Source organism: Bradyrhizobium vignae, assembly GCF_004114425.1.
Lineage (GTDB): Bacteria > Pseudomonadota > Alphaproteobacteria > Rhizobiales > Xanthobacteraceae > Bradyrhizobium > Bradyrhizobium vignae.
Window position 1 is genome coordinate 111,489 of record NZ_RDQF01000007.1, and the last position, 55,889, is coordinate 167,377.

A 55,889-nucleotide genomic window follows, 5' to 3' on the forward strand; every position below is an offset into this window, starting at 1 on the left:
GCGAAAGATCATCGCGCAGACCTTTGACGACACCAGCCATGCCTTCATCGACGCGATCCATGAGAGCCTGCCGCACATCCCGCGCGCCGACATCGTCTGGCGCAGCCATTTCCTGCTCGGTGCACTCTATTATTCGCTGGTGACGCCGGAGCGCGTGTCGCGCCTGTCGCGCGGCGAGGCCGACGGCAGTGATGCCGCGGGCGCCATCGAGCAATTGGTGCAGGCCACCGTCGCCGCCTTCCAGGCGCCGGCGCTGGATCAGACGGCGCCGGCGCGGCGGCGGCCGGCCCTCAGCAGCAAAACTTGAAGCAAGCGATCTCGCTTCGGCGGTTCACCCGATGACGACGATGTACACGCCGACCATTCCGCCGCCCGATCCGAACACGCGCAGGCCGACGTTCAAGCTGCCGAAACTGTCATGCGATGCGCATTGCCACATCTTCGGGCCCGGCGCGAAATATCCTTACGCGCCGGACCGCTCCTACACGCCGCCGGATGCGCCGCTGGAGGATTTCCGCGCGTTGCACGCCAAGCTCGGCGTCGAGCGCGCCGTCATCGTCAATGCCAGCGTGCACGGCACCGACAACAGGGTGGCGCTCGATGCCATCGCGCAGAGCAACGGCGCCTATCGGGCGGTCGCCAATATCGACGACAGCATCACCGAGCGCGGGCTTCGCGTGCTGCACGAGGGCGGCTTCCGCGGCTGCCGCTTCAATTTCGTCCGCCATCTCGGCGGCGCTCCGGACAAGCGCGTGTTCGACCGCATCATCGCGATGGTCACGCCGCTCGGCTGGCACGTCGATCTGCATTTCGATGCGATCGACCTGCCGGAATATGCCAACATGCTGACCAGGCTGCCGCTGCGCTACACCATCGACCATATGGGCCGGGTGAAGGCGTCGGAAGGGCTCGATCAATTGCCGTTCAGGATTCTGATCGAGCTGATGCAGCGCGATGAGAAGTGCTGGGTCAAGATCTGCGGCCCGGAGCGGGTGTCCTCGCGCGGTTCGCCGTTCACCGACGCGGTGCCGTTCGCGCGAAAGATCATCGAGACCGCGCCGGATCGCGTCGTCTGGGGCACCGATTGGCCGCATCCCAATGTCAAGGTGATGCCGAATGACGGTGACCTCGTCGACCTGATTCCGTTGTTCGCGCCGGAGCCGGAGTTCCAGAACAAGATCCTCGTCGACAATCCCGCGCGCCTGTTCGAGTTCGAGGCATGACGACGTTGCTGAGATCGAGAAGCTGCGCGCCGCAGGGGACGCCGGCCAACGGCTATCAAAGGAGTGACCCATGAAAACAGGTCTCGTGATCACCGCTCATCCGGGCGATTTCGTCTGGCGCGCCGGCGGCGCCATCGCGCTGCATGCGAAGAAGGGCTATCGCATGAAGATCGTCTGCTTGTCCTTCGGCGAGCGCGGCGAGAGTCAGTTCGCCTGGAAGGAGAAGGGCGCGACGCTGGAATCGGTCAAGGCCGGCCGCAGGGACGAGGCGGAGCGCGCCGCAAAGCTGCTTGGTGCCGAAATCGAGTTCTTCGACTGCGGCGATTATCCGCTCAAGCTCACCGAGGCACACTTCGATCGCATGGTCGACATCTACCGGGAGCTCAATCCGAGCTTCGTGCTGACGCACGCGCTGGAGGACCCCTATAATTTCGACCATCCGAACGCGGCGCATTTCGCGCAGGAGACGCGCGTGGTCGCGCAGGCGATGGGCCATAAGCCCGGCGCGCAGTACAAATATTCGGCACCGCCGGTGTTCCTGTTCGAGCCGCACCAGCCCGAGCAGTGCAACTACAAGCCCGACACGATCCTCAAGATCGACGAGGTCTGGAACGAGAAGCACGAGGCGTTCCAGATCCTCGCCGCGCAGAAGCATCTCTGGGGCTATTACGAACGCGTTGCGCTCAACCGCGGCATCCAGGGCAGCCGCAACACCGGCGTGCCCATGACTTACGGCGAGGCTTATCAGCGCCTGTTTCCGACGATTGCGGAGGAACTGGCATGAAGTCGGTCGTCGTTCGCAACATCAAGCGCGCCGATCCCGCCGGAATGGCGGAGTACGGCGTCTCGACCGTGCACGAGGCCTATGGCCGCATTGGCCTGATGAAGCCTTACTTGCGCCCCGTCTGGGCAGGCGCGTCGATCGCCGGTCCCGCCGTCACCGTGCTGGCGCAACCCGGCGACAACTGGATGATCCATGTCGCGGTCGAGCAGTGCAGGAAGGGCGACATCCTCGTCGTCGGCTGCACCACCGATAATACCGACGGCATGTTCGGCGAGCTGCTCGCCACCTCGCTCCAGGCCCGCGGCGTGCAGGGGCTGATCATCGATGCCGGCTGCCGCGATGTCAAAGCGCTGCACGAGATGAAATTTCCGGTGTGGTCCCGCGCTATCTCGGCCAAGGGCACGGTGAAGGCCACGCCCGGCTCGGTCAACGTCCCCGTGGTCTGCGCCGGCGTCAATGTCGATCCCGGAGACATCGTCGTGGCCGATGATGACGGCGTGGTGGTGGTCGCGAAACGCTATGCTCCTGAAGTCGCCGAGAAGGCGAAGAAGCGCAACGCGGATGAAGCAGGCAAGCGCACGCGGCTGGCCTCGGGCGAGCTCGGCCTCGACATGTACAGCATGCGCGAGGCACTGGCGAAGGTCGGCCTCGTCTATGTCGACAATCCCGAGGACGTCTGAAGCGACGGGAAGCGGAGCGGGTGCATGGATCGTCTCAAGTTGAAGACCGTGCTCGGTGGTCACCCTCACGTCAAGGCGGTGAAGAGCGGCGAACTCCGCTCCGACCTCTTCGATCTCGACTTTGTCGAGTACACGCCAACCAACGCGGCGTTCAAACCGATGGTGCGCGAGCAAGCCTTCGACGTCTGCGAGATGGCGATCGTCACCTATCTGATGGCGAAAGCCCACGGCAAGCCATTGGTGCTGCTACCGGCAACCATGCTCGGCCGCTTTCAGCATTCCCATGCGCTGTACAACCCCGCGCATCGAACGCTGCGGCCGACCGATCTCGAAGGCAAGCGCGTCGGCATCCGCTCCTTCACGACCACGACGGGGGCCTGGATCAGGGGCATCCTTGCCAACGACTACGGCGTCAATCTCGACAAGGTAAAATGGGTGACGTTCGAGGATCCCCATGTCGCCGAATATGTCGACAGCACCGAGCGCGCGCCGAAGGACAAGAAGATTCTCCAGATGCTGCTCGACGGCGAGCTCGACGCCGCGCTCGGCGAGACCTCGGATAATCCCAAGCTGAAGCCGCTGTTTCCTGATCCCGCCGGCGAGGCCGCCAAATGGTACGCGCGGCGCGGCGCCGTGCCAGTCAATCATCTGGTGGTCGTGACCGAGCAACTCGCGAAATCGCGCCCCGATGTGGTCGCGGGCGTTTATGATCTGCTCAAGCGGAACAAGGAGCAGGCAGGACCTGCGGCAACACCCGACCTCGTCCCGTTCGGGATCGAGGCCATTAGGAAGCCGCTCGAGCTGATCGTCGACTATGCGTTTCAGCAGGCGCTGATTCCGCGGTGCTACGCGGTCGAAGAGCTTTTCGATGTGACGACGCGAGGATTGAACTGATGGTAGATGATCCCAGGCGGTGGCAGATCGGGCTGGTCGGCTATGGCGAGGTCGGCAGGATTCTGGCCGAGGATTTGCGTCAGCAGGACATCAAGGTGGCCGCCTACGACATCAAGCTCGGTGGCGAGCAGGGCGAACCGAGGCGGACCGGATCCTCGCCAAGATCAATCGCACCAAGTAATCAGATCAAGATCGTGCCAAGACCCGAAAGCTCACGACCTGGTCGCGCGCGCGTTCGATCAGGTCGATCAGATTTCTGGATTTGCGGACGAGCTGCTCCGTGGCCGGTTGTGTGCGGAATTCCGCTAGCACGGCGCGAACGCATTTGTTGGCGGCATCGAGCGTCCAGAGCGTACGGTTCACGTCGGCCTGCGTCTGGATCGCCGTGATATCGAGACCCGAGAGAACATGGCCGATGCCGTCGAGCCGCTTCACCGCCGAATCGGTGGGTGTAGGGGCCGGGACGGAATCATCATCGATGCTGCTGAATGCGCTGAACATACCCCTACTTCCCCACTGAACGCATATGGTCAGTGCAGGCCGTAGTTATGGTCGGCGTGGCCGGCCTCGCAATGCGTTGGGCTACGGTCCGGGATTCTACCGACTTCGGTAGGCTCGAGCCGGCGGTAAAATCGAACTGCAGGGACCGCTCGTACGACGCCGTGATGACCAATTCGGAACGTTCCGCGTGCAGTGTCACGCGATCCCGGGATAACCAGCGGAACCGCTCTCACTTCTTCGGACTGAACAGGGTGGGCCGCTGCCGCGCAAATGTCTGCCGGCCGCCCTTGAAGCCCATCAGGACATCGGGCAGCTCACCGATAGCGAAGCGGCTGTCCTTTGTATCGAGCACGATGAGATCGGCGGGATTGCCGACCTTGATACCGTAGTCGCTGAGGTTCATCAGCCGGGCCGGGAGCTCGGTCACGAGATCGAGGCAGGTGTCGAAATCGCTCACCGAGGCGTGCGCGACATTTGCGTAGAAATTCGCCATCCGCAGCAGCGAGGCATCGCCGAACGGCGTGAAGGGGTTGAGCACGTTGTTGGTCGCGATCGAGCACACGACGCCGTCGCCCGCGAGCTTGTGTGCAAGCGTCAGCCCGCGTGGCGCATTGCAGGGAGCTTCGCGCCCCATCAGATAGAGATCGGTCGCGGGCAGCACGGTGACGGCAATGCCGGCCTTTGCCAGCTGCGCGGTGGCGGCCTTCATACGCTCCGGCGGCAGTGCGGAGAGTTTTGTCGCGTGGCCGATCGCCACACGTCCCCCGTAGTTGCGCCGCCCGGTCTGGCGGCAAACCTCATCGAGATGCCACCAGGTGGGGTCGAGATCGAAATCGAGATGCAGGTCGACATCGACGTCGAATTCCTCAGCGAGATCGAAGACGCGCGCGAGATGCGCATTTGGGTCGGCGTCCATGTAGGGACAGCCGCCGATGACCTCGCCGCCGTCGCGCAGCGCCTGGATCAGCAACTCCTCGGCTCCGGGATCGTTGGTCAGGCCTTCCTGCGGGAAGACGCAGAGCTCCAGATCGATCGCCCAGGCGTAGTCGCGCTGAAGCGCCTTCACCGCCTCGAAGCCGCGCAAGCCGATGCGCGGGTCGATCTCGACATGCGTTCGCATCCGCGTCGTGCCGTGGACGATGGCGCGTTCGAGCACTTTTGCGCCGCGCGCGTAGACGTCCTCGACCGTGAAATCCTTCTTCATCCCGGCAACGGCGCGGATCGCTTCCGAGAGGCTGCCGTGATCGTGCGCGCAGCGGCCGAGCAGGCAGGCCTTGTCGAGATGGATGTGCGTGTCGACGAACCCGGGCAGGGCGAGATGCCCACTGAGATCGATCTCGACAGCCTCGCAGGCGAGGTGGGGCTCGATCGCTGCGATACGTCCGCCCTTCACGCCGATATCGAGGGGTGCGGCGGATGATCGCAACAGCGCGTTGCGGAAGATCAGGTCTAGGGAGCTCTGGGTCAGCATGGCGTGAATTCAACTGCGGCAGCCTAGCGGAAGCCGTGGCAGCAGGCAGCTCCAGAATGTGTGCAGTCGGGGTGGCGGATTGTTCAAAAAATATGCATGCACTTTGAGGGCTGAATTGTAGAATGCCGGCACTCTGGAGAACCCGCCATGTCCGTGCCCGCCAAAGCCGAACGTCCGATGACCGACGCCGAAATCGTGGAGGCCTATCTCACGGCTTCGATGATACCCGATCCCGACGCAGCGGTGGCTTACATGAAGCCGGGGACGGTGATCACGTTCACCGGCGGACGCGAGTTCGATCATCCGCGTGGGCCGACCGGCTTCAATGCGAAACGATATCGCTGGGTCAAGAAGAAGATGGACCGCTTCGACGTCTGCCCCGGTGCGGAGGAGACCGTCGTCTACAGTGTCGGCACGCTCTACGGCGAATGGATGGACGGTACGCCGTTCGAGGGCAACCGCTATGTCGACCGCTTCGTCGTCCGGGGCGGGCAGATCGTCAAGATGGATGTCTGGAATGACAGCGCCGAGCGCATCCTCGTTCAGCGCGGCATCGAGGCTTAGCCCCTCCGCGCGATTTTCGGCAGCTTGACGACGCGGTCGCTCGTCACCTCGTCGGCATAGGGCGCCAGAATATCGAGCAGATCACGGCCGCGCTGCGGAGTCGGAGCGACCAGCGCGCGATTGGCCACGGAATCGAGGTGATGATGCATCAGTTCCATCACCTTGGCCGCGTCGCCCTTGGCCAGCGCTGATATGATGGCGCGATGCTCGTTGATGGCGCATTCGGTGGAATGCGGCCGGCTGTAGAGCGACAGCGTCAGGCAGCAGCGATAGGCGACCTCGCTGACATAGCGCACCAGGATCGGGCTGTTCGTCATGTGCGCGAGCAGGATGTGGAATTCGGTCGCGAGCCGGATCGAGACCGCATCCGTGCCGCCGCGGGCGCGATCCTCGGCGTCGACATGGGCGTTCAGCTCGGCGATCTGCGCCTTGGTCAGCTTGCCCGCGAGCTGACGCACGACGAGACGTTCGAGCTCGATGCGGATGTCGAATGCGTCGCGCGCCTCCTGCCAGCTCGGCGTCGCCACCACCGCGATCCGGTTGCGGCGGAGCTCGACGAGACCTTCGGCGGCGAGTTGGCCCAGCGCGTGGCGGGCAATGGTGCGGCTGACGCCAAAGCGCTCGCCGAGCGCGTCCTCGGGCAGCTTTGCGCCGGGCTCCAGCGCCTGCTCGATGATGGCGCGCCGCAACGCGCGGCAGATCACGCTGACCTTGTCCGATGATTCAGAAGTCCTGCTGCTCGCGCGCGCCGGCATCGGCGAATCCCATACGAGGTGAGATCTCTCTTTAGCATAGGCTCGCGTCAATTCAGCGCTCGAATTGCATGCAGTTTGGGGCCCGCGCTGCCCAAATCGAATCCGGTGATTTGGCGCAGGTTTTGGCGAGGTCATTGAATTCGCGGGCGCCGATCTCTGGCATCTGGCTTGCATGCACTTTGACCGTGATGCGCATGCAACCCAAGACCCAGCTTGACCGCCAGCCCCGTCCCGAAGGCGCCGCCGCGACTGCTATCGAGCTGTCGGAAGTGTCCGTGACCTTCGGGCGCGGCGACCGCGCCGTGCCGGCTCTATCGAAGACCACGCTGAAAATCGCTGACGGCGAGTTTGTCGCACTGGTCGGCCCGTCCGGATGCGGCAAGTCGACCATTTTGCGTCTCGTCAGTGGCTTGGTGCGGCCGACCAGCGGCGTCGTCATCGTCGGCGGCCGCGAGGTGGCGGCGCGGGCGATGCGAGTCGGCATGGCCTTCCAGAACCCGACCATGCTGCCGTGGATGACGATCGAGCGGAACATCATGCTGCCGCTGAAGATCGTCGAGCCGTTCCGCTCGAATTTCCGCAGGCTGCGCAAGACCGAGTTTCGCGACAAGGCCAACGCGCTGCTGGAGCAGGTCGGCCTCAAGGGGTTCGGCAGCCGTTATCCCTGGCAACTTTCCGGCGGCATGCTCCAGCGCGCCAATCTCTGCCGCGCGCTGATCCACGAGCCACGGATGCTGCTGCTGGATGAGCCTTTCGGCGCGCTCGACCAGTTCACCCGCGAGGAACTGTGGGCGATCCTTCAGACCCTCTGGATGACGCACAAGCCGACCGTGCTGCTGGTCACTCACGATCTGCGCGAGGCCGGTTTCCTCGCCAGCCGCATCTGCGTGATGAGCGCGCGCCCCGGCCGCATCCTCGACGACAGCCGCGTCGGGTTCGCGCGGCCGCGCACGGTCGCGATGACCTTCGAGCCGGATTTCGTCGCGCTGAACCAGAAGCTGCGCGCCTTCATCGAAGATGCGCGCAGCGCAGCTGAGCAGGGGGCAGGCTGATGTTCGGGATCGATGTCAGGCAGAAGGCGTGGTCGGCGGGGCTGATCGTGCTGTTCTTCCTCGCCTGGGAGCTGTTCTGCCTGATGACCGGCATGTCCGACCTGGTGTTGCCGCGGCCCTCGCAGGTGTTCGTGACGCTGGTCCAGCGTTTCCCGGTGCTGTGGCCGCACATCGTGCAGACGCTCGCCACCACCATGTTCGGCTTCGTCCTCGGCGTCGCGCTCGGTGTCGCCCTCGGCGCGATCATCGGCGTCTCCAAGACGGCCTATGACACCTGCTATCCGCTCCTGATCGGCTTCTCCTCGATCCCCAAGGTCGCTGTCGTGCCGATCTTCGTCCTGTGGTTCGGCTCCGGCACGGTGCCGGCGGTGCTGACCGCGCTGTCGATCTGCTTCTTCCCGATCGTCGTCAATATCGCGACAGGCCTTGCGACCACCGAGCCCGAGCTCGAGGACGTCTTGAAGGCGCTCGGCGCCAGCAAGCTCGACATCCTCTGGAATGTCGGTCTGCCCAGGACCATGCCGTTCTTCTTCGCTTCGCTGAAGGTCGCGATCTCCTACGCTTTCGTCGGTGCAGTGCTGTCGGAAACGGTCGCCTCCAACCGCGGCATCGGCAACGTCATGATGACCGCGTCCTCCAACTTCAACGTGCCGCTGGTGTTCGCCGGCCTGTTCGTGCTCGCCGGCCTCGGCGTCGCGCTCTACGTCGTGTTCTCGCTGATCGAGGGCCAGGTCACCGGCTGGGCCACGCGCAAGAACGACGTGATCGCCACCTGAATTCTTGAACCGTCACGCAACGAAGCTGAGGAGGTCTCGATGTTGAGGATGTTAAGTGCGGCGCTGGTGGGATTGGCGCTGTCCGCAGGCGCCGCTACGGCGGAGGAAACCACGATCAAGTTCACACTGGGCTGGAAAACCCAGGGCAGCGACGCCGCATTCTTCTATGCCAAGGACCACGGTTTCTTCAAGGAAGAGGGCCTCAACGTCGTCATCGACCAGGGCGAGGGCTCCGGCGCCACCGTCACGCGCGTGATGTCCGGCGCCTATGACGCCGGCTTCGGCGACGTCAATGCCATCATCCAGAACGCCTCGACCAAGCCGCAGGAGGCGCCGGTGATGGTCTACATGATGTGGAACCAGCCGCCGTTCGCCATTGTCGCCAAGAAGACCAGTGGCATCAACACCATCAAGGATTTCGAAGGCCACACGCTCGGCGGCGCGCAGGGCACGCCGACGACGCGCCTTCTGCCGGTGTTCACGCGCAAGAATGGGCTCGACGGTGAAAAGATCAAGATCTCCAACATGGCGCCGAATCTGCAGGAGCCGATGCTGATCAAGGGCGATATCGATGCCGCCCTGGTCTTCAATATCACCAGCTATTTCAACCTGGTGCTCAACCGCCAGGATCCGGACAAGGACTTCAAATGGTTCTCGTTCGGTGAGTACGGCCTCGATCTCTATTCGAACGGCGTGATGGTCTCCCGCAAGCTGATCGCCTCGAACCCGAAGGCCGTCGCGGGCCTGGTGCGCGCCATCAACAAGGGCGCGATCGCGGTTGCCAAGGACCAGAACGCCGGAATGAAGGCGGCGCTGAACTACGACAACCTCATTAATGCCGATGTCGAGAAGCGCCGGCTGCAATATTCCTTCGAGAAGCTGATCGTCTCGCCGGAGATGAGGGAGATCGGCATCGGCGACATCAAGGACGACCGCATGACACGCGCCATCGGCATTGTGGTCGAGGGCTATCAGCTCGCCCGCGCGCCGACGCCGGCAGAAGTGTTCTCACGCGAATTCCTGCCACCGCGCGCGGAGCGGGAGCTGGTGTATACTGCCAACTGATTTCGGAGGGACAGCCATGGTCACGCAGATTGCGGCAACCAGCCTGTTCCGTGACCCTGATCGCGGCGTCAGCGACAATGTCGTGCTGCGGCACGACGGGGGCGTCATCACCGATATCTCGGAAGGAGCGGGGCCGGGGCCTCGCTCCTTCGTCATCCCGGCCTTCGTCAACGCCCATGATCATGCCCGCGCCACAGCGTCGTCCTTCGGCGCCGTCGGCATGCCCCTGGAAAGCTGGATCCTGCGGACCGCATTGGGCTCACCAGTCGATCCCTATCTGACGGCAGCCTCTGCGTTGGCCCGTTCCGCCAAGGCAGGCTGCGCGGCCATGATGGTCCACTACACCCGCCCGAGCGGGACGATGCCGTTGGTCGACGAGGCCAAGGCCGTCGCGAAAGCTGCGTCCGACGTCGGCATCCGCATCGCGTTTGCGATGGCCGTGCGTGACCGCAACCCGATCGTCTATGGTGATGCCGAGCCGGTGCTCTCGGGACTTCCCAGGGAGGACCGCAAGACCATCGAGGACCTCTTCGTTCGCACGCCGATCTCGCCCAAGGCTTATATCGAGCTGACCGACGCCATTGCCGCCGCCATCGCCGGCCCGATGGTCGACGTGCAACTCGGGCCCGCCGGCGTGCAATGGTGCTCGAAGCCGCTGCTGGAAGCGGTGGCCGAGAACTCCGCGCGGACCGGCCGCCGCATTCACATGCACCTCCTGGAAACGGTGTACCAGCGTGCCTGGGCCGACCAGAATTTTCCCGATATGGTGCGTTGGCTGCGCGACGTTGGCTTCCTCTCCGAGCGGCTGACGCTGGCGCATTGCGTCCACGCCCGCCCGGACGAGCTGGAGATGATTGCAGCCTCCGGCGCACGCATCGTCACTAACTTCAGCTCGAATATGCATCTGCGCTCCGGCCTCGCCCCGATCCCGGGCGCCCACAAATGCGGCTGCCCCATCACTGTCGGCGTCGACGGGCTGGCGCTGGATGAGGATGACGATATCCTCCGCGAAATGCGGCTGGTGCTGATGGTACATGGCGGCCTCGGCTTCGAGGCGACATGGACACCGGCCGAAATGTTTGCACTCGCCATCCGCAACGGGCGCAGCGCCACCGGCGCGCCGGGTACCGGCGAACTCGCTGCTGGCAACCCCGCCGACTACGTCGTCATCGATCTCGACCGGCTCGATCGCGACGCGATCATGCCGGTCGATCCGATGGCGCTGCTGTTCGCGCGCGGCAATGCGTCGCTTGTGAAGGAGGTCGTCGTCGCCGGCAAGACCATCGCGAGGGAAGGGGTCTGTTCTGGCGTCGATCTGCCGGTGATCGAACAGGAATTGCGGGCAATGTACCGCGCCAATGTCGGCAAGCTCCACAGCTTCCAGCGTGTGTGGCCGCCGCTGTCACAGCGACTGGAGGGCTGGTTCGAACAGCAGCTGACCTGCGAGTGACATGCCGAACGGCGCCGCGACGGAATGTATATCACGGAATGTATATCAAAGAGCGATGGCTGGTAGACGCAGCCGCGTCTGGCGCTTGACGGACCTGTAGGCTATCAGCTCCTAGATAGTTCGACACCAGTCCGTTCGAGGAGTCCCTGATGCGCCTACCTACCATTCTCCTGGCCCTGACATGTCTTGCGGGCGCAGCTTCAGCCGAAGACCTCACGGGCACGCTCCAGAAGGTCAAGGAGACCAAGAAGATCACGTTAGGCTATCAGGAAGCCTCGGTGCCATTCAGCTATCTCGACGGCAACCAGAAGCCGGTCGGCTTCGCGATGGACATCTGCCTCAGGATCGTCGATGCCGTGAAGAAGCAGCTCGGCATGCCCGACATCGCAGTCGATTATCTCGCCGTGACCTCGTCGAACCGGATCCCCTTAATGGTCAACGGCACGCTCGACCTGCATTGCTCGGCGACCACCAACAACGCCGACCGCCAGAAGCAGGTCGCTTTCACCAACACGCATTTCCTCAGCGCGACGCGGTTTGCCGCCAAGAAGGCCGCCAAGATCAACACCATCGACGATCTCAAGGGCAAGGCGGTGACGGCGGTCGCGGGATCTGTGAATCTGACGCAACTCGCCAAGGTCAACGCCGACCGCAACCTCGGCATCAACATCATGCCGGCCAAGGACCAGGCCGAGGCCTTCCTGTTGCTGGAGACCGACCGCGCCCAGGCCTACGCACTCGACGACGTCCAGCTTGCGGTCGCGATCGCGCGGTCGAAGGAGCCGCAAGCATTCATGATCAGCGAGGAGGCGTTCTCCAAACCGGAGCCCTACGGCATCATGCTGCGGCGAGAGGACGCTCCATTCAAGGCGCTCGCCGATCGCGCAACCGCGGAGCTTTATGCCAGCCCAGAGATCGAGGTCCTCTACAAGAAATGGCTGCAATCGCCGACACCGCCGAACGGCCTCAACTACAACGTCCCGATGTCATCAGCCTTGCGCAACGCGTTCAAGAAACCGAGCTCCAGCGCCGATCCCGATGTGTATGTGGCGAACTGAGGCGAAGGAAGAGCGCTCTGCTTAAGCGTTCGAATACTTCTTCAGTTCGAATCGCGCGATCTGGTTCCGGTGAACCTCATCCGGCCCGTCGGCAAGACGTAGCAGACGCGCGGTGGCGTAAGCTTGGGTCAGTCCGAAATCGTTCGAGGTGCCGCCGCCGCCATGGGCCTGGATTGCCCAGTCGATGATCTGGCAGGCCATGTTGGGTACGGCAACCTTGATCATGGCGATCTCGGCCTTCGCGACCTTGTTGCCGACCGTGTCGATCGCGTGGGCCGCATTCAGCGTGAGCAGCCGCGCCTGCTCGATCATGATGCGGGCTTCCGCAATGCGCTCCTGCGTCACCGTCTGCTCCGAGACCGGCTTGCCGAAGGCAACCCGGCTGCGCACGCGCCGGCACATCTTCTCAAGCGTGCGTTCGGCAAGGCCGATCAGGCGCATGCAATGATGGATGCGGCCGGGCCCGAGGCGGCCCTGCGCGATCTCGAAACCGCGGCCTTCGCCGAGCAGCATGTTCTCTTTGGGCACGCGTACATTTGTGAAGATCACTTCGGAAGCGCGGTCCGGCACGCCGTAGAAGCCGAACACGGGCAGGGGACGTTTCACCTCGATACCCGGCGTGTCCATCGGCACCAGGATCATGGATTGCTGCTTGTGACGATCCGGATTGTCTGGGTCGGTCTTGCCCATGAAGATGCAGATCTTGCAGCGAGGGTCGGTCGCGTTGGTCGTGTACCATTTGCGGCCGTTGATGACGTAATGGTCGCCGTCGCGCACGATCGAGCTTTCGATGTTGGTCGCATCGGATGATGCGACCGCCGGCTCGGTCATGGCGAAGCAGGAGCGGATCTCGCCTGCAAGCAGTGGCTTCAGCCAGCGCTCCTTGTCCTGCTCCGAGCCGTAGCGCTCCAGTACCTCCATGTTGCCGGTGTCGGGTGCCGAGCAGTTGAACACCTCCGGTGCGAGATGCGAGCGGCCCATCACCTCGCAGAGCGGCGCGTATTCGAGATTGGAAAGACCCGCGCCGTGATTGCTCTCGGGCAGGAACAGATTCCACAGCCCCTCGGCGCGCGCCAGCGGCTTCAGCTCCTCGATGACCGGATAGACCTTCCACGGCCCGAGCTCTTCGGCCTCGCGATAGAACCGCTCCTCGTTCGGATAGATGTGCCGGTCCATGAAGCCTTCGAGCCTCCGCTTGAGCTCGACGACTTTGGGCGACATCGGGTAGAGCATCTTTGGTCTCCTTGATCGATGGGCGGCACGGACGCGATCGCGGGCCGCTTCATGTGACGCGATACTCCCTAAATCTCTCGCGCAGCGCGGATTTCAGCACCTTGCCGGTGCCGGTCATCGGGAATTCATCGAGGAATTCGACGGCGTCCGGCAGCCACCAGCTCGCGATCTTCGGACGCATGTGGTCGAGCAGCGTCTTGCCGTCGACGGTCGCGCCCTTCTTGCGGACGACGAGGAGGAGCGGGCGCTCCTGCCATTTCTCGTGTGTGATCGCGACCACAGCCGCTTGCAGCACGTCGGGATGGGACAGCGCAATGTCCTCGAGCTGGATCGAGGAGATCCATTCGCCGCCGGACTTGATCACGTCCTTGGAGCGGTCGGTCAGCGTGACGTGGCCTTGGCCGTCGATCACGGCCATGTCGCCGGTGATCAGCCAGCCGTCGCGGTCGAGGCCCTCGTCGAGCTTCATGTAGCCGGAGGCGACCCAGGGCCCACGGGCGCGCAGATGGCCGACGGTCTTGCCATCGCGCGGCAGCTCAACGCCGGCATCGTCGACGATGCGCAAGGCGGTGCCGAAACAGGCGCGCCCCGAGACTTGGCGCCGATCGAATTTCTCCTTGTCGCTCAGATGTTCCGAGCCAGGCCGGAGGCTCGGCATCGAGCAGCCCAAGGCCTCGGTCATGCCCCAGGCCTGGATGTAATCGACATTGTACTCGCGCTTGAGCTTCTCGACCATCGCGCGGGGCGGGGCGGAGCCCGACGACAGCGTCGCGCGGAGCGTGGAGAATTTGTTGCCGGTGCGCCCAAGCCAGTCGAGCAGGATCAGCCAGAAGCTCGGCACGCCCGCCGAGAGTGTCACCTTCTCGCCCTCGAGCAATTCATAGAGCTTGTCGGGCTCGTAGTTGCGGCCGGGCAGCACCAGCTTCGAGCCGGTGTAGGGCGCGGTGAACGGCATGTTCCAGCCATTGCCGTGGAACAGCGGCGCCATCGGCATCATAACCTCGCGCACGCCTTCGACGTGGCCCGGCAGGAAGTCGAAACTGCAGCAGGTCATGGTCTGCAGGATCGCGGCGCGGTGCGAGTAGATCACGCCCTTGGGATTGCCGGTGGTGCCCGAGGTGTAGCAGATCGTCGAGGCGGATTTTTCGTCGAATTCCGGCCAGGCAAAGCCGGTGTCGTTCTCCTTCTCCAGAAGCTCTTCGTAACAATGCACGTTCGCGAGCTTCGTCTCCGGCATCCGCTCGCGCGAGGACATCACGACATAGGCCTCGATCGTCTCGAGCTGCGGCGCGATGGCCTCGACGATCGGCAGCGTGGCACGGTCGATGAACAGCAGGCGATCTTCGGCGTGGTTGATGATGTAGACGAGCTGCTCGGGAAACAGGCGCGGGTTGATGGTGTGCAGTACATAGCTCATGCCCGGCGCGGCGTAGAACATCTCGAAATGCCGGTGCGTATTCCAGGCCAGCGTGCCGACGCGGTCGCCGGGATTCATGCCAAGGCGCTTCAACGCGAGCGCCATGCGCTTGATGCGCGGATGGGCGTCCGCGTAGGTGTAGCGATGGATGTCGCCCTCGATCTCGCGCGCGACGATCTCGGCTTCGCCGTGATAGTCGGCCGCATATTGGATCAGGCCGCTGATCAGAAGCGGCATGTCCATCATCAATCCCTGCATGGTCTCCTCCAGATGCCGCGTCGTTGCGTGGCGCAGATTTTTGATTTGCGCGGAAGGTTAGCGGAACGTCGCGGAGCCTTCACGCAAAAAACAGCGAGCGCGATTGCATGCAGCGCTTTTTCGAGGCTAACGTGAGGTGAGCTGCCGGCGAAGCAGCCTTTGCGGTGGAGGAGATGGATGTCAGCGGAAAGACACAAGATCGATACAACCGACGCATCTATGGTCGACGTTTCCGCTCTCCGTGCCCGCTACCGCGACGAGCGCGATCGTCGCCTGCGCGGGGAGGGCAAGGCGCAATATATCGAGGTCACAGGCGAGTTCAGCCGCTATCTCGACGACCCCTGGGCCGATCCCGGCTTTGCGCGGCCAGCCATCAGCGAAGCGACCGAAGTGCTCATCGTCGGCGGCGGCTTCGGTGGTCTGTTGTGTGGCGCACGATTGCGCGAGGCCGGCATCGCGGATTTTCGCATCGTGGAAAAGGCCGCCGACTTCGGCGGCACCTGGTACTGGAATCGTTATCCCGGCGCTGCCTGCGATACCGAGAGCTATATCTATCTGCCGCTCCTGGAAGAGACAGGCTACATGCCGGTGCGCAAATACGCCCGGGCGCCGGAGATCTACGAGCACTCGCGCCGCATCGGCCGTCATTTCGGGCTCTACGAGCGCGCACTGTTTCAGACCGTCATCTCGCGGATGACGTGGCAGGAGCAGGAGGCGCGCTGGATGGTCGAGACCGATCGGGGCGACCAGATCCGCGCACGCTTCGTCATTCTTGCCGGAGGACCGCTGAGCCGTCCGAAGCTGCCGGGCATTCCCGGCATAGAGACGTTCAAGGGGCACAGCTTCCACACCAGTCGTTGGGACTACGACTACACCGGCGGCAATGCCGATGGTGGCCTGACCGGTCTTGCCGACAAGCGCGTCGGCATCATCGGCACCGGCGCAACCGCCGTGCAATGCGTGCCGCACCTCGGCCGTTCGGCGAAGGAGCTCTATGTCTTTCAGCGCACGCCGTCCGCGATCGGTGTTCGCGACGACCGGCCAACGGATCCGGCCTGGGCGCAGAACCTCAAGCCAGGCTGGCAGCGCGAACGCATGGATAATTTTACGTCCGTGATTTCAGGCGAGCCGTTCGAACAGGATCTGGTGCAGGACGGCTGGACCGGCCTGCTCGGCGAGATCCTGCTGGCGCCGCGCCGCCAGAAGCAGCCGGTGACCTCGATGGAGGAGGCGCTGCAGGTCATCGAGCAGGCGGACTACCGCAAGATGGAGGAGATCCGCGCCCGCGTCGATGCCGTGGTGACGGACGAGGCGACCGCTTCCGCGCTCAAGCCCTGGTACAAGGCATTCTGCAAGCGGCCGTGCTTCCACGACGAATATCTCGACACGTTCAATCGTCCCAACGTGCATCTCGTGGATACCAGAGGGCAGGGCGTCGAGCGCATCACGGAGAACGCTGTCGTGGTCGGCGGCAAAGCCTATGAGCTCGACTGCCTGATCTATGCCAGCGGTTTCGAGGTCGGCACCGATTACGCGCGCCGCATGGGCTTCGAGGTCTATGGCCGGGACGGCATCAGCCTGTCCCAGCGCTGGCGCGACGGCGTCAAGACGCTGCACGGCTTCTACAGCCGCGGCTTCCCGAACTGCTTCCTGATCGTCACTGTGCAAGCCGGACAGAGCGCCAACTTCCCGCACATCATCGACGAGCAGTCGCGGCACATCGCCTATGTCATCAAGCAGGCCCGCGAGCGCAAGGCGCGCACCCTGGAGCCGACGCTTGCCGCCGAGAACGCCTGGGTGGACGAGGTCGTCAAGGCCGCACTCGGCCGGCAGACCTATCTCGCCGAATGTACGCCGGGCTACTACAACAACGAAGGCGTATTCGATCCGATCGCGGCAAGAAACAGCCAATATTGGCGCGGGCCCGTGGCATTCCTGCGGCTGCTCGACAAATGGCGCAAGGAGGGCAATCTGGAAGGCCTCGAATTGTCCTATCATCAGGCCATGGAGTCGGCGCGTTCCACCGGGTAAGATTGCGCCGCCGAGCGGTACAGGACGGGAGACTGGGTATGATGAGGGGCGGGACTGTTGCGGGAGCGGTTTTGGGCGCCATGACGCTGCTCGGCTGCCTGGCATCCTCCGCCGAAGCGGCGCAATGCGGCAGCTCGCCGGCCGGCTTCGAGGCCTGGAAGCGCGAGTTCAGCGCGGAGGCGCAGGGCAAGGGCATCGGCCCCACCGCACTGTCGGCGCTGATGCAGACCAATTACGCCAGCGCGACCATTGCGGCCGACCGCGGCCAGCGCAGCTTTTCGCTGACGCTCGATCAGTTCCTGGCCAAGCGTGGCGCCACCACCATCGTCGCCAAGGGCCGGCAGCTCAAGCAGTCGCAGGCCGCCTTGTTCGCCTCGATCCAGCAGCGCTATGGCGTCCCGCCCGGGCCGCTGATCGCGATCTGGGGCATGGAGACCGGCTTCGGCAGTCAGCGCGGCAACCAGAACATGCTGTCGTCGATCGCGACCCTCGCGTATGATTGCCGCCGTCCCGAATTCTTTACCGACCAGCTCTACGCCGCCTTGAAGCTGATCGACCGCGGCACGCTGTCGGGATCGACCCGCGGCTCCATGCATGGCGAGGTCGGCCAGACCCAGTTCATGCCCAAGAACATTTTGGCCTACGGCACTGGCAATCTCGACGTTGCTGCGAATGCGCTGAGCTCGACAGCGAATTTTCTCAAAGCGCATGGCTGGCGCGCGGGAGCCGGGTACCAGCCGGGCGAGCCGAATTTCGCTGCCATCGAGGCTTGGAATGCCGCAGGCGTCTATCAGAAGGCAATCGCGCTGATGGGCCGGCAGATCGACGAGGGTGGGGGCGCCGCAGCCTCGCGCTAGAGTATGATCCAGACCCGAAGGGCCGCGTTAGCGAAAAGTGTTGCGCGGCTTTTTCGAAAAGATCATGCTGAAACAATAACCTAAAGCGCGATGACGATCTCATCGCGCTGAAGGTTGCTCAGCAAGGCGTGATGCGCCGACGCGAGAAAGTTGTTGCCATTGGGAACCGGCGGCACGAGGTTTGCTTTTATCAAGTTCAGGGCTGGGCATGAGGAGACTCAATATGGCTACCCAGATCGTGATGGACCAGACGGGCGATACGCGCCACGAGTTTGATCCTGGCAATGCCGAAGCGCTGGCGCGAGCCGAACGGCGCTTTCGGGAGCTGACCGGAGCCGGCTTCACCGCCGCGCTTCGAACCGGGCCCGGCGAAGTCACCCGTATCAGATCGTTCGATCCGACCGCGCAGGAAACGTTGTTCTATCCCCGCCTGGTCGGCGGCTGATCTGAGCTGCTCATGATCGCGGCAGTTTGGCTTCGCGCACCGGCGCGTGCGCGTTTGCATGCGCTGCGTGAACTCTATCGCCGCTTCTTCGGCGAGAACACGCCGGATGCCCGCGGCCGCCGGCTTCTGGCCGAATGGCTGACGCCGGCGCAGCGCGCGCAGTTCGAGCAGCACCGGTATTTCGACGTCGTCGGCTGCGACACCGGCAGGACCTATCGCATCCATTACGGCACGGCCGCCAACGTCCATGAGATCGATGTTGAAGGGCACGCGACGATGGGGTGGTGCTTCGTCCCGTCAGGCTTCCTGGTGCCGGGCGACGTGATGCTGGCGCAGAAGATCGCGCTCGAGACGGACGAGAAGGGAGCGCTTGCGCTCGCCAACCGGTTTCCGCCGGCCACGCATTCCGAGCACTTCTACCGACGGCCTTTCTAGCGCGGGTAAGGGCGAGGCGGTCAGGAGTGCGTGGTGCGGTAGGCGTCCAGCGCATGCGCCGCGAAGATGCCGATGCTGCAAAGCGCGAGCAGGGCTGAGATCAGCTCAATCATAGCTCGTCCTCCAGTAGCGGCTGGGCGACAAGATTTTGGCAGCAGGAATATTCGTAGATCAGGTCCAGGATGAATTGCATGGTGGCCGTCCCTGTATTTGTTTTGACAACCACTTAACTGGCCATCTGTTTCAGGCGTGTTTCGTCGCATCGGGAAAGGGGTTTCGCGCGGAACCCTGCGCTGGTTTGTGCGCTGCGGGCCCGCTATATCCCGCTATCGCTCAGGGCCATTTAAGCCGTCTCCTCGGGAGCGGCGCATCATATTGCGAGGCAAAATCATGGCGCAGGTCGAGTGGTTCGACGATCTCACCGTCGGAATGCGGTTCAAGTCCCCCGAAGTTCTGGTCACCGAGGCCGACATCAAGCGCTTCGCTGCCGAGTTCGATCCCCAGCCGATGCATCTCGACGATGAGGCCGCCAAGACGACCCTGTTCAAGGGGCTTGCTGCCTCGGGATGGCACACCGCCGCGATCGCCATGAACCTCGCGATCCAGACCCGCCCGTTCGGTCCGCATCCGCTGATTGGCGCCGGTGTCGATGGCCTGCGCTGGACGATGCCGGTGCGGCCCAATGATCGTCTGCATCTGGTCGGCGAGGTTATGAGCCTGACGCCGTCCAAGTCGAAGCCTCAGGGTATCGCGCTGGTCAAATGGACCATGCTCAACCAGAACGGCGAGGAAGTTTACACCTTTACTCCCATCGCCATCGTACCGCGGCGGGACTCGCGTTGAATCATTCGGCGAGCCCCTGAACCGGCGCCGCGCTGATGTCGCTGCCGTGATGCGTCAGCGGCTTCATGCCGGTGACGGTTCTGAGCAACACATAGAACACCGGTGTCAGGAACAGGCCGAACACGGTGACACCGATCATGCCGGAGAACACGGCGACGCCCATGGCGCGCCGCATCTCCGAGCCTGCGCCCGTCGAGAGCACCAGCGGCAGCACGCCCATGATGAACGCCATCGACGTCATCAGGATCGGGCGCAGTCGCAGCCGGCTGGCTTCGATCGCGGCCCGGATCGGCGTGCGCCCCGCAAACTCGAGCTCGCGCGCGAATTCGACGATCAGGATCGCGTTCTTGGCGGAGAGGCCGACGAGCACGATGAGGCCGATCTGGGTGAAGACGTTGTTGTCGCCCTTCGAGATCCAGACGCCGAACATCGCAGCGAGCAGGCCCATCGGCACGATCATGATGATCGAGAGCGGCAGGGTCAGGCTCTCATAGAGCGCGGCCAGCACGAGGAACACCAGCAGGATTGCCAGCGGGAATACCCAGATGCCTGAATTGCCGGCGATGAACTCCTGATAGGTCAGGTCAGTCCATTCGAAGGCAAAGCCGGGCGGCAGCACCTCCGCGGCAATCCGCGTCGCGGCTTCTTGTGCCTGGCCCGACGAAAAGCCGGGGGCTGCCGCCGCGTTTATGTCGGATGACAGGAAGCCGTTGTAGCGGATCGCGCGCTCTGGTCCTGCGCTCTGGCGGATCTTGAGCAGCGCCGACAGCGGCACCATGTCGCCTGAGGACGAGCGCACTTTCAACTGCCTGATGTCGTCGGCGCGGGCGCGGAACGGCGCGTCAGCCTGGACCCGGACGGAGTAGGTGCGGCCAAACTTGTTGAAGTCGTTGACGTAGTAGGACCCGAGGTAGATCTGCAGTGTGTTGAATACTTCAGTCACGGGCACGCCAAGCTGGAGCGCCTTGGTGCGGTCGATGTCGGCGAAGAGCTGGGGCACGTTGACCTGGAAGCTCGAGAACACGCCGGCGATCTCCGGCGCCTTCTGCATCGCCGCCATGAACGCCTTGGTGGCTTCGTTCAAGGCGTCATAGCCGAGGCCGGCGCGGTCCTCGATCTGCAGCTTGAAGCCGCCGATGGTGCCGAGGCCGTTGACCGGCGGAGGCGGGAACATGGCGATGAACGCCTCCTGGATGCCGGCATATTTCTTGTTCAGCTCGGCCGCGATCGCTGGCCCGCTGAGCGAGGGATCCTTGCGTTCGTCGAACGGCTTCAGCGTCGAGAACACGATGCCGGCATTGGAGGAATTGGTGAAGCCGGAGATCGACAGGCCTGGAAAGGCCACCGAGCTCTCGACGCCGGGCTGGGTCAGCGCGATGTCGCTCATCTTGCGGATGACTTCTTCGGTACGGTCGAGCGTGGCGCCATCGGGCAGGCGAGCGAAGCCGACGAGGTATTGCTTGTCCTGTCCCGGCACGAAGCCGCTCGGCACCTGCTGGAACAGCAGGGCAGTGAGGCCGACCAGCCCCACATAGAGGCCCATCACCGCGGCCTTGCCCGAGATCACCTTGGTAATGGTGCCGCTGTAACTCTCCGACGAGTAGGTGAACGCCCGATTGAAGCGGCGGAAGAACCAGCCAAGGCTCTTTTCCATGACGATCGTCAGCTTGTCCTTCGGCTCGTCATGGCCCTTGAGCAGCAACGCCGACAGCGCCGGTGACAGCGTCAACGAGTTGATGGCGGAGATGACCGTCGAAATCGCGATCGTCAGCGCGAACTGCTTGTAGAACTGCCCGGTGAGACCGGAGATGAAGGCGAGCGGCACGAACACCGCGATCAGCACCAGCGCGATCGCGATGATCGGACCCGACACCTCACGCATGGCCTGATAGGTGGCATCCCGCGGCGACAGCCCGGCCTCGATATTGCGCTCGACATTTTCGACCACGACGATGGCATCGTCGACGACGATGCCGATCGCGAGCACGAGGCCGAACAGGCTGAGCGCGTTGATCGAGAAGCCGAACACGTGCATCACCGCAAACGTGCCGACGATCGACACGGGCACGGCGAGAAGGGGAATGATCGAGGCCCGCCAGGTCTGCAGGAACAGGATCACGACCAGCACCACCAGCGCGATCGCCTCCAGCAGCGTGTGGATGACGGCCTCGATCGAGGAGCGCACGAACTGGGTGGGATCGTAGACGATCTGGTAGGACACGCCTTCCGGCATGTTCTTCTTGATCTCGGCCATGGTGGCGCGGACGTGGTCGGAAATCTGCAGCGCGTTGGAGCCGGGCGCCTGGAAGATCGGGATTGCCACCGCCTGCTTGTTGTCGAGCAGCGAGCGCAGGCCGTACTCGGACGCGCCAAGCTCGATGCGTGCGACGTCGCGCAGCCGCACCACTTCGCCGCGTGCGCCGGTCTTGACCACGATGTCGCCGAACTGCTCCTCGTTTGCGAGCCGGCCTTCCGCATTGACCGAGAGCTGAAGATCAATGCCTTTGATGTTCGGGGAAGAGCCGACGACGCCAGCGGCGGCCTCGACGTTCTGCGCCTGGATCGCCCGCACGATGTCGCTCGCGGTCAGCCCATGCTCGGCCGCCTTCTGCGGATCGACCCAGACCCGCATCGAATAGTCGCCGGCGCCGTAGAGCTGGACGTCGCCGACGCCATCGATCCGCGCCAGCCGGTCCTTGACGTTGAGCACGGCATAGTTGCGCAAATACGTCATGTCGTAGCGGCCGTTCGGCGACAACAGATGCACCACCATGGTGAGGTCGGGCGACGACTTCTTGGTGATGATACCGAGCTGGCGCACCACATTGGGCAGGCGCGGCTCGGCCTGCTGCACGCGGTTTTGCACCAGCTGCGTCGCCTTGTCGGGGTCGGTGCCGAGGCGGAACGTCACCGTCAGCGTCATGGCGCCATCGGTGGTCGCCTGGCTCGACATGTAGAGCATATTCTCAACGCCGTTGATCTGCTCTTCGATCGGTGTCGCCACCGTCTCCGCGATCACCTTGGGGTTGGCGCCGGGATAGGTCGCGCGCACCACGACGGAGGGCGGCACCACGTCCGGATATTCCGAGATCGGCATCGCGAACAGCGAGATCAGGCCGGCGAGGAAAATCAGGACCGACAGCACGCCGGCGAAAATCGGACGATCGATGAAGAATTTTGAGAGATTCATGGCCTTGCCCCTGGGCAATATCATTCCGATCTCTGGCCGCCTCACCGTCGTTCCGGGGCGCGCGCGTTGCGCGCGAATCCGGAATCCAGAGGTGAAGTGATCGGAGTTTCGTAACTGTTCGATCCCGGGTTCGTGCTACGCGCGCCCCGGGATGACGGAAAGCACTAGCGTTGCACCACGTCCTGGTTGCTGTGGTTGGACGCCTGCTGCGGCCCCCGCGCGCCCATCTGCGCGATCTCCGTCTTGAGGAGGGCGCCGGGACGCACGCGCTGCAGGCCGTTGACGACGATGCGGTCGCCGGACTTCAGGCCCGAGGTGACGATACGAAGCCCGTCGACGGCGCCGCCGAGGGTAACCGGCCGGTAGACGGCGCGATTGTCATCGCCCACCGCCATCACGAACTTCTTGTCCTGGTCGGTGCCGATCGCGCGCTCGTCGATCATCACCAGCGCCTGTTGCTTCGGCTGGCCCATGCGCACGCGGGCGAACTGGCCGGGGATAAGGCGGCCGTCATCGTTCTTGAATACCGCGCGGACGCGGATGGTGCCGCTCTGGCCGTTGACCTGGTTGTCGATGAGCTGGATGTGGCCCTTCGCGGACAAGCCGCCCGAGGTCGTCATCTCGACCGGGATCTGGTCAAGCTTGCCGCGCCGGCCGGCGCTATCTGCGATCGAGTTCAGCGCGCGCAGCACGACCTCTTCATCCGCATCGAACGAGGCGTAGATCGGATTGACCGAGACCAGCGAGGTCAAGACCGGGGATGCGGTGCCGGCGGCGACGAGATTGCCGACGGTGACCTCGATCTTGCCGACGCGGCCATCCACGGGTGCGCGCACCTCGGTGTAGTCGAGATTGAGCTTTGCCGTCTGCAGCGTCGCCTCGGCCGCCTTGACGTTGGCGATGGCTTCACGATGGGCATTGTCGCGCTGGTCGTAGTCGCGCCGGGTGACCACGGCATTGCCGACGAGCTGCGCGCCGCGCTCGAGCTCGCTCTGGGTGAAAACGACGCGGGCTTTCGCAGCCTCGAGCTGGGCCGCAGCCTTGTCGACCTCGGCCGCATAAGGGGCGGGATCAATCTTGAACAGCACGTCGCCAGCCTTCACCAGCGCACCTTCGGTGAAGTTTGCCGACAGGATCGCACCCGCGACGCGTGGGCGGAGCTCGACGCGGTTGATGGCCTCGAGCCGGCCGGAGAAATCGTCCCACAGCACGGTCTGCCGTGGCTCGATCATCGCGACGGTGACGGAGACAGCTTGTTCAGCCGCCGCCGGTGCGGTCGCTTGCGCGGCATGAAAATAGCGGCCGGTGGCGATCGAGCCGGCCGCGGCGAGGGCGCCCACGATGGCAACGCCACTCAGAAGGCGGCGGAAACGGCCGGTGCGGGAGGTATTTTGGGAGGGGTGCATTTGCGCGCTCCAGATATGTAGTGTTCGCTACAGATGTGGAGCTGGATACCGCAGCGCAAGATACTTATGTACCGTTCGCTAAGAAAATTGTAGCGCGATACCGCAAGAATTGGAAGGCACTAGGAAAGTAGAATTAGAACAAATAGTTAGGATTCGGCGTTAAGCCTTAGGCAGAACCTGAATTCCGAGGAGGTAGGTACATGGGCATGGGACGCCCCCGCGAATTCGACGCCGAAATGGCGTTGGATCAGGCGATGGAAGTGTTTTGGCGCCATGGCTATGAGGGCGCGACGATCGCCCAGCTCACGGAGGCCATGGGTATCAATCCGCCCAGCCTCTATGCCTGCTTCGGCAACAAGGAAGGCTTGTTGAAGGCCGCGCTCGATCGGTACACCAAGCTGCGCGGCGCCTGGATGGACGAGGTGGTGGCAGCGCCGACCGCCCGCGCCGTCGCCGAGCGGATGCTGATGGGCATCGCCGAAAAACAGACCGATCCCGCCAATCCGCCGGGCTGCCTGCTGGTGCAAGGCGGCATCGCCTGCGGCACCGGCTCCGAGAACGTCCCCTTCGAGCTCGCCGCCCGCCGTGCCCAGAACGAGGACCAGCTTCGCGACCGTTTCGTCCGCGCAAAGGCGGAGGGCGATCTCAAGGAAAGCGCCGATCCCGCCGCGCTCGCGCGCTACGTCTCGGCGGTGTCGGTCGGCATGGGCGTGATGGCGTCTTCGGGCGCCGATCGCGAAGCGCTGCGGCAGGTCGCGAGCGTCGCCGTGCAGGCGGTCGAGGCGCAGTCGGCCGACAGGCCCCAATAGCCTCGCCGGACCTCATCTTGCGCGCCGCCTCGGCGCCTCTCTTGGATTTGCAGCGACCATGTTCGCGCTGACATTTCTCGGGACATCGGCGAGCGTTCCCTCAGCGGAGCGCAACCATCCGGCGCTCCTCGTGGAAGCCGCAGGCAAGCGCGTCCTGATTGATTGCGGCGAGGGCACGCAGCGCCAGTTGCTGCGCAGCGGCGCCGGCTTTCGGCGGCTCGACCGCATCCTGCTGACGCACGCGCATCTCGATCACGTGCTCGGCATCCCCGGCCTGTTCTCGACGCTGGGCTTGCGGCAGACCTCCGACGCGATGACAATTCACGGCGGGCAGGGAACGCTCGACATCGTCATCCGAATGCTCGCAGGCCTGTGGGGCGCGGGCAGGGCGCCGATCGCGGTCAAGTTCGCACCGCTGAGCGCGGGACGGGTCATCGATGCCGATGAATTCACCATTGACTGTTTTCCGGTCCGCCATCGCGACACCGACAGTTTTGGTTTCGTCTTCCAAAGCCCCGCGCGCCGTCATCTTCGGCCTGATCGCCTCGTAGCGCTGGGTGTCCCCGACGGTCCCTTGCGCGGCGAGTTGGCCGCGAGCCGACCGATCGTGCTTGCCGGCCGAACCATCGATCCGGAAGACGTGCTCGGCCCCCCGAGCCGCGGAAGGAGGCTCGTCGTGATCGGCGACATCGAGACCACCGAGGGGCTGTCCCCATACGTAGCCGACGCCAACATGATGGTGATCGAGGCGACGTTCCTCGATCGCGACGCGCCGACCGCGCGGAATTACGGCCATCTCACAGCGGCGGAGGCCGCTTCCTTCGCGGCCGCGAATAATGTCGGCCAGCTCGTGCTGACCCATATGTCAGGGCGCTACGAAGACGAGGAGATCCTGGCGGAGGCGACAAGGATATTTCCGAACAGCCGGATCGCCGCCGACTTCGACCGTCTCGTGATCTAGGCGCCGCGACCGCGCTCAGCTCGACAATCCCGACTTGATCGCGAGATCCTGCGCCTGGCTCGTCACCTGCACCAGCCGCGGCAGCGCCTGATCGCGGAAGGCCGCCATGTCCATCCGCATCGCATCGACGGTGACGCTCAATCCGGCGATCACCAGACCTTGCGCGTCGAAGATCGGCGTTGCCAGCGTGCGCAGGCCATAGGCGTTCTCACCGTCGGAGACGGCATGGCCTTTCTTCTTGACCTGATCGAGCCGGGCGAGCAGGGCATCGAGGTCGGTGAGCGTTCGCTCCGACAGCTTTAGGCGGGGGCGCAACTGGAGCCGCGCGATCTGCTCGTCGCGCGCCAGATACGCCAGCATGACGTGGCCGAGCGCGGCGCTGTAGGCGGGGATGCGCGTGCCCGGCCGGCGATCCATCTTGTGGCGATCGAGGCCGGCACCGACGCGGGCAAGATAGACCACGTCGCCGCCGTCGAGGATGCCGAGCGAAGCCGCATCGCCCACCGCAGGCACGAGCTCGCGCAGCAGCGGCTCGACGATGGTCCGTAAGGATCCGTGCGACAGCACGGTGTAGCCGAGATCGAGGCAGGCGACGCCGAGGCGGAATCGGCGGCTCTGCGGAACCGCCTGGAGATATCCGAGCTCGATCAGGGTCTGGATCAGCCGGAACGCGGTTCCGCGATCGAGATCGGCCCGTGCGGCAATCTCACTCAGGGTGAGCTCGAAGGCCTCGCTGGTGAAACTCTTGAGCACGGCGAACGCCTTGCCGACGGAAGCGACGTAATTCTTTGGATTTTTCGGTGTGGATTCAGGTTTACGCTTTGCGGCCTTGTTCTCAGCCTTTGCCATCCTCGAATGCCCGCCATGACAGCTGCCCTTGACGCGGCGGCAGCTGGATCCTACCAACTGGATAGAGCATAACAAATGTTCGCATTCCGAACAATATCGATTTGGCGATCGGAGGAAGTTTGTCGACATCATCGCTGCACCCTCATGGCGTGTTCTCCGCCGCGTTGACGCCCCTCGACGCCGGGCTCGCCCCCGATCATGCGCGCTTCGTCGCGCATTGCCGTTACCTGCTGGACGAAGGCTGTGACGGCATCGCGCTGCTGGGCACCACCGGCGAAGCGAACTCCTTCTCCGCAGCCGAGCGCATGGCGCTGCTCGAGGCAGTGGTGGCCGCGGGCATCGCGCCGCAGCGGCTTCTGCCAGGCACCGGCGTCGCTGCGCTCACTGAGACCATTGCGCTGACGCGTCACGCGCTCTCGGTCGGGGTCGACACCGTGGTGATGCTGCCACCGTTCTACTACAAGGGCGTCAGCGACGACGGCATCTACGCGTCCTACAGCGAAGTCGTGCAGCGCATCGGCGATGCCAGGCTGAGGATCGTGCTCTACCACATCCCGCAGATGTCGGCCCAGCCGATCTCGCATGCGCTGATCGAGAGGCTGCGCAAGGCCTATCCTGCGATCTTCACCGGCATCAAGGATTCCTCCGGCGACTTCGCCAACATGACCGCGATGGTCGAGCGTTTCCCGGGTTTTTCGGTTCTCGTCGGGGCAGATCCACTGCTCTTGCCGCTGCTGCGCAAGGGCGGGGCAGGCTGCATCACCGCAACCTCCAATCTCGTCGCGCGCGACCTTGCCTACGTCTACAAGCATTTTCGCGACAGCGACGATGATGCGGGGCTCAAGGCGGCGCGGGAGCGCATCGTGAAGGCGCGCGAGCTGGTCTCGCGTTTCCCGCAGATGGCGTCGCTGAAGACGATCGTTGCCGAGCGCACCGGTCATGCCGGATGGCAGCGCCTGCGGCCGCCGCTGGAATCGCTGCCGCCGGTCCAAGTGAAAGAGCTGCTTGCGGATGCGGCGGCATTCGCCGCCGCCACCGTGTAGACTCGACCGAAGCGACGAGGCGAACCGATGTCCGATGCTTTCCAGGATGCGCTGGCCGGGCTCGCCGCGATCGTCGGCGACAAGCATGTCATCGCGTCCGGACCCGACCAGGAGCCCTATGTGGTGGACTGGCGCGGGCGCTATCACGGCCGTGCGGTCGCGGTGGTGAAGCCGGGCTCGACCGCCGAGGTCGCCGCCATCGTGAAATTCTGCGCCGCAAGGCGGCTCGCCATCGTGCCGCAGGGCGGCAACACCGGCATGTGCGGGGCGGCGACGCCCGACGATCGCGCGGGCAATGTCGTGATCCGGCTCGACCGCATGCGGGCCGTGCGCGACGTCAGTCCGCTCGCCAACACCATCACGGTGGAGGCCGGCTGCATCCTCGCGGAGGTACAGAACGCGGCGCGGGACGTCGACCGCTACTTTCCCTTGAGCCTTGGCGCCGAGGGCTCCTGCCAGATCGGCGGCAACATCTCGACCAACGCCGGCGGCACCGCCGTGCTGCGTTACGGTCCGACGCGCGATCTCGTGCTCGGGCTGGAGGTCGTCTTGCCCGATGGCCGCGTCTTCAATGGCCTGCGCGCACTGCGCAAGGACAATACGGGCTATGCGCTCAAGCAGCTCTTCATCGGCGCGGAGGGCACGCTCGGCATCGTCACCGCGGCAGTGCTGAAGCTGTTCGCGCCCCCGCGCAGCTCGGCCCTGGCGTTGTTGAAGCTGCAAGGCGTGGAGCAGGCGCTCGAGATCATGCAGCGCCTGCGTGGCGCAGTCGGCGACCGGCTCGGCAGCCTCGAGATCATGTCGCGCTCGCAGGTCGAGGCGATCGCCGCGACGGTGCCGCATGTCACCATTCCCTTCGAGCTGACGACGCCGTGGTATCTGATCGTCGAGCTGACCGATACGCTCGCGGGCGTTGACCTCAATGAGCCGCTGGCCGCGGTCCTCGCGGATGCGATGGAAGCCGGGCTCGCTGACGACGCCATATTGGCTTCCAATCTGACCCAGGCGAAGGCGATCTGGTCTGTCAGGCACAGCGTGTCCGAAGGCAACAAGCGCAGCGGCTATGTCGTGTCGCACGACAGCGTGGTGCCGCTGGAGCGCCAGGCAGCGTTCGTCAACAATGTCGAAGCCCGCATCAAGGCGGCCCTCCCGCATGCGAACGTCGTCATGCACGGCCATATCGGCGACGGCAACATCCACGTCGTGGCCCTGATCGATCGCGTGCATTGCCAGGATCCGGATACGACAGCGAGGCTCGTGGCGCACATCAACGAGATCGTCGACGACGAGACCGCGGCGCAGGATGGAGCGATTAGTGCCGAGCACGGCATCGGCATTACCAATCGCGGCAGGCTTGCGCGGGTCGCCGATCCTCTCGATATCGAGCTGATGCGCGACATCAAGCAATTGCTCGATCCGCATCGCCTGATGAATCCCGGCAAAATCTTCAGCATGGGCGTAGCCTGACCATGACGAGCGTCCGCCTGCTTGCTGACGATCTCACCGGTGCCCTCGACACCGCGGCGGAGTTCGTCGGCCTGTGCGGACCGTTTGACGTCACCTGGCCGGACGCACCTGCGACGTCCGGCTCCGGGAGTCTCGCGATCGACAGCGGTACCCGCGAGCGGTCGAAGGCCGAGAGCGTCGAGATCGTCGCGCGGCTGGCGCCGCAGCTCGAGGGGGCGACGATTGCCTACAAGAAGGTCGACAGCCTCCTGCGTGGCGCGTGGGCGGCCGAGCTCGGCGCCTGCCTGCGCAGCGGCCACTGGGTATCCTGCGTCGTCGCGCCCGCGTTCGACTATCAGGGGCGCCGCACCGCGGGCGGCCAGCAATTCGCGCGCACGATGCAAGGCGAGTGGCACCGGGTCGGCGACAATTTGCTCGATCAGTTGAGGCAGGACGGCATCGAGGCGCGGCAGGGCAGCTCCGATACGCTGGCGCTGGGCGGCGTTCAGGTGTTCGATGCCGAGAGCGACATCGACCTCGATCGCGTCGTCGAGATGGCACGACGCATGCCGGGACCCGTACTGTGGTGCGGAAGCGGCGGATTGGCCGGCGCGCTTGCACGCAGCCACCGTGCCGATGCGCCGAGCCAATTGAAGTTGCCGGTGCTGGGGTTGTTCGGCTCCGACCAGCCCGCCACCGCCTCTCAGCTGGCTGCGTGTGGCGCGGCGACGATTGCGCTTGCGGAAGGCGAGGGCGCGGCGCGCGTCCGGCGCAAGCTGGGCGACGACCGCGTCGCGATGGTCAAATTCTCTCTCGCCGAAGGCTTGATGCGCACTGAAGCGGCGCGGCGGATCGCGCGCGAAATGGCGGCATTGATTGCGGCGCTCGACCCGCCCGGCACGCTGATTGTCGCCGGCGGTGAGACCCTGAAGGCCGCATGCGTTGCCCTTGGCGCGCATGCGCTCCAGGTGACAGGACGTATCGTTCCTGGATTGCCGCGCTCGATCCTGCAAGGCGGGCGCTGGGCCGGCGTCGACGTGATCTCGAAATCCGGCGCATTCGGTCCCAGCGGGCTGTGGCGTGACCTACTCCGGGACAATCATCTGCTCAGAATGGAGAGTCCGACATGACCTCTCGTCATCTTGCCATCACCATGGGCGATCCGGCCGGGATCGGGCCGGAGATCATCGTCAAGGCCTGCGTCGGGCTGAAGGAGCGGATCGCGAAGGGCGATCTGCGCCTGCTCATCATCGGCAGCGGCGCAGCGCTCGATGGTGCCAAGTCCGCGCTCGGCGCCGATGTCGCGATCCCGGAGGTGACGGCCGACGATCGCGAGTGGCCCGATCTCTGCTACCTGCAGGCCGACGTCGAGGGCGATCCGATCAAGCCGGGCGTGCTCAGCGCCGATGGCGGCCGCTTTGCCTACAAGGCGATCGAGCAGGGCGTGCGCTTGACGCAGGCCGGCCGGACCGCGGCCATCGTCACCGCGCCGCTCAACAAGGAGGCCCTCAACAAGGCCGGCTATCATTTCCCGGGCCATACCGAGATGCTGGCGCATCTCACCGGCGTGCGCGGCTCGGTTATGCTGCTCGCCCACGGCAACATGCGCGTCAGCCATGTCTCGACCCATGTTGCGCTCGAGGACGTGCCGAAACGGCTGACGCCGGAGCGGCTGCGCATGGTGATCGACCTCACCAATGACGCGTTGCGCCGGCTTGGCATTGCCAGGCCGAAGATCGCGATCGCCGCCCTCAATCCGCATGCCGGCGAGGGCGGTCTGTTCGGCCGGCAAGATATCGACGTATCGGCGCCGACGATCGCGAAGGCCGTGGCGGATGGCCTCGACGTCGTCGGTCCGGTGCCGGGCGATACCATTTTCGTCAAGCTGCGTGCCGGCCAGTTCGATGCCGCGGTCGCGATGTATCACGATCAGGGGCACATTCCCGTCAAGCTGCTCGGCTTCCAGGTCGACCCGGCGACCGGCCGCTGGCAGGAGCTCTCCGGCGTCAACATCACGCTCGGCTTGCCGATCATCCGCACCTCCGTCGATCACGGCACCGCCTTCGACATCGCCGGCAAGGGCATCGCCAACGAGCACAGCCTGATCGAGGCCATCGATTATGCCGAGCGGCTGGCCGCCGGCACCTCCGCAGCCAAATCATGAGATCGAACGCACGATGACCAACGCCTTCACGCCCATAGAAATCCAACGTCCCACCATCCTGGAGTTCGGCAACGGCACGATCACCGCTGCAGCGCGCTTCGTCGAGCGGATCGGCGCCAGGCGGCCGCTGGTGATCTCGGACCCGTTCAACGCGCGCCGTGTCGACACGCTGGCGCTGCCGGGGGCGGTGAAAGTGTTCGGCGACGTCAAGCCCGAGCCTGACCTGCCCAATCTCGAGAAGGCGTTGGCGATGGCGAAGGAGGTCAAGCCCGATCTCGTCGTCGGCTTCGGCGGCGGCAGCGCGATGGATCTCGCCAAGCTGGTCGCGGTGATGTGCACGAACGAGGTCGCATTCGCCGACATCGTCGGGCCCGAGAAGGTGGCCGGACGCAACGTGGCACTGATGCAGATCCCAACCACCTCGGGTACCGGCAGCGAGGCCGGCACCCGCGCGCTGGTCACCGATCCCGTCAGCCAGAACAAGCAGGCAGTGCAGAGCCGCTTCATGCTGGCCGACATCGCGATCATCGATCCGGACCTGACGATGACCGTGCCGAAGCAAGTGACTGCGGCGACCGGCGTCGACGCCTTGGCGCATTGCGTCGAGGCCTACACCAGCCGCAAGGCGCATCCGACGATCGACCTCTATGCGCTCGAAGGCGCACGGCTGGTCGGACGCTATCTCAAGCGCGCGGTCACCGATGGCAGCGACCGCGAGGCGCGTGCCGGCCTGTCACTGGCCTCGCTCTATGGCGGCTATTGCCTCGGGCCGGTGAATACGACGGCGGGCCACGCCGTGGCCTATCCGCTCGGCACGCGCCATCACGTTGCGCACGGTCTCGCCTGCGCGGTGATCTTCCCGCACACGCTCGCTTTCAACATGCCGGCGGTGAACGAGAAGACAGTCGCCGTGCTGGGTGCACTGGGGCTGCCGGAACGCAATGATCCCGAGCTTGCATTCGATGCCAGCTATGAGTTCTGCAAGGACCTCGGCATCGAGATGCGACTGTCCGCGCTCGGCGTGCCCAGAAACGATCTCGGCGTGATGGCGGACGAGGCGCACGCCATTCGTCGCCTGCTCGACAACAATCCGCGCGATTTGAGCCGGGATGCGATCCTCAACATGTACGAGGTCGCGTTCTGACACGCCTGCTGCGCGCGGCAACAATCAACAACACAATGAAAGTAGAGGAAACTTCGATGAGATCGATGTGGCTTGGTCTTGTGTCGGCAGTGCTGCTGACGACGTCGCCGGTGCAGGCGCAGGACGCCTATCCGTCCAAGCAGGTAACTGTGATCGTTCCCTTCGCCGCCGGCGGCACAGCGGATATCTTCGCGCGCATGGTCTCGAACCAATTGCAGACGAAATTCGGCAAGCCGTTCGTGGTCGAGAATGTGGGCGGCGCGGGCTCGATCCTCGGCGTCACGCGGCTGGCGAAGTCGGCGCCTGACGGCATCACGCTCGGCCTTGCCAGCACCTCCGCGCTCGCGATCAATCCGTCGCTCTACGGCCCGAAGCTGAGTTACCAGCCGGACAAGGATCTGGTGCCGGTCGCCCAGATCAGCGTCGTGCCCAACGTGCTCGTAGTGAACCCGAGCAAGATCAAGGCGCGCACCGTGCCGGAACTGATCGCGTATCTGAAGGCGAACCCCGACAAGGTCTCGTTCGGCTCCGCCGGCGTCGGCACTTCGCAGCATCTGGCCGGCGAGCTGTTCCAGCAGATGACCGGCACCAAGATGGTGCACGTGCCCTACAAGGGGTCGAGCCAGATGCTGACGGACCTGCTCAGCGGCCAGATCGATCTCGCCTTCGACAATGTGCCGCTGCTGCTGCCGCAGGTGAAGACCGGCCAGCTCGCGATGCTGGCGACCGCAACCCCCAAGCGCGCCGACTTCGATCGCGAAGTCCCCGCGGTGGCCGAATTCCTGCCGGGCTTCGAGGCGGTGGCCTGGCACGGCTTCTTCGTCCCTGCGGGCACGCCGAAGCCGATCGTCGAAAAGCTCTCGGCCGAAATCCGCGCCTTCATGCAGCAGCCGGAGACGGTGCAGAAGATGGCCGAGCTTGGTGCCGCTGCGGTGGCGGTGGATTCGGAGCCCTTCGCAGCCTACATCGCCTCCGAGACGGTGCGCTGGAAGAAGGTGATCGAGGCGGCGAACATCAAGCTGGAGTAGGCGCACCGTTGCTGGTCTTTCGCCAGCTGAAACGGGCCGGATCACGACGCGGCCGCTTCTCCGCGGTCCGGCCCGAAATGCGCTTTGTTAGCTCACGCCATGGGATCCTGGAATGTACACGTGACGCCGATCGGGGTGCTCGCGTTCTCCTGCCGTAGTGCCGCGCGTGACACAATGACGGTTCGCTCGGGATTGGCGAAATTCTCGCGCATCTCGATCATGAGTGCGTTGTCGGCGAGCGTCATCATGCGCCCTGACCCGACCGCTCCGTCCGCAGCCCGCGCCACACAGTAGCTGAAATCCACGGAACCATAATCCGGAAGCGGAAACAGGTCGCCGCTGCTCGGGTCGGTCGGCCGCTCCATCACCCATTCCACCGATGATCCGAGCGGTTCGATCTCTCCGGGCGGCTGTCGGACGAGAAACGAGCGGAATTCGCCGGTGCTCTGGTTCTTGATGAAGTACAGAACGTCTCCGCTGACCTGCACCGCAAGACCCGCGAGGATCTCATCGCCGGTCTCGATCGGCAGGTTGTCGATCACCGTGATCGCTTGCGGCGTCATGTCCTTTTCGTCCGAGTTGTGCCACCAGTCCCACCAGGCGAAGTGATTTGGCTTGCGGTTGGGCCAGTGGCCGGTGCCGATTTGAGGAAGGGACGTATTGGGTAACCTGCCGTTGCGGCCGTCGAGGCCCACCCACAACAACGATTTGGGGTCGTCGGAGTGCGTGTTCAGCGCCGGCGCGGACGGCTGACGCACGGCCGGCACCTTCCATCCGCCTGCTGCGAAAACGATCCGCTGCGGCCAGGGCGTGGAGACCAGCGCCCCCGACCAATTCAACATCGATTCAAGTGCTCCTCCGAGCGATGGGGGGTCGATGGTGCTGAACGTCGGTCGCTTCGCGGAAAAGCGCGGCGAAACGAGAGTTGTCCAAAATTTGAACAGCTCCGGCTCGGTGAGAACATCCGGCTTTTGCGGAATGCCGTAGAGATCGAGCTTGTCCGAGCTGGCCTCTAGGAGATTGAAGCCCTCCGGCACGACCTCGTACAAGCCGTAGCCATCACTCTTGCGCATCTTTCCCTCCTGCGAAGACACCGGTGTCCGCCCACTCGCGCCTGGCGTTGTCGACGAGCTCCCTGAACTTCGGCAGGTATGTCCGATCGAGGAGAATTTTGTCAGTGATCGCGGCTGCGAGTGTCACGCCTGCCATGGTATCCGAGCGATAGTGGAGGCCGGCGATTTCGCGATTGCGCGCCACTCTGTCGGCAAGGGCACCAAGCGTCTTTCCGATCGTGGTTCTCCCCGCGACTCCCGGCGCGGGGGCTGGAACGCCGAGGGATGGCGGTATGACCTCCGTGAGCAGAGCCGCGAAGACGTGAGCCTGGGTAGCGTGACCGCTTGGGTAGGACGCATGCCCGCCGTGCTGGATCGGCGACATGAGGCCGGGCACGACCTGGGTTGGACGCGGACGATTGAAATGAGCCTTGTAGTGCATCGTGATCAATGCCGTGAGCGCGTCGGCGACGATCAGCATGCGCGATGTCGCCGGGTGCGTCGTCGCCGTCGCGGACACCAGATGCAGGAACTTGCTGATGAATTCGTCGGCCTCGGATACGATGTCGTCGAGGGCCGCAGCGCGCTCGTGAACTGCCATGTTTCTCAAGGCGCTGATATCGTCGTCAAGCGCCCCGGCCCAAGGGGTTGGCCCGGCGCCGAGCAGCGCAAATCCGCCGAGCCTGTCGAGCCAATCTGCCCGGCTGGCAAGATCGGACATCACGACCCAGGCGTACCAACGGGTCGACCACAGCCTCATGCCAAAGCCGCTGGGATCGAATCTGGCGCCGGCGATATCGCGCTCGCTTATGAACGGGCGATCGACGCGATCGCTGAACATGGCGCCGCCTGATCCGCCCGCGTTGCCGCCGTAGCCTCCATACCCGCCATACCCGCCGTAGCCTCCATAGCCGCCATATCCGCCGTAACCGCCATATCCCCCGTATCCGCCTGCCATGTGTGCCTCCTCTGTTTAGAATTCGTCGGTGCCGCTCGTGCCGTCTCCGTGTTGAAGTGTCGCCAGCCGTGAGAGCGCTGCTTCGACCCGCGTCAGGGTCGGCTTCGGCCACGGCGACGTCGTGATCCACCTCAGATCGATCTCGCCCGCCGTCATCAGGGGTTGGGCAAAAGTCTGCGCATCGTCGAGACGTCCGCTCTCCACGAGTGCGGCAACGAGGACGCGCAGGTTCACCTGGTTGCTGGGCAATTGCATCGCAACCCGCATCGCGTGTTCGATGGCAGATGTGAGATCCCGCTTGGCAAAATAGGCCTGAGCCGAGATCATCTCGGCGAACCATGCGTGCCGATCTCTCGGGGACAGGCGCAGATTGACTGCCGCATCGCGGAGCGCATCTTCGTAGTTTTCGCAGCGGACATGCACCGCGGCCCGGTACGCGAATGCGAGCGCCAGGTTCGGCGTAAGCTCGATCGCGCGGTCAAGCTGGCTGAGGGCCCCGACATGGTCGTGCTTGCACTGCGACAACGTGTAACCGCCGACGGCGTTGGCGAGCGGATCTGCCGAGTTGCGCTCCAGCGCTCTTTCGGCGAGGGCACGCGCGGTATCGCGCTCGTTCAATGCATTCGCGGACCATCCGCGCGCCACGCGCTGCATGTGCCAGATCGCGCTGTACGACAGCGGCGGAGCCCAATTGGGGCTGAGCATGTGCGCCCGCTCGAAGTTGGTTCGCGCCGTCACGAACGTCGTGTACTCCGGACTGAACATCTGATCGTAACCGACCAACGCCAGTTGATAGGCGTCGAGATCGTCTGGTCTCTTCTGCATAGCGCGATGAAGCTCCCGATCGCGGACTTGGGGCGCCAGCGAGCGGATGACCTCGACGGCGATGCGATCCTGCAAGTCGAAGACATCGGCTGCAGTCCCGCTGAGACGATCGACGCGGACGACTTCGACCGTTTCGGCGGCAACGAGCTCGGTCGAGATCCGGATCTGATCGCCGGCGCGCTGAATGCTTCCATGAAGCAGGTATTGCGCATTGAGATCGCGGCCGATTGCACGCAGATCCGGCGTCTGCGATGCCGGGATCATCGTGGAGCCGCGGGAAATGACGAACAGCTCTTTCAATCCCGACAGAGCCTGGACGACACTGTCGACGACGCCAATCGTGAATTGAGGCTCCAGGGTGGGCGAGAGCGCGCGAAAGGGAAGGACGGCGACCGACGGCCGGCTGACGACGGATCCGGCCAGGGCGACAGCGGGTGCTGCTACGGCGGACGCAGCCGGCCGCACGACGGTTTCGGGCTGCTGCTGCCGCAGGCCGGCGATCAAGTCCTGCGTCAGTTTGTGCGGCTCGATGTCGTAAGCATCTTCGAGTTGGCGCCAGAGGCGCGCATAGATCGCGAGTGCCGCGCCAATGCTCCCGGTCGCGAGATGGCTCTTGATGAGAACACGAATGGCCCGCTCGTTTTCGGAATCCAGCCGGTGGATCGCCTTCGCAGCAGCTTCCGCGGTTGCCGCCACGACGGGGTCGGTCTCACTGGGCAGCAGCCTCGTCAGCGCGTCGATCAGCCGTTCGTGGATCAGGGGGCGCGTCTCTGCGAGCCATTCCGAGAATGCCGGATCGACGCCCTCCAGGTCGTCGAGGATATCGTCGGTCAGGCGTTCGCGCGTGAGCAATAGTGGATGGACGATACCGCGCTCGGCATCCGAGATGATCTCGACCAGATCACACGTCACCCGCTCGATCTCGAGTGCCACGTGGATTTGGTCTGCATGGAAGTGCGGGCAACCGAGCGCCTTTAGCTCGCGCTGAATCTGGCTTAACGATTGGCGCAGCGAACCCTTTGCGAGCGGGTCTTCCTTCTCGCTCCAGAGCAGCCCGACCAACTTGCTCCTGGGCAACTGGCGTGCGGAGGAGAGCATCATGTAGCCGAGAAGCGCTTGCGCCTTTCGGCCGAGCCCGACCTCGTGCCCGTCCACGGACGCCGAAAATGCTCCGATGATTTTAAGTGTCAGGTGGCGGGGCTCGTCTGCGCCAACCGCCTCGTTGCTGTTGACTCCCGACATCTCGTCCCATCCCCCGTCGATGATGTCGACGACGCTGTAGGAGGGCAGGTTCCGGGTGGCCAGACTTGGCAGAATGCAAACGATCGGTTCGCGCGGTCTGCGAAGCCAATGACAGGTGAGCTCAGGAATACAGCCCGCCGGATCTGATGCAATTCGGGAATGGTACATCTCGCGTCGTCGGATGGTCAAGGGTTGCGGAATGATCGAAATGCGACTTGCGGGCGGAATGAAAAAAGCTCGCTACTTCGAGCCGAGGAGCGTGAAATCAGCGTGAATCGGCGGCTCTCCGGCGGCATGCGGGGCAGTCGCCGCGCCGTCGACAACTCACGCGCGAACTCGATCTGACTTGTTCGCCTTGTCCGACATATCGTGCGCGGCGGCGGAAGGCCGGCAGGGAGAGATGACGGTATCGTGTACGGCAAGTCCCGCGCCCGTCGACGCGGCGCGTTGCGCGCACGCCGGATTCACGGCTGATTCACGGCCGACTTCGCTTCGCCGGTCTAAGCTTCGTTCGTGACCGAAGTGTCGCGCAACTTGGCAAGGGAGAGGCGTATCATGACTGTCCTGCTGAGAAACACCTTCAAAGTCTGGATCGATCGTGCGCCCGGCGCGCCGCCCAAGCTGATCATGACGGGAGACGTGCGGGTGCCGACCAACGGCTGGCAAGCCCGCCTGACAAAGCGCACGCCGCAGGGGATCAATCCGAAGATCCTGATCCTCGACGTGAATGCCCAGGAGCCGAGCGGGGAAGCTCTGCAGGAGATCACGACGATCCCACTCCGCTACGAGGAAAGTCCGCCGCAGGACGAATACGGCCAGGTGATGATTGCGAACGGCAAGGGTGAGATCGTTGTCCACATCGGTCGCACGCATTGATGGCGTGCTCTGGTCGGAATGGTCGCATCCGATCCGGCCATTGCGCGCACGTCCCGTGCACGCTGAGATCACCGAGGTGAGCTTGCAGACGCGGTGCCGCGAACATGCGCTCCGCGCTTATTCCGAAAAGGAGCGCCAAGACGTTTCGCTCGGGCGTGAACGCAGCAAGAACAAGCAACGATGTTCACAGAAGGGCTGGACCGCGAAGATCAGCGCGGCTATATGAGCGGCCTGCGAGCCGCTGATTTGCAAAATTTTCAGCCAGCCTCGCAAGACTCCGAAGAAAGCTTAGCGATTTCAAGCGCTTCGGTGGGGAATGGTGTAACGGTAGCACAACAGACTCTGACTCTGTTTGTCTTGGTTCGAATCCAGGTTCCCCAGCCACCAACCCGCTAATGACCTGAGCATCTTGGGATTTTCGGCGCGGCATTCCGCCTTCTTGCCGAGACCCGCTCAAAATGCTCCCACAATGCTTCCACATCACCAAAAAGCGCGGCGTGTACTACTACCGTCGGCGCATTCCAATGAGCCCCAACGGGGAGATCGTTCTGTCGCTGAGGACGCGCGTCTTCCGCTTGGCGGAGTGTCGGGCCAGCGGACTGGACCAAGAGTTTAGAAGGCTCATTCAAGAAGTGACGACGACGGACAAGACCGACCTTCCGGCTATTCTACGAACCTACCTCAAGCAACGATTAGACCGCGACATGTGGTGTCGGGCCGAAACCCCAAATGCCCCGATATTCGCCTCGCCTGTGCCGGGCAAGTCGCACGCAAGTGTGGACCTCGAGTGGATTGAGCATGAACTTGCTACCGCTCGCGGTGAGTTGGCTTCAAGGGCCTACAGCCACCAGCGTCCTCTGATCGACGAGGTGATGGAGGCTCATAACGTCCCAGAAGAATACCGGAACGCTCTCGCCCACGGCATCCTTCAGGCAAACGTCGAGTTGTGGGAAACGGTACGACAGCGAACGCTCGGCAACTTCCCTTCCGTCGGCGAGGCGCCCCTGCCGGCAAAGAAGAGCAGCAAGCCCGCAGTTGAGGTGCCGACCGGCCTCCCGCTGACCCAGGTACTGCCACGGTTTCTCGACTTCGCTGAGAAGGACAAGGGTTGGCGCGGACAAACACTCGCGCAGAATAAGGCGAGCTATCGGATGTTCGAGGAGTGTTGCGGGGACAAGCCTGTCGCGGCCTATGTCAAGACCGACCTGACCAAGTTCTACGATCTACTGAGAGCTCTGCCGCAACTGTACTCGAAAAGCAGGGAATGGGAGGGCCTTACGCTTGAACAGATCGCGGATCAGACGAAGGGGCGGGACATTCCGCGTCTGAGCATGACCACCATCAAGCGCCACTTCTCCGCACTCGGCGTGCTCTTTGCATACCTGAAGCGGCGCGGAGAATACTCAGGAGAAAATCCGGCATACGGGTTTGAGTTCCCGAAAAAGGGCCGTGCGCGGCATGGTCGGGACATGTGGGAGGGAGAACCGCTCACCCGACTATTTGCTTCACCCGTGTGGACGGGCTGCTTATCGAAGGATCGTCGCTCGCGACCCGGATCGGTGATCATTAAGGATGACAGGTACTGGCTCCCTCTGCTCGGCCTCTATCGCAATGGTGAAGGGACTGGATCGCACCAAGCTGATTGGACAGGCGGTCGAGGCGCTGATTGCTCCCGATGATCGCCGACGTGGATACTTCCGTGTCGTGAGCGCAACCGTTCGGGCTTACAAGGCGCTTCTGCCAGATGAACGAGCCGCGCCATACTTGAAGCCTGTCGCCACACTGCACGTCATCGCCGAGGCTATTCGTGGCAAGCTGGGACCGGTGGACATCTCTGCCGTATCAGCAAAGATCGAAGCGCTGCTAGACGAGAAGATCGAAGGCGTCGCGATCACGGCTCCAATCATTGAAGGAGACGAGGCTGGAGGCCGTGTTGACCTCTCAGCTATCGACTTCGACAAGCTCGCCAAGCTGTTCTCCAGCCGACCACGAACCGCTGCCGAGCAACTGCGCTCCGAAGTGGAGGCAAAGGCACATCACATGGCAGAACGCAACCCGACGCGAGTGCATCTTGTCGAGAAGTTGGAGAAGCTAGTCGAAGCATACAACCTCGGAACCGTACAGGTGGAAGCGTTCTTCGAGGCGCTCAAGGCTCTTGCAGCCGAGATGGATGAAGAGGAGCGTCGGGCCGCGCGGGAGAACCTGAGCGAGGATGAACTTGCGATCTTCGACTTGCTTACAAAGCCCGAACCGAAGCTCACGAAGGCGCAGGAGGCCGCCGTGAAGAAAGTGGCCCGTGACCTGTTGGAGAAGCTGCAGGAGCAACTTGCTGTCGCTGAGTGGCAGAACAAGCAGCAGACGCGAGCGGCCATTCAGAGCACCATTCGGTTCACCTTGAACGAGCTGCCCGAGGACCCTTACCCAGAGTCCGTTTGGAACGAGAAGGTGAATGCGGTGTGGGCCTTCATCTTCTCGAGAAGGCAAGAGAGGGCCACCCCGCTACAAAGATGAAATGCTCCAACCAGCCAGCACCGCCAACCAACTCGCGAGCATGTTATGTCTGCTGACAATCAAACCAGCAGGACGTCGAGAAAAAGCATAGCGCCGCACCAGAGATTCGGGATTTGGAAGGCCTGGAACGGTCAATGCTTCTGGTGCCGCGAGCCCGTAGCGTTCCAGAGTTGCGAGATCGACCACGTTATTCCCCTTAACGCGGTTGGCGGGGGTAAGGCTGCCGCCGTCCGCACTCATTTCGGGCTTTCAAATACGTTCGATTTTGACAATTATGAGAATTGGGTCCCAGCGCACGCTCCTTGCAATCGCAGCAAAGGTGCAATTGTAATCGACCCAGCGCCCGCCACCTCGATCTACCTAAAGCAGATCGGCTCAAAAATAGCGCTGGCGAAGGCGACTGCGGATCGCGTGTTGCGAGACAATCGTAAGGGTGAACTTCTCGCTCGATTGCAGGTCGCGATCAATTCGGGCGACATATCCGAAGCGGAAATCCAAGAGCTATGGGCTGGCCTGCCGACACCTGTCACGAAGGGAGGCACGCTGGGGTTCCTGATACAAGAGGAGCTATGGATCGCGCCTGGATGGAAAGTTGTTCAAGCCAATGGAAATCTTGTCCATGTGGTATCGGCGGCTGGACGAGCAGGTGTTACCTCGACCTCCAATCACCCAAGTTGGGTTTGCTCAAGATGCGGCAATAAGGGGCCATGGAATGGGGTGATCTGTTTGAGCTGCGGCAACCGTGAAGAGCCTGACTAGGATGACACGGCCCTAGAATTCGTTGAGAGCATACTTAGGAGATAGAGATGGATATTATGTCCGCACTGAGCGTGGGCACAAAAGCACTCGAAGCATTGAAGGCGATCAAAGACATAGAAAAGGACTTCGATGCCGCCACTTGGAAAGCGAAGGTGGCGGAGCTGATGAGCGATGTCGCTGATATGAAGATGGCCCTTGTCGAAGCGAACGATAAAATCGCAGAGCTAGAGAAACGCGCAGCAGACCTAACTGCCCAGGTGACGTTCAAGGCGGAGAACACGGTCTACGAGAATGGCTTTTTGTATGAGGTGTTTCAAGACGGAGACGTTGCCGAGTTTCCCTTTTGCCAGCATTGCATGACGGACGGCAGGCACGTCAGGATCGCCAGGGCTCCGGGAGGAGCGAGCGCGATATGTCCGAGCTGCAAGACCCACTTTGACGTCCGATCCGTTTGGCACCGTTAGCGAACTGGATTGATCATCTTATCCCACCCCGCCAGGGGCCATAGTCTTCGGACGGTCTTGACGTGATCCCACAATGCTCCCACAAAGGGGCAGCCGATCCAAAAATCCACTGAGTTCAGGGTATTAGGCCGGGCTCGGAGCGTATCCAGGTTCCCCAGCCAGCTCCAGGCACTTTTCCAGGTATGGTTCCAAGCCCCCTGCGCAGGATGAGGCGCAGGATGCCAGGTTCATCGGCCGCCTCGCTGCTCGCGACGGTTTGCCTCACCTTACATTCGCATTTTCAGGTCGGATCGCAGCGCGCTGTATCGTCCTTGGGCCGTACAACCCAAGGAGATCCCTCATGCCCTATGTCGATGGTTTCGTTCTCGCCGTACCGAAGGACAAGATCGAGGCCTACAAGGCGCTGGCGACGACCGCCTGCGCGATCTGGATGGAGCACGGCGCACTCGATTATGTCGAATGCATCGGTGACGACGTTCCCTATGGAGAACTCACCTCGTTTCCGCGCGCGGTAATGGCGAAGGAGGACGAGGTCGTGGTGTTCTCCTGGATCGTGTACCGCGATCGCGAGAGCCGAGATGCCGTCAACAAGAAGGTGATGGCGGACCCGCGTCTGAAGATGGAGGGAATGCCGTTCGACGGCAAGCGCATGATCTATGGCGGCTTCACGACATTGCTTCGGGCGAGCGACATCGCAGCCTAAAGAAGCCCGTCACTTGATCTTGTCGTAAGCTGCTGCGAAATCGCCGAGCGGCATCGGGATCGCGATCGTCTCCTTGGCCATGTTCTGGAAGGAGACCTTCAGCTGCTTGCCCGACCGCAAGGCGGCGAGCAGGTCCGGCACCACCGGGGTCGAGGCGTAGCAGCCACGGTTCTCGCAAGTCTGGATCTGGAGATCGACGGTCTTGCCTTCGTCCACCTGGAGCTTGGCGCCGACGGGAAGATTGAGGCCGAGTGGCAATTGCAGTAGCGCGATCGGCGTTCGGGTGTCGGGCGTGATGCGGATGTTGATCAGGACGACGGTCTGGCCGGTCTTGGTCAGCACCGCGTTTTGCTCCATCGCGCATTCGAGCGGCGCATCGCGGCTCGCGCTGGTGCAGCGGACGATCCAGCCGGGCTGCCCGGAAGCGCTGTCGGCCTGTGCTTGCGTCGGGGCAGGCGCGGGTTGCGCGGCCGGAGGAGCGGCGTTCTTCTTGGCGCCCTGCTGGGCATGTGCGGCGCCCGCTGACAACAGGGCAGCAGCGGCAAGGGCGACAAGTCTGGATTGCATCGGCATGGCGAAACCACATTTGCGAACCGGGGTCTCGCTGTAGCGTCGCGGCAGTCGCGGCGCAAGTTTACTCGGCGGCTTCCTTGACGCTGCCGCGCTCGGGCGCCTCATCGCCTTCGCCACCCGAACGGCCCCAGGTGGAGAACCAGTTGTTCAGCTTATCGAGATAGAGGTAGACGACGGGTGTGGTGAACAGCGTCAGCGCCTGGCTGACGATCAGGCCGCCGACCATGGCGTAGCCGAGCGGCTGGCGGATTTCGGCGCCGGTGCCGTGGCCGAGCATCAACGGTACGCCGCCGAGCAGCGCCGCCATCGTCGTCATCATGATCGGGCGGAAGCGCAGCAGGGCGGCCTGGCGGATCGATTCCTCCGGCGTCTTGTGCTCGTCGCGCTCGGCGGCGATCGCGAAATCGACCATCATGATGCCGTTCTTCTTCACGATGCCGATCAAGAGGATGATGCCGATCAGCGCGATCAGGCTGAAGTCGAAGCCGGCGGCCATCAGGATCGCGAGCGCGCCGACGCCGGCCGAGGGCAGCGTCGACAGAATCGTGATCGGATGGATGTAGCTCTCGTAGAGAATGCCGAGGATCAGATAAACCACGACGAGGGCGGCGAGGATCAAGAGAGGCACGGTGCCGAGCGACTGCTGGAACGCCTGCGCCGTGCCCTGGAAGCTCGAATTCAGCGTCGGTGGCGCACCGAGCTCGGCCATTGCCCGCTGCACGGCCTCCGTGGCCTGGCCGAGCGCCACGCCTTGCGCGAGATTGAAGCTGATCGTGATCGCCGGGAACTGGCCCTGGTGGCTGATCGAGAGCGGGCGGACCGGATCGGTGGTCCAGGTCGCGAAGGTCGACAACGGCACCTGATCGCCGGTCAGCGGCGATTTCAGATAGAGCTTGTTCAGGCTGTCGAGATTGCCTTGCATCTCCGGCAGGATCTCGAGGATCACCTTGTAGGTGTTGAGCTGGGTGAAATACTGCGTGACCTGTCGCTGTCCGAAGGCGTCATAGAGCGTGTCGTCGATCAGCTGCGGCTGGATGCCATAGCGCGAGGCGGTGTCGCGGTTGATCTTGAGTTGGACCGTGGTGCCCTCGGTCTGCTGGTCGGTGGCGACGTCGCGCAGCTCCGGCAGCGTCTGCATCTTGGAGAGGATTTTCGGCGCCCACTCGTTGAGCTCGGCGAGATCGGCATCCTGCAAGGTGAATTCGAACTGCGTGCGAGTCGGGCGGCCGCCGAGCCGGACGTCTTGGGCTGCCTGCATGTAGAGGCGGGCGCCCTCGACCTTGTCGAACTGTGGACGCAGGCGTGCGATGATCTGCTGTGCCGAGGCCTCGCGCTGGTCGCGAGCCTTTAGCGTGATGAACAGGGCGCCGTTGTTACCGGCGCGGCCGCTGCCGCCGATCGCCATGGCAACGCTGGCAACGTCGGGATCGGCCATGATGATCTTGCCGAGCTGCTCCTGGCGTCTCATCATCTCCTTGAACGAAATGTCCTGCGAGGCTTCGGATGTGGCCGTGATCAGGCCGACGTCCTGCTGCGGGAAGAAGCCCTTCGGGATCAGCACGAACAGGTAGATGGACAGTCCGAGCGTGGCGAAGAAGATTGCGAGCGTGGTGCGCCGCCAAGCCAGGGCGTGGTCGAGCACATATTCGTAGCCGCGCAGCATCGCGTCAAAGGCGCGCTCGCTCCATTGGTAGAAGCGGCCGTGGCGGACTTCGCCATGAGCGCGCAGGAAGCGCGAGGCCATCATCGGCGTCAGCGTCAGCGACACGAACATCGAGACGAAGATCGTCATGGCCAGCACGACGGCGAATTCGCGGAACAGGCGCCCGATGATGCCGCCCATCAGCAACAGGGGGATCAGCACCGCGATCAAAGAGATGCTGATCGAGAGGATGGTGAAGCCGATTTCCTTGGAGCCCCTGAAGGCGGCCGCGAGCGGGGTTTCGCCTTCCTCGATGTAACGGGTGATGTTCTCGAGCATCACGATGGCGTCGTCGACGACGAAACCGACCGCGATGGTGAGCGCCATCAGCGATAGATTGTCGAGCGAATAGCCGGCCACCCACATCAAGGCGCACGCGCCCAGAAGCGCCAATGGCACCGTGACCGTGGGAATGACCGTCGCCCAGAAGCTGCGCAGGAAAATGAAGATGACCATGACCACGAGCGCGATGGTCAGCAGCAGCGTGAACTGGACGTCCTCGACTGCGGCGCGGATAGTCGTGGTCCGGTCGCTGATCAGCTCGACCTTGATCGCGGGCGGGATCGCTGCAACGAGGCGGGGCAGGGTCGCCTTGATCCGGTCCACGGTCTCGATGACGTTGGCGCCCGGCTGCTTGAAGATCACCAGGAACACGCCGCGCTTGCCGTTGGCCCAGGCCGCCTGCTTGGCGTCTTCAGCGGCGCTGACCGCTTGGCCGATGTCGCGAATCCGCAACGGACCGCCGTTGCGATAAGCGATGATGACGTCGTTCCAGTCCTTCGAATGGGTGAGCTGGTCGTTGGCATAGATCGTGTAGGCGCGTTTTTCGCCGTCGATATTACCCTTGGGGCTGTCGACCGTGGTGATCGCGATCTGGCTGCGCACGTCTTCCAGCGACAGGCCCTTGGCGACGAGTTTCGCCGGGTCGACCTGGACGCGGATGGCGGGCTTCTGCTGGCCGCCGATGAAGACCTGGGCGACGCCCGAGAGCTGGCTGATCTGCTGAGCAAGCTGGGCGTCGACCGCGTCGCTGACGCTGGTCAGCGGCAGCGTCTCCGATGTCGCCGACAGCAGCAGGATCGGCGCGTCGGCGGGGTTGACCTTGCGGTAGGTCGGGGGCGAAGGCAGGTTTTTCGGCAACTGGCCGCTGGCAGCATTGATGGCGCCCTGCACGTCGTTCGCGGCGCCGTCGATGCTGCGGTTGAGGTCGAACTGGATGGTGATCGATGCCGTGCCCAGATAACTCGTCGAGGTCATCTGCGCGATGCCAGGAATCTGGGCGAATTGCCGCTCGAGCGGCTGCGCCACCGACGAGGCCATCGTTTCGGGGCTGCCGCCGGGCAGGTTGGCGGTGATCTGGATGGTCGGAAAGTCCACCTGCGGCAGGGGCGCAACCGGAAGCAGGGGATAGGCGACGAGACCGACGAAGAGAATGCCAGCCATCAGCAGCGAGGTGCCGATGGGATAACGAATGAAAGGTGCCGAAATCCCGCCCCCAATCATTCCTGTCGTACCTTGTTCTGGGCTGGATCCGAGCTTGCCACCGCCGTCGACACAAGGCTGCCGGGCTGAACCTTGAACTGACCGCCAACGATCACCTGCTGGCCTGGGCTCAAGCCTTCCTCGATGACCGAGCGCCCGTCGATGCCATAGCTGACCTTGATCTTGTGCACCTCGGCCTTGTTGTCCTGATTGACGGTATAGGCGTAGAGTCCGTTGGTTGAATGCTGGACCGCGTCATCCGGAACCACGGTCGCATCCTTGAGCATTCGCACCAGGAGCCGGGTCGAGACCGATTGGCCCGGCCACAGCGTGTGGTCCTTGTTGTCGAACACCGCCTTGAGCCGGATCGTCCCGCTGGTCGTGTCGACCTGATTGTTGATGACCGCGAGCTTGCCCTCGGCGAGCGTCTTCTTGCCGTCGGTCGTGAAGGCGATCACCTTGAGCGCGCCGGCTTTCTGGCCCTCGCTGATATAGGGGAGCTGGTCTTCCGGCGCCGTGAAGATCACCGAGATCGGCTCGACCTGCGAGATCGTGACGATGCCCGTCTGCGTCGAGGCGTTCACGATATTGCCGATGTCGACCTGGCGCAGGCCGGCGACACCGGTGATCGGCGCCTTGACCTGGGTGTAGTCGAGCTGGGTCTGGGCGTTGGCGATCGCGGCTTCGTCGGCGGCGATCTGGGCAGTGAGCTGGGCGACCGTGGAGCGCTGGGTATCCACCCGCTGTGCGGTCGCAAATTCGCCGAGCCTCATCGCGCGCTGAAGTTCGAGATTGGCGTTGGCTAGACTAGCCTCGTCCTGCGCCTTCTTGGCCTTCGCCTGGTCAAGCGCGGCCTGATAGGGACGGGGGTCGATCGAGACGAGGAGATCGCCCTGCTTGACGATCTGGCCTTCTCTAAATTCGAGCCTGTCGATCTGGCCATCCACACGGGTTCGGACTTGGACCGTATTGAAACCCTGAACCGTGCCCAGACCGGCGAGATAGACCGGAAAGTCTGTTTTCTGGACCGGCGCAACGCTGACCGGGACGGCGGGAGGCCGGTGCGGACCTTTTTGTGCGGTCTGGGTTTTGCCAGCCTGGGATGAGCCGAATTTCTGCCAACCATAATAGCCCGCGGAGGCCACGGCCGCGATAATCAGAAGCCAGAGGATCGGCCGGGACTTTTTCATGTCGTCTCGTGTCGGCTCGTGTGCCCTCAGCTACGAATAATAGGGCAACCGTAGAGTTCCATCGCGATGTATAATACACGCCAAGTTCCAGTGTAAACAGCACTATCGGTTGAGAATCCTAAACAATTGGAAAGCTTTGCACCCCGTGGGCAGTGGTCTGGCGCGGCCGTGTGCAGCACTGCATTTTCCCGGCACGACTGATCGGCGTGCCGGTCATGCGCAACCCCAAAGACGGTGTGCTCATGTGAATGACGCCGCTCTGGCCGTGGTTCGGACCAGCCACAAGAACGGTTCTAAATCGCGTGGAGACCGTTTCGGTTGTCAGGCATTTCGGCATCGTCCATATCGGCGCCGCCATAAATGGAGCGCAGGATGGACGAGCTGAACGGCAAGCTGATCGCATGTCAGATTCTGATCACGGGATTGATCGCGCGTGTCGCCAACGAGCAGCGCGATCCCTTGCGCTTCCTCACCGACTTTCGCGACGAGATCAAAGCCGTCGTGAACGGCATCAACATCGCCGGTATGGACAGTACCGATCGCGTGCGCGCCGTCGCGCAGAAGACCGTCGACGAATTGTTCTCGCTGATGAAGCCGCCGAGCAGCGACTGAATCCGAGAGCATCCCCGCCGATTTCGCGGCATTTGTCGCGTACGTTTTGGAATGAGTCCAATCTATCTTTAGAACCGTTTCAAGCTTCAGTTTAGAATCGTTTTGATCTGGACTTATTCAAGCGTTCTCGCGGCTTGCGCGCATTGACCCACTATTTTGCTGCCGATACCAACAGCCCAATCGCTCATCGAAGTGAGTGAGCGAACATGAAGATGGGGCGTGTTGTAATGGGGCAGGTGGTCGCACCGAAATCGTTGCGTTCGGTGGCAGCATTCGATCCGATGGACGAGAGGTTCGCGGGCGTTTCCGGAAAAAAAGTTTCCGCGGTCGCGAGCTTGATCGCGGTGGCATCGGTGTCGAGCGGTGCGCAGGCGCAGCAGTCGAACCTGCCGCCGGTGACGGTCGATGCTCCGGTCGAGCGTCCGCGTCCGACGGCATCGAAGCCGACACCTGATCAGGTCCGCGCGCGCAACGCGCTTCGCCGCGCAGCGCAGCGGCAGCAGGCGGCGCAGACGGCTCCGACGACGCCCTCCGGTCCCGCCGACGCCGATCCCTATGCCGATCCGGCTGCGCCCTACAAGGTTGACCACGTTCAGGCCGGCGGCAAGTTTCCGGAGAAGCTGGTCGATACGCCGAAGTCGATCACGGTTCTCAGCAAGGAAGTGCTCGAGGACAAGAACGCCACGACGCTGAAGCAGGCAATTCTCAGCACGGCCGGCGTGACGCTCGGAACGGGCGAGGGCGGCAACGCCTTTGGCGACCGGTTCTTCATCCGCGGCTTCGACGCGCGCAACGACATTTTCATCGATGGCGTCCGCGATGCCGGCGTCAGCGTGCGCGAAAACTTCTTCACCGAGCAGGTCGAGATTCTGCGCGGTCCTGGTTCGACCTTCTCCGGTCGCGGTGTCGCTGGCGGTGCGATCAACATCGTCACCAAGCAGGCGACGACGGCGAGCAACTTCTACAACATGGACACGACGTTTGGCACCGACCAGACCAAGCGTGTCACGCTCGACGTCAATCAGGTGATCGACCCGACGCTCGCCATCCGAGCCGGCGGCCTGTTCCAGGATGCAAATGTCGCTGGCCGCGACTATGTCACCGATAATCGAAACGGCGCCTTCGTCGCCACGACCTGGAAGCCGACCGATGCTGTCAAGGTCACCGGCAACTACATCCATACCGAACTGACTGGCCGCCCGGATTTTGGTGTTCCCTATTATCGGCCGAGCACGACCTCGACGGCCGGCGGCCCGTTCCCGGACTTCGGTGTCAATCGCAACAATTGGTACGGCTTCGTCAACCGGGACTTCTTCCGCACCGGCCAGGACATTGGCACCATCAATGCGGAAGTGCAGATCACCCCCGACTTGATGGTCAGCAACAAGATCCGCGCGTCCCGCTCGACACAGAATTACATTGGTACGCTTCCTGAAGCGCCGAAGCTAGTCGATCCGCTCTCGGCTTCGACGCTGAGTGCAAATCCGCAGAGCCGATTCCAGGTCACGGACGTGTTCGCCAACCAGACCGAGGCAACTTACAAGTTCAATGACGATGTAGGCTTCAGACACACCTTGCTCGGCGGTGTCGAGTACGACCGCGAGAGATCGTCGATCGACAGTTATACCGGCCTCAGCTCGGAGCTGACGACCGGCACGCCCTTCAGCGGCGGCGGATCGAAGACCGACGTCAGCGTATTCGCGCCGCAATACACCAATCTTCCCTTCGGGATTCCGAGCCTCACCGGAAGTCCCACCAAGATCGGCATCGACACCGTCAGCGGCTACGTCATGGATAGCGCAAACTATCGTGACTTGGTGATCCTGAACGGCGGTTTCCGCTATGACGATTACAGCATCAACACGCGGAAGGTCGGCAGTCCTGGCCAGCAATCGGCGGAGTTTCTCATTCCGAACTTCAACCTCGGCCTGACGTTGAAGCCGGCGCCGAACGGTAGTGTCTATGTGGCGTATGCGACCTCGGCGAACCCGGTTGGCGCCGAATTCGACGGCACCAGCACGGCCTATGGCGGCCTCAACCCCAACCTGCCGGGCGGCAATACGCAGATATTCGGCCCGGAGAAGAACAAGGCCATCGAAATCGGCACCAAGTGGGAGCTGTTCGATCGCCACCTGCTCCTGACCGCAGCGTTGTTCCAGACGACGAAAGAGAACGCACGCGAGTCGCAGAACGTGGGAAGCGCCGCCGCTGCAGCTCCTTTGGGATGCGTCTATCCGACCGGAACGACCGGCAACATATCGTGTATCACAGCCGGAGCAGCCTACCGCATTCGCGGTATCGATCTCGGTGTGGGCGGCAAGATCACCGACAAATGGAGCGTCTTCGGCGGGCTCGTGCTGATGGAATCGGAGGTCACGCAGTCGCTGGCCCCGTCGGCCAACAAGGCGCTGTATCCGACCAATGTCGGTCGTCCGCTCGCCAACATCGCGCATCAGTCCTTCAGCTTGCTCTCGAAATATCAGATCAACGACACCTGGGAGCTGGGCGGACAGGCGGTGTATCGCTCGAAGATTTACGGCGGCACTTTGCTCGCGGCGAACCAGGGCACGTCGATTCCGAGCTATTGGCGCTTCGACATGTTCGCGGAGGCCAAGATCAACAAGAACTGGCAGGTCAAGCTGTTCGTGAACAACATCTTCGACAAGCGCTACTACGACGCGCTGTACCAGAGCGCTGCGCCCTTCGTGCTGGAAGCACCGGGGCGTGCCGCTTACCTGGTGCTGTCAGCGCGCTACTGACGGAGCAACAACGAGTTTCATGCTGACATGCATCGAAAACGTTCTGAGCAAAGACGATGTGGCGGATTTCCGCCGCATCATGGACGCCAGCGCGTGGGAAGACGGCCGCTCGACCGCGGGGGCGCAGTCGGCCGTGGTCAAGCGCAACGAGCAATTGCCGCCGGACGGCGAGGTCGCGCGCAAGCTCGGCAACCGCATCATCTCGGCGCTGACGTCCAACCCGCGCTTCATCGCGGCGGCGATCCCGCTCCAGATCTTCCCGCCGCTGTTCAACCGCTATGCGGCCGACAGCGGCCACCATTTCGGCCTGCACGTCGACAACGCGATCCGCGGCGACCGCCTGACCGGCCTTCGCATCCGCACAGACCTGTCGGTCACGCTGTTCCTCGCCGAGCCGGAGGAGTACGACGGTGGCGAACTTGTGATCGAGGACACCTACGGCTCGCACGAAGTCAAGTTGCCAGCCGGGGACTGCGTGCTCTATCCCTCGACCAGCCTCCATCTGGTCACCCCCGTGACCAGGGGGACGCGGGTTGCGTCTTTCTTCTGGCTTCAGAGCATGATACGGGACGATCAAGCCCGGAGCATGATCTTTGACCTCGACACCGCGATACAGGCGCTGGTGGAACGGCTCGGGCGTGACGATCCCGAAACGGTCAAATTGACGGGCATCTATCACAACCTCATTCGCTACTGGGCCGAAGTATGAAGACCATGACCTTCCAAGCAAGCCTTGCCGCAGCTTTGATGCTGGCGACCGCCTGGCTCGCTTCCCCGGCTTCTGCCCAGACACAAAGCCCGCCGGCGGCACCGGCCCAATCGACAGCTCAGCCGCCGACGGCCGGAACGGTTCCGCCGGCAACTGCGCCGATGGCCCCGCCGCCGGCAGTCTCGACGGCTCCCGCTGCCGCGGGCGCGGCCCCCATGGCAGCCATTCCCGCGAGTGCGAAGCCGGAGCCAGCCGCCGTCGCGCCGGCCATGAAGGAATTGTCGCCCTGGGTGATGTTCATGTCGGCGGATGTCATCGTGAAGGCGGTGATGATCGGGCTCGCCTTCGCATCGCTGATGACCTGGACCGTCTTCATCGCCAAGTCGATCGAACTGTCGGTCGCTTCCAGCAAGCTTCGTTCGGCACTGAAGAAAATTGCCGAGGCGCGCTCCCTCGCCGAAGCGCAGATGGCGCTCGGCACCAAGGAGGGCATCCTGCCGTCCTTCCTGGCGGCGGCGCTGCGGGAGGCGCGGATGTCGGCCGGCTTGTCCAGCGATGCCGGCATCAACGAGCGCGCAGCTTCGAGCTTCTCCGAGATCGTGCGCGCGGAACAGCGGCGCATCCGGATCGGCATGGGCGTGCTCGCGACCATCGGCTCGACCTCGCCCTTCGTCGGCCTGTTCGGCACGGTCTGGGGCATCATGAACAGCTTCATCGGCATCTCGAAGTCGCAGACCACGAATCTCGCCGTGGTCGCGCCCGGCATCGCCGAAGCGCTGCTCGCGACCGCGATCGGCCTCGTCGCCGCGATTCCCGCCGTCATCATCTACAATCACTTCTCGCGCCTGACGAAGGGCTATCTCGAGCTGGTCAGCCGCGCCTCGGGTGCGGCGGCGCGGCTGCTCTCGCGCGATCTCGACCGCAGCCACGGCAGCGCGCATTCGCGTGCGGCGGAGTAGACCATGGCCGTTTCGCTCGCAGACAATGATGACGACGACGACTTCTCGGAAACGCATGACATCAACGTCACGCCGTTCATCGACGTCATCCTGGTGCTGCTGATCATCTTCATGGTCGCCGCGCCGCTGTCCACGGTCGACCTACCGATCGATCTGCCGACGTCGAGTGCGACGCCGCAGAAGAAGCCGGACAAGCCGACTTATCTCAGCATCAAGCCCGATCTGACGCTCGCGATCGGAGAGAACCCGGTTCAGCGGGCTGAGTTGATCGGGACCCTCGATGGCCTGTCCGATATGAGCAAGGACAAGTATGTCTTCCTGCGCGCCGATCGTTCGGTCCCTTATGGCGAGTTGATGGGCGTCATGGAGCTCTTGCGCTCAGGCGGTTATACGCGGGTGAAGCTGGTCGCGCTGGAGGGCCCGCCGGGGGCACCGCCGCCAGGCGCCGCTCAGCCTTGAGGCGCAACGATGTCAGACGAACCGAGACCATCCCGGAAGCTCTGGATTTTGGCGGCAGTGGCGGCGCTCGCGCTTCATCTGGGTGGTGCAGCGCTTGCGCTGGCTCATTTGCGCACCGAGGATGACGGCGACGGCCTTGGTGCGGCCGGCGCCGAATTCGCCGTGGAGATGGCTTCCCCCAAGGCGCCCGATACCGATCTGCCGCCTGGGCCCGATAGCGAGGCGATGCAGGAGCAGCAGGCGCTTCCCGAGCAGAAGGCCGAGACCAAGGAGACGGAGCTTCCGAAGGATCAGTCACAGGAGGTCGAGGATCCTGACCGCGTCGTGACCGAGAACAACACGAAGAAGCCAACGGAAGACGATCCGAAGATTCAAGCTGTCGAGACTCCCGCTGCCGAGGCATCGCCGAAGTCGGTTGCAACGGCGCGGCAGATGCTCGATGAAGACGCGCGGGAGGCCGAGAAAGCGCTGGCGCCGGTGCTGGGGCTCGGCAAGGACATCCTGAAGATCACGGCCGACTGGAACCGCAAGATCAGCGCGCACCTCGCGGCCCACAAGGTCAATCCGGAGGGCAAGCAGCCCAACAACCAGAAGGTCAAGGTGAGCTTCGCGATCAACCGGAAGGGCAACGTGCTGTCGGTTGATGTCGTGGAGTCGTCGGGGGATGCAGCCTACGATGCGGCAGCGGTCTCAATCGTTCGCAAGTCCGATCCCATCCCGCAGCCGCCCGTCGGATTGACTGACGACCGGTTCGAGCGCACCGTGGACATCATCTTCACGCCGCCTGACGCCAAGAGAAAGAAGAAGACGGCTCAGCGCCAGTAGAGCCGGATCCCAACATAGACAACGACCAGGCAGGCGAAGATCAGCGCCACCGGCAGCGGCCGTTTCTGGGGGCCGGCGAATGCCGCCGCCCCGAAGGAGGCGGCCTTCTTCGGTTTCGGTGCCGGGCGGCGGAAGGCGGTAACATTGTCCGCGGCCGGCTCGGCTTGGCGGGGGCGGACGTCGGGAGGCGTTCCCGCACCGCCCATCTCGGCGTAATAGGCCTTGTAGATCGCGCCGATGGTGGCCTCGGTAGCCTCGTCCTCGCTCATCTGCGCCAGCAGGTTCTGGTAGCTCGCCAGGAACTCCTGGGCCTCCGCCGGCAGCGCGGATGCCCCATTGAGCTTGGCCATCATCTTCCAGGTGGCAAAATCGGCGCGGGCGCGGGTGTCGGCGCGTCGCGCGATCAGCATATCGGCAGCTTTGACCAAGTCGGCCTCTCGCCCTTTCGGCGTGGGTTCCAATGTTGCGTTCAACTACGCGTTGCCAGTCAGGAAGAGAACAGCCTGAATCACATAACCGGTCAACGTCCGCAGTATTGCTGAAATAACATCAAGATTTAGACCGAACTGGGAACCCGCGAGTGGCAGCAGGATCAACAGACCGATCAGGATCAGCATGCCGAACGGCTCGAGCCGGGACAACGGCACGGCGAGCGCCCGCGGCAAAAGTCCCACCGCAACGCGACCGCCGTCGAGCGGCGGGATCGGCATCATGTTGAACACCGCTAGGATCGCATTGATCACGAGGGCATTCTTGAGATTGTCCGCAACCCACTTCGCCGAACTCGCGGGCACCAGGGGCAGGGCATGGAAAGCGAATGCCGCGGCCAGCGCCAGCAGGATGTTGGTGACGGGCCCGGCCAGCGCCACCCACACCATGTCGAGCCTGGGATTGTTCAGCTTGCGGAAGTTCACCGGGACCGGCTTGGCATAGCCGAACAGGAATGGCGAATGCGCAAACAGCAGCATCGCGGGCAGGATCAGGGTACCGAATGGGTCGATATGCCTGACAGGGTTGAAGCTGACGCGGCCGAGCTGCGAGGCCGTGTTGTCCCCGAGCCTGTCGGCGACGAAGGCGTGCGCGGCCTCGTGAAAGGTGATGGCGAGCACCAGCGGCAGGACCCAGACGGAGAGATCATAAATGGAAATATTCACCAGCTCATCCGCTCCGGTTCGGTCCGCGCGCTCTGCAAAGCAGGCCGTATAGGGCCACAGCCCTTTACGATCCACAGTTATATGGCGTTTAATTCCGAAATTGTCCGCTGCAGATGATCCGCCAGCTGTGCCGCCGGACGCGACAGCTTGCGCGCGCGATGGAGGCGGATGTCGGCGGCCGGCAGCGGCGGCAGGCCGTCGCGCGCCGACAGGACGCGCAGGCGAGGGGGCAGGGTGCCCGCC

53 protein-coding genes, 1 tRNA gene and 1 pseudogene (2 of these 55 cut by a window edge) are annotated in these 55,889 nt (G+C 63.5%); 38 read left to right on the forward strand and 17 right to left on the reverse strand.

The window, feature by feature from the left end; genetic code table 11:
* The 6 genes and pseudogenes from EAV90_RS08455 to EAV90_RS40415 all read left to right on the forward strand — a co-directional run.
* A protein-coding gene (locus EAV90_RS08455; RefSeq protein WP_129143156.1) for a TetR/AcrR family transcriptional regulator crosses the window boundary here: on the forward strand, positions 1-307 show its end. The gene continues 404 nt to the left of window position 1, outside the view; 307 of the gene's 711 nt are visible here — the last part of the coding sequence; the start codon falls outside the window, past its left edge; it ends in the stop codon at positions 305-307.
* A 31-nt stretch (positions 308-338) separates the two neighbouring features.
* Positions 339-1,223 (forward strand): amidohydrolase family protein, encoded by an 885-nt coding sequence (locus tag EAV90_RS08460; protein ID WP_129143157.1) that lies wholly within the window; start codon positions 339-341, stop codon positions 1,221-1,223.
* 70 nt (positions 1,224-1,293) lie between these two features.
* On the forward strand, positions 1,294-2,007 hold the full coding sequence (locus EAV90_RS08465; protein ID WP_129143158.1) for a PIG-L deacetylase family protein: 714 nt from the start codon (positions 1,294-1,296) through the stop codon (positions 2,005-2,007).
* A complete protein-coding gene (locus tag EAV90_RS08470; RefSeq protein WP_129143159.1) occupies positions 2,004-2,687 on the forward strand; it encodes a 4-carboxy-4-hydroxy-2-oxoadipate aldolase/oxaloacetate decarboxylase in 684 nt (227 codons plus the stop codon). The genes EAV90_RS08465 and EAV90_RS08470 overlap by 4 nt, the downstream gene beginning before the upstream one ends.
* A 24-nt stretch (positions 2,688-2,711) precedes the next feature.
* Positions 2,712-3,581 (forward strand): ABC transporter substrate-binding protein, encoded by an 870-nt coding sequence (locus tag EAV90_RS08475; RefSeq protein WP_129143160.1) that lies wholly within the window; start codon positions 2,712-2,714, stop codon positions 3,579-3,581.
* A pseudogene (locus tag EAV90_RS40415) lies at positions 3,581-3,715 on the forward strand (NAD(P)-dependent oxidoreductase); the annotation flags it as partial. The gene EAV90_RS08475 and the pseudogene EAV90_RS40415, both read left to right, overlap by 1 nt.
* Positions 3,716-3,767: 52 nt before the next feature.
* Here the strand turns inward: EAV90_RS40415 and EAV90_RS08485 are convergent.
* Both EAV90_RS08485 and EAV90_RS08490 read right to left on the reverse strand, forming a co-directional pair.
* The gene (locus EAV90_RS08485; RefSeq protein ID WP_129143161.1) at positions 3,768-4,082 is read right to left on the reverse strand and encodes a hypothetical protein; all 315 of its coding nucleotides are present in this window, start codon (positions 4,080-4,082) and stop codon (positions 3,768-3,770) included.
* Positions 4,083-4,311: 229 nt separating this feature from the next.
* Positions 4,312-5,553 carry an amidohydrolase family protein gene (locus EAV90_RS08490; protein ID WP_129143162.1) on the reverse strand — a complete coding sequence of 414 codons (1,242 nt, stop codon included), beginning with the start codon at positions 5,551-5,553 and terminating at the stop codon, positions 4,312-4,314.
* Between the two features lie 147 nt (positions 5,554-5,700).
* Here EAV90_RS08490 and EAV90_RS08495 point away from each other — a divergent pair, with 147 nt between their 5' ends.
* Positions 5,701-6,117 carry a nuclear transport factor 2-like protein gene (locus EAV90_RS08495; RefSeq protein ID WP_129143163.1) on the forward strand — a complete coding sequence of 139 codons (417 nt, stop codon included), beginning with the start codon at positions 5,701-5,703 and terminating at the stop codon, positions 6,115-6,117.
* On the opposite strand, the gene EAV90_RS08500 is transcribed toward EAV90_RS08495, so the two are convergent.
* Positions 6,114-6,872, reverse strand: a complete 759-nt coding sequence (locus EAV90_RS08500; protein ID WP_122403786.1) for a GntR family transcriptional regulator — start codon at positions 6,870-6,872, stop codon at positions 6,114-6,116. The genes EAV90_RS08495 and EAV90_RS08500 overlap by 4 nt on opposite strands.
* A gap of 194 nt (positions 6,873-7,066) precedes the next feature.
* Here EAV90_RS08500 and EAV90_RS08505 point away from each other — a divergent pair, with 194 nt between their 5' ends.
* The 5 genes from EAV90_RS08505 (at position 7,067) to EAV90_RS08525 (ending at position 12,273) form a co-directional block, all read left to right on the forward strand.
* Positions 7,067-7,924, forward strand: coding sequence for an ABC transporter ATP-binding protein (locus EAV90_RS08505; protein WP_245509477.1), 858 nt, complete (start codon positions 7,067-7,069; stop codon positions 7,922-7,924).
* The gene (locus tag EAV90_RS08510; protein ID WP_129143165.1) at positions 7,924-8,700 is read left to right on the forward strand and encodes an ABC transporter permease; all 777 of its coding nucleotides are present in this window, start codon (positions 7,924-7,926) and stop codon (positions 8,698-8,700) included. The genes EAV90_RS08505 and EAV90_RS08510 overlap by 1 nt, the downstream gene beginning before the upstream one ends.
* A 39-nt stretch (positions 8,701-8,739) precedes the next feature.
* Positions 8,740-9,765, forward strand: coding sequence for an ABC transporter substrate-binding protein (locus EAV90_RS08515; protein ID WP_129143166.1), 1,026 nt, complete (start codon positions 8,740-8,742; stop codon positions 9,763-9,765).
* A 16-nt stretch (positions 9,766-9,781) separates the two neighbouring features.
* Entirely contained in the window at positions 9,782-11,215 is a 1,434-nt protein-coding gene (locus EAV90_RS08520; RefSeq protein WP_129143167.1) for an amidohydrolase family protein, read from the forward strand.
* A 149-nt stretch (positions 11,216-11,364) separates the two neighbouring features.
* Positions 11,365-12,273, forward strand: coding sequence for an amino acid ABC transporter substrate-binding protein (locus tag EAV90_RS08525; protein WP_129143168.1), 909 nt, complete (start codon positions 11,365-11,367; stop codon positions 12,271-12,273).
* Positions 12,274-12,294: 21 nt separating this feature from the next.
* On the opposite strand, the gene EAV90_RS08530 is transcribed toward EAV90_RS08525, so the two are convergent.
* A complete protein-coding gene (locus EAV90_RS08530; RefSeq protein WP_129143169.1) occupies positions 12,295-13,506 on the reverse strand; it encodes an acyl-CoA dehydrogenase family protein in 1,212 nt (403 codons plus the stop codon).
* Between the two features lie 49 nt (positions 13,507-13,555).
* Positions 13,556-15,181: a long-chain fatty acid--CoA ligase gene (locus EAV90_RS08535; RefSeq protein WP_129143170.1), complete on the reverse strand. Its 1,626-nt coding sequence runs from the start codon at positions 15,179-15,181 to the stop codon at positions 13,556-13,558.
* 177 nt (positions 15,182-15,358) lie between these two features.
* Here EAV90_RS08535 and EAV90_RS08540 point away from each other — a divergent pair, with 177 nt between their 5' ends.
* The 5 genes from EAV90_RS08540 to EAV90_RS08560 all read left to right on the forward strand — a co-directional run bounded on the left by EAV90_RS08540 (position 15,359) and on the right by EAV90_RS08560 (position 19,792).
* Positions 15,359-17,212 carry a flavin-containing monooxygenase gene (locus EAV90_RS08540; protein ID WP_129143171.1) on the forward strand — a complete coding sequence of 618 codons (1,854 nt, stop codon included), beginning with the start codon at positions 15,359-15,361 and terminating at the stop codon, positions 17,210-17,212.
* A gap of 38 nt (positions 17,213-17,250) precedes the next feature.
* A complete protein-coding gene (locus tag EAV90_RS08545; RefSeq protein WP_122403777.1) occupies positions 17,251-18,069 on the forward strand; it encodes a lytic murein transglycosylase in 819 nt (272 codons plus the stop codon).
* Between the two features lie 223 nt (positions 18,070-18,292).
* A complete protein-coding gene (locus tag EAV90_RS08550; protein WP_007592399.1) occupies positions 18,293-18,514 on the forward strand; it encodes a hypothetical protein in 222 nt (73 codons plus the stop codon).
* A 12-nt stretch (positions 18,515-18,526) separates the two neighbouring features.
* A complete protein-coding gene (locus EAV90_RS08555) occupies positions 18,527-18,949 on the forward strand; it encodes a hypothetical protein (RefSeq protein ID WP_122403776.1) in 423 nt (140 codons plus the stop codon).
* A gap of 390 nt (positions 18,950-19,339) precedes the next feature.
* The gene (locus EAV90_RS08560) at positions 19,340-19,792 is read left to right on the forward strand and encodes a MaoC family dehydratase (protein ID WP_122403775.1); all 453 of its coding nucleotides are present in this window, start codon (positions 19,340-19,342) and stop codon (positions 19,790-19,792) included.
* A gap of 1 nt (position 19,793) precedes the next feature.
* On the opposite strand, the gene EAV90_RS08565 is transcribed toward EAV90_RS08560, so the two are convergent.
* On the reverse strand, positions 19,794-22,982 hold the full coding sequence (locus tag EAV90_RS08565) for an efflux RND transporter permease subunit (protein ID WP_122403774.1): 3,189 nt from the start codon (positions 22,980-22,982) through the stop codon (positions 19,794-19,796).
* Between the two features lie 164 nt (positions 22,983-23,146).
* Entirely contained in the window at positions 23,147-24,388 is a 1,242-nt protein-coding gene (locus EAV90_RS08570) for an efflux RND transporter periplasmic adaptor subunit (protein ID WP_122403773.1), read from the reverse strand.
* A gap of 200 nt (positions 24,389-24,588) precedes the next feature.
* On the opposite strand from EAV90_RS08570, the gene EAV90_RS08575 reads away from it, so the two are divergent.
* Together EAV90_RS08575 and rnz are read left to right on the forward strand one after the other, a co-directional pair.
* Positions 24,589-25,197: a TetR/AcrR family transcriptional regulator gene (locus tag EAV90_RS08575; protein ID WP_129143172.1), complete on the forward strand. Its 609-nt coding sequence runs from the start codon at positions 24,589-24,591 to the stop codon at positions 25,195-25,197.
* A gap of 58 nt (positions 25,198-25,255) precedes the next feature.
* Complete coding sequence (gene rnz, locus EAV90_RS08580; protein WP_129143173.1) at positions 25,256-26,158, forward strand: ribonuclease Z; 903 nt, start codon at positions 25,256-25,258, stop codon at positions 26,156-26,158.
* Between the two features lie 15 nt (positions 26,159-26,173).
* Here rnz and EAV90_RS08585 read toward each other — a convergent pair whose 3' ends face one another.
* Entirely contained in the window at positions 26,174-27,007 is an 834-nt protein-coding gene (locus tag EAV90_RS08585; protein WP_129143174.1) for an IclR family transcriptional regulator, read from the reverse strand.
* 119 nt (positions 27,008-27,126) lie between these two features.
* Between EAV90_RS08585 and EAV90_RS08590 the strand changes: the two genes are divergently transcribed.
* Genes EAV90_RS08590 through EAV90_RS08615 form a run of 6 tightly spaced genes read left to right on the forward strand, consistent with a single transcriptional unit; the run spans position 27,127 to position 33,832 of the window.
* Complete coding sequence (locus EAV90_RS08590) at positions 27,127-28,050, forward strand: dihydrodipicolinate synthase family protein (protein WP_164936837.1); 924 nt, start codon at positions 27,127-27,129, stop codon at positions 28,048-28,050.
* A gap of 27 nt (positions 28,051-28,077) precedes the next feature.
* Complete coding sequence (locus tag EAV90_RS08595; protein WP_129143175.1) at positions 28,078-29,517, forward strand: FAD-binding oxidoreductase; 1,440 nt, start codon at positions 28,078-28,080, stop codon at positions 29,515-29,517.
* Between the two features lie 2 nt (positions 29,518-29,519).
* Positions 29,520-30,626: a four-carbon acid sugar kinase family protein gene (locus EAV90_RS08600; RefSeq protein WP_122403768.1), complete on the forward strand. Its 1,107-nt coding sequence runs from the start codon at positions 29,520-29,522 to the stop codon at positions 30,624-30,626.
* The gene (gene pdxA, locus EAV90_RS08605) at positions 30,623-31,660 is read left to right on the forward strand and encodes a 4-hydroxythreonine-4-phosphate dehydrogenase PdxA (RefSeq protein ID WP_122403767.1); all 1,038 of its coding nucleotides are present in this window, start codon (positions 30,623-30,625) and stop codon (positions 31,658-31,660) included. The genes EAV90_RS08600 and pdxA overlap by 4 nt, the downstream gene beginning before the upstream one ends.
* Positions 31,661-31,673: 13 nt before the next feature.
* Positions 31,674-32,804 carry an iron-containing alcohol dehydrogenase gene (locus EAV90_RS08610; RefSeq protein ID WP_245509478.1) on the forward strand — a complete coding sequence of 377 codons (1,131 nt, stop codon included), beginning with the start codon at positions 31,674-31,676 and terminating at the stop codon, positions 32,802-32,804.
* Positions 32,805-32,860: 56 nt separating this feature from the next.
* Entirely contained in the window at positions 32,861-33,832 is a 972-nt protein-coding gene (locus EAV90_RS08615) for a Bug family tripartite tricarboxylate transporter substrate binding protein (RefSeq protein ID WP_162500324.1), read from the forward strand.
* A 92-nt stretch (positions 33,833-33,924) separates the two neighbouring features.
* Here EAV90_RS08615 and EAV90_RS08620 read toward each other — a convergent pair whose 3' ends face one another.
* The 3 genes from EAV90_RS08620 to EAV90_RS08630 all read right to left on the reverse strand — a co-directional run bounded on the left by EAV90_RS08620 (position 33,925) and on the right by EAV90_RS08630 (position 37,909).
* The gene (locus tag EAV90_RS08620) at positions 33,925-34,881 is read right to left on the reverse strand and encodes a G1 family glutamic endopeptidase (protein ID WP_164936838.1); all 957 of its coding nucleotides are present in this window, start codon (positions 34,879-34,881) and stop codon (positions 33,925-33,927) included.
* A gap of 10 nt (positions 34,882-34,891) precedes the next feature.
* Positions 34,892-35,725, reverse strand: coding sequence for a phosphatase PAP2 family protein (locus tag EAV90_RS08625; RefSeq protein WP_208738477.1), 834 nt, complete (start codon positions 35,723-35,725; stop codon positions 34,892-34,894).
* 132 nt (positions 35,726-35,857) lie between these two features.
* Entirely contained in the window at positions 35,858-37,909 is a 2,052-nt protein-coding gene (locus EAV90_RS08630) for a BTAD domain-containing putative transcriptional regulator (RefSeq protein WP_164936839.1), read from the reverse strand.
* Between the two features lie 513 nt (positions 37,910-38,422).
* Between EAV90_RS08630 and EAV90_RS08635 the strand changes: the two genes are divergently transcribed.
* The 7 genes from EAV90_RS08635 (at position 38,423) to EAV90_RS08665 (ending at position 43,222) form a co-directional block, all read left to right on the forward strand.
* The gene (locus EAV90_RS08635) at positions 38,423-38,785 is read left to right on the forward strand and encodes a hypothetical protein (RefSeq protein ID WP_245509479.1); all 363 of its coding nucleotides are present in this window, start codon (positions 38,423-38,425) and stop codon (positions 38,783-38,785) included.
* 310 nt (positions 38,786-39,095) lie between these two features.
* Positions 39,096-39,169, forward strand: a tRNA-Gln gene (locus EAV90_RS08640).
* 74 nt (positions 39,170-39,243) lie between these two features.
* Positions 39,244-40,464 (forward strand): DUF6538 domain-containing protein, encoded by a 1,221-nt coding sequence (locus EAV90_RS08645; RefSeq protein WP_347338797.1) that lies wholly within the window; start codon positions 39,244-39,246, stop codon positions 40,462-40,464.
* Positions 40,397-41,296: a type I restriction enzyme endonuclease domain-containing protein gene (locus tag EAV90_RS08650; RefSeq protein WP_245509480.1), complete on the forward strand. Its 900-nt coding sequence runs from the start codon at positions 40,397-40,399 to the stop codon at positions 41,294-41,296. The genes EAV90_RS08645 and EAV90_RS08650 overlap by 68 nt, the downstream gene beginning before the upstream one ends.
* A gap of 45 nt (positions 41,297-41,341) precedes the next feature.
* The gene (locus tag EAV90_RS08655) at positions 41,342-42,055 is read left to right on the forward strand and encodes an HNH endonuclease (protein WP_129143182.1); all 714 of its coding nucleotides are present in this window, start codon (positions 41,342-41,344) and stop codon (positions 42,053-42,055) included.
* 47 nt (positions 42,056-42,102) lie between these two features.
* Complete coding sequence (locus EAV90_RS08660) at positions 42,103-42,519, forward strand: hypothetical protein (RefSeq protein WP_129143183.1); 417 nt, start codon at positions 42,103-42,105, stop codon at positions 42,517-42,519.
* Between the two features lie 340 nt (positions 42,520-42,859).
* The gene (locus tag EAV90_RS08665; protein ID WP_122403759.1) at positions 42,860-43,222 is read left to right on the forward strand and encodes a DUF1428 domain-containing protein; all 363 of its coding nucleotides are present in this window, start codon (positions 42,860-42,862) and stop codon (positions 43,220-43,222) included.
* A 9-nt stretch (positions 43,223-43,231) separates the two neighbouring features.
* Here EAV90_RS08665 and EAV90_RS08670 read toward each other — a convergent pair whose 3' ends face one another.
* The 3 genes from EAV90_RS08670 to EAV90_RS08680 form a co-directional block, all read right to left on the reverse strand.
* On the reverse strand, positions 43,232-43,795 hold the full coding sequence (locus tag EAV90_RS08670) for an invasion associated locus B family protein (RefSeq protein ID WP_164936840.1): 564 nt from the start codon (positions 43,793-43,795) through the stop codon (positions 43,232-43,234).
* A 61-nt stretch (positions 43,796-43,856) separates the two neighbouring features.
* The gene (locus EAV90_RS08675) at positions 43,857-47,000 is read right to left on the reverse strand and encodes a multidrug efflux RND transporter permease subunit (protein WP_129143184.1); all 3,144 of its coding nucleotides are present in this window, start codon (positions 46,998-47,000) and stop codon (positions 43,857-43,859) included.
* Entirely contained in the window at positions 46,997-48,169 is a 1,173-nt protein-coding gene (locus EAV90_RS08680) for an efflux RND transporter periplasmic adaptor subunit (protein WP_164936841.1), read from the reverse strand. Before EAV90_RS08680 ends, EAV90_RS08675 begins: the two co-directional genes overlap by 4 nt.
* Positions 48,170-48,541: 372 nt before the next feature.
* Between EAV90_RS08680 and EAV90_RS08685 the strand changes: the two genes are divergently transcribed.
* From EAV90_RS08685 to EAV90_RS08710, 6 genes are all read left to right on the forward strand, one after another.
* Positions 48,542-48,781: a hypothetical protein gene (locus tag EAV90_RS08685; protein WP_028135749.1), complete on the forward strand. Its 240-nt coding sequence runs from the start codon at positions 48,542-48,544 to the stop codon at positions 48,779-48,781.
* 227 nt (positions 48,782-49,008) lie between these two features.
* Complete coding sequence (locus tag EAV90_RS08690) at positions 49,009-51,540, forward strand: TonB-dependent receptor (RefSeq protein ID WP_129143220.1); 2,532 nt, start codon at positions 49,009-49,011, stop codon at positions 51,538-51,540.
* Between the two features lie 19 nt (positions 51,541-51,559).
* On the forward strand, positions 51,560-52,249 hold the full coding sequence (locus tag EAV90_RS08695) for a Fe2+-dependent dioxygenase (protein ID WP_129143186.1): 690 nt from the start codon (positions 51,560-51,562) through the stop codon (positions 52,247-52,249).
* On the forward strand, positions 52,246-53,208 hold the full coding sequence (gene exbB, locus EAV90_RS08700; protein ID WP_129143187.1) for a tonB-system energizer ExbB: 963 nt from the start codon (positions 52,246-52,248) through the stop codon (positions 53,206-53,208). Before EAV90_RS08695 ends, exbB begins: the two co-directional genes overlap by 4 nt.
* 3 nt (positions 53,209-53,211) lie before the next feature.
* A complete protein-coding gene (gene exbD / locus EAV90_RS08705; RefSeq protein ID WP_122403753.1) occupies positions 53,212-53,667 on the forward strand; it encodes a TonB system transport protein ExbD in 456 nt (151 codons plus the stop codon).
* Between the two features lie 9 nt (positions 53,668-53,676).
* Positions 53,677-54,492 (forward strand): energy transducer TonB family protein, encoded by an 816-nt coding sequence (locus EAV90_RS08710; protein WP_129143188.1) that lies wholly within the window; start codon positions 53,677-53,679, stop codon positions 54,490-54,492.
* Here EAV90_RS08710 and EAV90_RS08715 read toward each other — a convergent pair.
* From EAV90_RS08715 to EAV90_RS08725, 3 genes are all read right to left on the reverse strand, one after another.
* Entirely contained in the window at positions 54,480-54,902 is a 423-nt protein-coding gene (locus EAV90_RS08715; protein ID WP_129143221.1) for a hypothetical protein, read from the reverse strand. The genes EAV90_RS08710 and EAV90_RS08715 overlap by 13 nt on opposite strands.
* Before the next feature lie 63 nt (positions 54,903-54,965).
* The gene (locus EAV90_RS08720; RefSeq protein WP_129143189.1) at positions 54,966-55,646 is read right to left on the reverse strand and encodes a site-2 protease family protein; all 681 of its coding nucleotides are present in this window, start codon (positions 55,644-55,646) and stop codon (positions 54,966-54,968) included.
* Positions 55,647-55,723: 77 nt separating this feature from the next.
* Positions 55,724-55,889: the end of a LysR substrate-binding domain-containing protein gene (locus EAV90_RS08725; protein WP_129143190.1), read on the reverse strand. Its footprint extends 701 nt past the window's final position; the window shows 166 of its 867 coding nt (coding positions 702-867); its start codon lies off the right edge, out of view — the gene reads right to left on this strand; it ends in the stop codon at positions 55,724-55,726.

Excerpts from the sequence above, each read along its gene's own strand:
- exbD (WP_122403753.1), top strand. The coding sequence starts at position 53,212 with ATGGCCGTTTCGCTCGCAGACAATGATGACGACGACGACTTCTCGGAA.
- EAV90_RS08510 (WP_129143165.1), top strand. The coding sequence starts at position 7,924 with ATGTTCGGGATCGATGTCAGGCAGAAGGCGTGGTCGGCGGGGCTGATC.
- EAV90_RS08495 (WP_129143163.1), top strand. The coding sequence starts at position 5,701 with ATGTCCGTGCCCGCCAAAGCCGAACGTCCGATGACCGACGCCGAAATC.
- EAV90_RS08540 (WP_129143171.1), top strand. The coding sequence starts at position 15,359 with ATGTCAGCGGAAAGACACAAGATCGATACAACCGACGCATCTATGGTC.
- EAV90_RS08685 (WP_028135749.1), top strand. The coding sequence starts at position 48,542 with ATGGACGAGCTGAACGGCAAGCTGATCGCATGTCAGATTCTGATCACG.
- EAV90_RS08570 (WP_122403773.1), bottom strand. The coding sequence starts at position 24,388 with ATGCACCCCTCCCAAAATACCTCCCGCACCGGCCGTTTCCGCCGCCTT.
- EAV90_RS08550 (WP_007592399.1), top strand. The coding sequence starts at position 18,293 with ATGGCTACCCAGATCGTGATGGACCAGACGGGCGATACGCGCCACGAG.
- EAV90_RS08610 (WP_245509478.1), top strand. The coding sequence starts at position 31,674 with ATGACCAACGCCTTCACGCCCATAGAAATCCAACGTCCCACCATCCTG.
- EAV90_RS08515 (WP_129143166.1), top strand. The coding sequence starts at position 8,740 with ATGTTGAGGATGTTAAGTGCGGCGCTGGTGGGATTGGCGCTGTCCGCA.
- EAV90_RS08595 (WP_129143175.1), top strand. The coding sequence starts at position 28,078 with ATGTCCGATGCTTTCCAGGATGCGCTGGCCGGGCTCGCCGCGATCGTC.
- EAV90_RS08545 (WP_122403777.1), top strand. The coding sequence starts at position 17,251 with ATGATGAGGGGCGGGACTGTTGCGGGAGCGGTTTTGGGCGCCATGACG.
- EAV90_RS08695 (WP_129143186.1), top strand. The coding sequence starts at position 51,560 with ATGCTGACATGCATCGAAAACGTTCTGAGCAAAGACGATGTGGCGGAT.
- EAV90_RS08585 (WP_129143174.1), bottom strand. The coding sequence starts at position 27,007 with ATGGCAAAGGCTGAGAACAAGGCCGCAAAGCGTAAACCTGAATCCACA.
- EAV90_RS08715 (WP_129143221.1), bottom strand. The coding sequence starts at position 54,902 with ATGCTGATCGCGCGACGCGCCGACACCCGCGCCCGCGCCGATTTTGCC.
- EAV90_RS08555 (WP_122403776.1), top strand. The coding sequence starts at position 18,527 with ATGATCGCGGCAGTTTGGCTTCGCGCACCGGCGCGTGCGCGTTTGCAT.
- EAV90_RS08630 (WP_164936839.1), bottom strand. The coding sequence starts at position 37,909 with ATGTCGGGAGTCAACAGCAACGAGGCGGTTGGCGCAGACGAGCCCCGC.
- EAV90_RS08490 (WP_129143162.1), bottom strand. The coding sequence starts at position 5,553 with ATGCTGACCCAGAGCTCCCTAGACCTGATCTTCCGCAACGCGCTGTTG.
- EAV90_RS08535 (WP_129143170.1), bottom strand. The coding sequence starts at position 15,181 with ATGCAGGGATTGATGATGGACATGCCGCTTCTGATCAGCGGCCTGATC.
- EAV90_RS08575 (WP_129143172.1), top strand. The coding sequence starts at position 24,589 with ATGGGCATGGGACGCCCCCGCGAATTCGACGCCGAAATGGCGTTGGAT.
- EAV90_RS08485 (WP_129143161.1), bottom strand. The coding sequence starts at position 4,082 with ATGTTCAGCGCATTCAGCAGCATCGATGATGATTCCGTCCCGGCCCCT.
- EAV90_RS08675 (WP_129143184.1), bottom strand. The coding sequence starts at position 47,000 with ATGATTGGGGGCGGGATTTCGGCACCTTTCATTCGTTATCCCATCGGC.
- EAV90_RS08645 (WP_347338797.1), top strand. The coding sequence starts at position 39,244 with ATGCTCCCACAATGCTTCCACATCACCAAAAAGCGCGGCGTGTACTAC.
- EAV90_RS08460 (WP_129143157.1), top strand. The coding sequence starts at position 339 with ATGACGACGATGTACACGCCGACCATTCCGCCGCCCGATCCGAACACG.
- rnz (WP_129143173.1), top strand. The coding sequence starts at position 25,256 with ATGTTCGCGCTGACATTTCTCGGGACATCGGCGAGCGTTCCCTCAGCG.
- EAV90_RS08710 (WP_129143188.1), top strand. The coding sequence starts at position 53,677 with ATGTCAGACGAACCGAGACCATCCCGGAAGCTCTGGATTTTGGCGGCA.
- EAV90_RS08600 (WP_122403768.1), top strand. The coding sequence starts at position 29,520 with ATGACGAGCGTCCGCCTGCTTGCTGACGATCTCACCGGTGCCCTCGAC.
- EAV90_RS08565 (WP_122403774.1), bottom strand. The coding sequence starts at position 22,982 with ATGAATCTCTCAAAATTCTTCATCGATCGTCCGATTTTCGCCGGCGTG.
- EAV90_RS08615 (WP_162500324.1), top strand. The coding sequence starts at position 32,861 with ATGAGATCGATGTGGCTTGGTCTTGTGTCGGCAGTGCTGCTGACGACG.
- EAV90_RS08690 (WP_129143220.1), top strand. The coding sequence starts at position 49,009 with ATGGGGCAGGTGGTCGCACCGAAATCGTTGCGTTCGGTGGCAGCATTC.
- EAV90_RS08470 (WP_129143159.1), top strand. The coding sequence starts at position 2,004 with ATGAAGTCGGTCGTCGTTCGCAACATCAAGCGCGCCGATCCCGCCGGA.
- EAV90_RS08650 (WP_245509480.1), top strand. The coding sequence starts at position 40,397 with ATGGTGAAGGGACTGGATCGCACCAAGCTGATTGGACAGGCGGTCGAG.
- EAV90_RS08500 (WP_122403786.1), bottom strand. The coding sequence starts at position 6,872 with ATGCCGGCGCGCGCGAGCAGCAGGACTTCTGAATCATCGGACAAGGTC.
- EAV90_RS08680 (WP_164936841.1), bottom strand. The coding sequence starts at position 48,169 with ATGAAAAAGTCCCGGCCGATCCTCTGGCTTCTGATTATCGCGGCCGTG.
- EAV90_RS08520 (WP_129143167.1), top strand. The coding sequence starts at position 9,782 with ATGGTCACGCAGATTGCGGCAACCAGCCTGTTCCGTGACCCTGATCGC.
- EAV90_RS08665 (WP_122403759.1), top strand. The coding sequence starts at position 42,860 with ATGCCCTATGTCGATGGTTTCGTTCTCGCCGTACCGAAGGACAAGATC.
- EAV90_RS08670 (WP_164936840.1), bottom strand. The coding sequence starts at position 43,795 with ATGCCGATGCAATCCAGACTTGTCGCCCTTGCCGCTGCTGCCCTGTTG.
- EAV90_RS08475 (WP_129143160.1), top strand. The coding sequence starts at position 2,712 with ATGGATCGTCTCAAGTTGAAGACCGTGCTCGGTGGTCACCCTCACGTC.
- EAV90_RS08655 (WP_129143182.1), top strand. The coding sequence starts at position 41,342 with ATGTCTGCTGACAATCAAACCAGCAGGACGTCGAGAAAAAGCATAGCG.
- EAV90_RS08465 (WP_129143158.1), top strand. The coding sequence starts at position 1,294 with ATGAAAACAGGTCTCGTGATCACCGCTCATCCGGGCGATTTCGTCTGG.
- pdxA (WP_122403767.1), top strand. The coding sequence starts at position 30,623 with ATGACCTCTCGTCATCTTGCCATCACCATGGGCGATCCGGCCGGGATC.
- EAV90_RS08560 (WP_122403775.1), top strand. The coding sequence starts at position 19,340 with ATGGCGCAGGTCGAGTGGTTCGACGATCTCACCGTCGGAATGCGGTTC.
- EAV90_RS08625 (WP_208738477.1), bottom strand. The coding sequence starts at position 35,725 with ATGTTCAGCGATCGCGTCGATCGCCCGTTCATAAGCGAGCGCGATATC.
- EAV90_RS08530 (WP_129143169.1), bottom strand. The coding sequence starts at position 13,506 with ATGCTCTACCCGATGTCGCCCAAAGTCGTCGAGCTCAAGCGGAGGCTC.
- exbB (WP_129143187.1), top strand. The coding sequence starts at position 52,246 with ATGAAGACCATGACCTTCCAAGCAAGCCTTGCCGCAGCTTTGATGCTG.
- EAV90_RS08525 (WP_129143168.1), top strand. The coding sequence starts at position 11,365 with ATGCGCCTACCTACCATTCTCCTGGCCCTGACATGTCTTGCGGGCGCA.
- EAV90_RS08660 (WP_129143183.1), top strand. The coding sequence starts at position 42,103 with ATGGATATTATGTCCGCACTGAGCGTGGGCACAAAAGCACTCGAAGCA.
- EAV90_RS08505 (WP_245509477.1), top strand. The coding sequence starts at position 7,067 with ATGCAACCCAAGACCCAGCTTGACCGCCAGCCCCGTCCCGAAGGCGCC.